Consider the following 57671-nt stretch of genomic DNA (forward strand, 5'->3'; position numbering starts at 1 on the left):
CGCCCATCTGCCTGACCTGGGAGCTCACCTACGCGTGCAACCTCGCGTGCGTGCACTGCCTGTCCAGCTCCGGGCGCCGCGACCCCCGCGAGCTGTCCACCGCCGAGGCCAAGGCGGTCATCGACGAGCTGCAGCGCATGCAGGTCTTCTACATCAACATCGGCGGTGGCGAGCCGACCGTGCGCCCGGACTTCTGGGAGCTGCTGGACTACGCCATCGCCCACGACGTCGGCGTCAAGTTCTCGACCAACGGCGTCAAGCTGGACAAGCAGCGGGCCGCCCAGCTCGCCGCGACCGACTACGTCGACATCCAGATCTCGATGGACGGCGCGACGGCCGAGGTCAACGACTACGTCCGCGGCCCTGGCTCCTACGACATGGCGATCACGGCGCTGGAGAACCTGGCCGAGGCCGGGTTCACGCACCCGAAGATCTCGGTCGTCATGACCCGGCAGAACGTCGACCAGCTCGACGAGTTCAAGGCGATCGCCGACAAGTACGGCGCCCAGCTGCGGATCACCCGGATGCGCCCGTCCGGCCGCGGCGCCGACGTCTGGGACGAGCTGCACCCGACCCAGGCCCAGCAGCGGCAGCTCTACGACTGGCTGGTCGCGCACGGCGACCAGGTGCTGACCGGTGACTCGTTCTTCCACCTGTCCGCCTACGGCGAGGCCCTGCCCGGGCTGAACCTGTGCGGCGCGGGCCGCGTGGTCTGCCTGATCGACCCGGTCGGCGACGTCTACGCCTGCCCGTTCGCGATCCACGAGAACTTCCTCGCCGGCAACGTCCGCGACGAGGGCGGCTTCAAGGAGGTGTGGGAGCACTCCGAGCTGTTCCAGGACCTGCGCCGGCCGCAGACCGGCGGGGCCTGCGCGTCGTGCGCGCACTACGACTCCTGCCAGGGCGGCTGCATGGCCGCGAAGTTCTTCACCGGGCTGCCGCTCGACGGCCCGGACCCGGAGTGCGTGCAGGGCTACGGCGAGGCCATGCTCGCCGCGCGCGACGGGGGGACCGTGATCCCGAAGTCCGACGTGGACCACTCGCGGTCCGCACCGCGCAACTCCCGGGCGCCCAAGCAGCCGACGATGCTGTCGCTGGCGCCGCCGCCGAGCCGCCCGGACCGGGCCTGCGACGAGAGCCCGCTCGCCGGGTTCACGCCGGACGCCGTCCCCGCCGCGCAGCCCGTCGCGGGGAGCTGAGACGGCACTGCTGACGGGGCCCGTCGACCTGCGCGGCCGACGGGCCCCGTCGCGTGTGCTGTTCGGGCCGCACGAGACGAACCTGGGGAACGCGGCCCGGGAGATCACCGGGGACCACGTCGCCTACTACGCGGCGCGGGCCGCGGGGGGTGCGGGCGTCGTCGTGGTGGAGCCGGCGTCGGTGCACCCGTCGGACCACCCCTACGCCTACGCCCCCGCCGCCCCGGCCGCGACGACCGGGTGGGCGGCGGTCGCCGCGGCCTGCCGGCCGTACGGGACCCTCGTGCTCGCCGGGCTCGCGCACGCCGGCGGGCAGGGCGGGTCCGCCCACTCCGGGCATCCGCTGTGGGCGCCGTCGCCGGTCCCGGACGTCGTGTCCCGCGAGATCCCCGTCGCGATGGGCGCCGCCGAGATCGACGCCGTGGTCCGCGGGTTCGCCGGGGCCGCCCGGTCGGCTGTGGACAGCGGTGTGGACGGTGTGGAGATCTCGGCCGGGCAGCACTCGCTGCTGCGCCAGTTCTGCTCCGGGCTCACGAACCACCGCGAGGACGCCCACGGCCGCGACCGTTCCCTGCTGCTGCGCGAGGTGCTCGACGCCGTCCGCGCCGCGGTCGGGCCGGACCCGGTGCTGTCGCTGCGCCTGTGCGTCGACGAGCTCGCCCCGTGGGCCGGCATCACCCCCGCCGACGGCGACGCGCTCGCCGCGGCCGTCGCGGACCGGGTGGACCTGCTCGTACCGGTCGTCGGCAGCGGCCTGTCGCCGGCCGCGACCCGGCCCGACCTGCACACGCCCGAGGCGTTCCTGCGCGCGCGCTGTGCCGGGCTGCGCCGGCGCCTCGGCGGGGCGACGGCGGTCGTCCTCGCCGGGAGCGTCGCGAGCCCCGCACTCGCCGAGGACGTCCTGAGCTGCGGCGACGCCGATCTCGTCGAGATGACGAGAGCGCAGATCGCCGATCCGCGCCTGGTCGCGCTGACCCGCGCCGGGACCCCGGAGCGGATCCGGCCGTGCCTGCTGACCAACGCCCTGGCCGCGGCCCGCGACCCGCGCAACCCCGTGGTCGGCGACGAGATGGAGCCGCGGTCGGGACACGAACGCACCGACCCGGAACCGGATCCGCCGCGTTCCGCGGATCGCGGCGCGGGGTCACGGCGGCGGGCGCTCGTCGTCGGTGGCGGCCCCGCCGGGCTCGAGGCGGCCCGGACCCTGGCCCTGCGCGGGCACCCGGTGACGCTGCACGAGCGCACCGAGCGGCTCGGCGGCCTGCTCCCCGCGGCGGCGGTGCTGCCCGGCCGGGACCGGCTCGCGCTGCCGGTGCGGTGGTGGGCCGCGGAGCTCGAGCGGCTCGGCGTGCGGATCCTGCTCGGTTCCGACGTGGACGGCGCCGCCCTGCGCGCGGCCCGCGAGCGCGGCGACGCGGTGGTGCTCGCGACTGGTTCCCGGCCGTCGGCGCCGGCGATCGACGCGGACGTCCCGGTGCTCGGTGCGGCGGAGCTCTGCGCGGGAGTGGCGCGGTCGGCCCGCATCGTCCCGGCCGCGGCCGGGCCCGGTGCCCCCGTGCGTACGGGGGCCGGTGGGGCTGCGGGTGTGGGCGATCCCGTCGCGGGCCCCGCCGCGGTCGCCGTGGTGCTCGGCGCCGCGGATGTTCCGCGGAACGCGCCGGTGCTCGTCGTCGACCCGCTCGGGGACTGGACCGGGCCGGGGGTCGCGGAGCTGCTCGCCGCCGCCGGGCATCCCGTGGTCCTGTCCACCCCGGACGCCGTCGCCGGGCACCAGCTCGGCCGCTGCGGCGACATGGCCGCGGCCAACGCGCGGCTGGAACGGGCCGGTGTCCGGCGCGCGCCGTTCACCCGGCCCGGGCGCGTGCGCGACGGCGTCGCCGAGCTGGTGGACGTCCACACCGCCGCCGTGACGACCGTGCCGTGCGCGGCCGTCGTCGACTGCGGGCCGCGGCTGCCGCAGGACGCCGTGGCGGCGCTGCCCGGCTGCCGGGTCGCGGGGGACCGGGTGGCGCCCCGGACACTCGCCGAGGCCGTGCGGGAGGGACGCCGCGCCGCTCTCGCCGCGGCGGACGCCGACGTGGCCGCGGGCGCCACGGGCGGTGCCGCCGCGGCGGCACCGCCGCGCCCGGCCGCGGCACCCCGCACACCCGCGCCCCGCACGAGCGCGGACCACCCGGCGCCCCGGCTCGGCGACCCCCTGCGCCTCGGCCGTGCCACGCTGCGCAACCGGATCGTCTTCACCGCCCACCTCACCGGCTTCGCCGAGGGCGGCGTGCCCACCGACCGGCACATCGCGTACTACGCGGCGCGGGCCGCGGGCGGCGCCGGTCTCGTGATCACCGAGGAGCACGCCGTGCACCCGGAGGACCGCCCGTACGAGCGGCTGATCCGCGGCCACGACCCCGCGGTGCTGCCCCGCTACCGCGCGCTGACCGACGCCGTCCACGCCCACGGCGCGCTCGTGCTGGCCCAGCTCAACCACAACGGCGCGCAGGGGTCGGGGATGTACTCGCGGGCCGCCGTCGTCGGTCCGTCGGCGCTGCCGGACCCGATGTTCCGCGAGGTCCCCGCGGAGCTGGACGCGGCCGGCATCGCCGGGGTCGTCGCGGCGTTCGCCGAGGTCGCCGCGCGCTGCGTCGAGGGCGGCTTCGACGGCGTCGAGCTCCAGTGCAGCCACGCGTCGCTGCTGCGGCTGTTCCTGTCCCCGGCCACCAACCGGCGCACCGACGCCTGGGGGCGGGACCGGGCGAAGCTGGTGCTCGACGTCGTCGCCGCCGTCCGGGCGGCCGTCGGCCCGGACCCGGTGCTGGGCCTGCGGATCGGCGCCGACGAGCGCATCGAGGGCGGTATCGGCCCCGCCGACGGCGCGGATCTCGCCCGGCGTCTCGCCGCGACCGGGCAGGTCGACCACCTCAACACCTCGATCGGCGTCGCCACCTCGACGCTGCACCTGATCGAGCCGTCCATGCACACCCCGCCGGGCTACGCCGGGCACCTCGCCGCGACGCTGCGCCGCGCCGTCCGCGCGGCGGGGTCGGCGATCCCGGTGATCGGCGTCGGCCGGTTCACCACGCCCGGGCAGGCCGCCGCCGCCCTGGAGCGCGGGGAGTGCGACCTCGTCGGCGTCGCCCGCGGCCAGATCGCCGACCCGGAGTTCGCGTCCCGGGCCCTGGCCGGACGGCCGGTGCGCCGCTGCGTGGGCTGCAACCAGGACTGCCTCGGCCGGGTCGGGCTGAACCTGCCGCTCGGCTGCGCGGTGAACCCCGCGGCCGGACGGGAGCGGCCCGCCGTCCCCGCGGGCGCCGCGGGGCACCGCCCGGGCGGCCCCCCGCGTCGCCGGGTCCTCGTCGCGGGGGCCGGGCCCGCGGGGCTCGCCGCGGCGGCCGCGCTGGCCCGCGCCGGCCACGAGGTGCTGCTCGCCGAGGCCGCCGACCGCCCCGGCGGCCGGCTGGCACTCGCCGCCACCGCCCCCGGGCGCGGCGAGCTCGGCCACGTCGTCGCCGACCTGCTGCGCGACGCCCGCGAGGCCGGCGCCGCGGTCCGGTACGGCACGCGGGTCGACGCCGCGCTCGTCGCCGCGCACGACCCGGACGCCGTCGTCGTCGCCACCGGGTCGGTACCGCGGCGCGACGGCGGCCCCGCGCTGCCCGTCGAGGACGTCCTGGCCGGCGCCCGGCTGCCGGACGGGCCGGTGCTCGTCGTCGACGAGGTCGGGTTCCACCACGCCACCTCGGTCGCCGAGCTGCTCGCCGCGCGCGGGCACGCGGTCGAGATCGTCACCGCGGCGCTCGTCGTCGGGCAGGACCTCGGGCTCACCCTCGACCGCGAGGGGTTCCGCCGGCGCGCGCACGCCGCCGGGATCGTCTGCCGCACCGACCTCGCCGTGCTCGCCGTGACCGGCGGGCCCGGCCGCGTCGTCGCCGAGCTGCTGCACCACCCCACCGGCCGGACCGAGCGGCGCACGGTCGCCGCCGTGGTCACCGCCGCGGCGCCGGTGGCGTGCACGCGGCTGTGGACCGGACTCGCCGCGACCGGGCGGGCCGTGCACCGGATCGGCGACGCGCTCGCCCCGCGGCGGATGGACGCCGCCCTCCGCGAGGGCGCCGCGCTCGCCCGCCTGCTCGGGTGAGGCAGGCTGGTCGCGTGCAGCTCGACGAGGTGACCTGGCCCGAGCTCGACGGCGGCGGCCCGTACACGGTGCTGCTCCCGCTCGGCTCGACCGAGCAGCACGGCCCGCACCTGCCGCTGGGCACCGACACCACGGTGGCGTCGGCCGTCGCCGCGGCGGTGCACGACGCGGACCCCGCGCTCGTCCTCGCCCCCGCGCTGCCCTACGGCGCGGCGGGGGAGCACGAGGGGTTCCCCGGCACCGTCTCGATCGGCGAGGACGCGCTGCGCACCGTGCTGCTGGAGTACGGCCGGTCGGTCTCCCGGTGGGCGTCGCGACTCGTCGTGCTCAACGGGCACGGCGGCAACGTCGGCGCCCTCACCGCGGCCGTGACCCGGCTGCGCCACGAGGGCCGCGACGCCGCCTGGCTGCCGTGCGCCGCCCGTGTCGCCGGGGTCCCGCTGGACGCCCACGCCGGCCGCTACGAGACATCGCTGCTGTCGCACCTCGCACCGTCGCAGGTGCGGATCGCCCGCGCGCAGGCCGGTGACACGCGTCCGCTGGACCAGGTCCTGGACGCGATGCGGACCGGCGGGATCGCGGCCGTCAGCCCGAACGGGGTGCTGGGCGACCCGGCCGGCGCCGGGCCGGACGAGGGGCGGGCGCTGCTCGCGGCCGTGGTGCGCGCCGCCGTCTCCGCGGTCGCCGCCTGGGACCCGGACCCCACGACCGGACGGCTCCGCCGGCCCCGCTGAGGAGCCCGTCCGCGTCGCTCAGGCGGTGTGCACCAGCAACGGGACGAGCTGCTCGGCCGTGGTGAACGAGCCGTGCTGGCCCGGCAGCGAGGACAGGAACGGCTCGGCCTGCGAGCGCACCACCGCAGCCGTCCCGTGCAGGGCGGCGACGACGTCGCCGATCCGGTCGGCCACCCGGTCCTCGACCGGGCCGAACCAGCCGTCGGCGACGGCCTGCTCCCGGGACACGACCGTCGCGTCGGCGCCGAGCACCGACCGCCAGGCGGCGAGCACGTCCGCCGCGGCGCCGGGACGGGTGTAGACGTGGCGGGCCCGCGGGTCACCGCCGAGCAGGGCGACCCCGTCGGCGAGCGCGGGGTCGTCGTCGGCGTCGACCAGCCGGTCGACGGTGACCATCCCGTGGTCGCCGGTGACCGCGAGCAGCGTCCCGGTCGGCAGCCCGTCGAGGACCGTGCCGAGCAGCGCGTCGACCATCCGCAGCTGCAGCCGCCACGGCTCGCTGCCCGGGCCGTACAGGTGCCCGACCTTGTCCAGGTCGGCGTGGTAGCTGTACACCAGCCGGGGGCCGGGTCCGTGGGCGCCGGCGAGGATCTCCGCGGCGAGGTCGCCCAGTGCGTGCACGCCGCGGTAGTCCCCGCCGCGCAGCCCCGAGCGGGTCAGCCCGGACGTGCGGAACTCCGCGGGCCCGACCGACGTGACCTCCACCCCGGCCGCGGCGGCCCGCTCCAGCACCGTCGGCGCGGGCTGCACGCGCTCGGGTGGCAGCGACTCGCGCAGGTCCCGCCGCCCGGCCGACCAGCTCAGGACGTCCATCAGCTCGCCGTCGACCCTCAGTCGCAGGCCCAGCGTGCCGTGGGCGCCGGGCGGCAGGCCGGTGCCCAGGCTGGTCAGGCTGATCGGTGTGGTGGACGGGAACCCGACGGTGAGCGGGCCGGCGTCGGCCAGCCCGGCCAGCACCGGGGCGTCCGCGGCGTGCGCGCGCAGCAGCTCGTGGCCCAGCCCGTCGACGAGCAGCAGCACCGCGGCCCGGGCCGGGGGCAGCGCGAACGCGGGCGGGCGCCCGCGCTCCGCGGCGCCGGGCGGGACACCGAGCGCGTGCAGCAGGGACGGCAGCACGTCGGCCAGCGTCGCCGTCCCGTAGCGGGGGAGAACGTCGTCCACGCGGTCGAGTGTGGGGCAGGCCGCCCCGTCCGGGTGGACCGGTGTCCTCGACCCGGCGCGGTCGCGGGTGCCAGGCTCGGCGGGTGACCGCCGCGCAGACCCGCCCCGACCGATCGAGCACCGGCGGGCGCGGCGGCCCGGCCGACCGCAGGCTCCCCGACGGCTTCCGGGTCCTGCTCGACCGCCGCACCCGGCTCCTCGACGGCGGCGCCGCACTGCTCGGCGGGGCCCCGCCCCGGCTGGTGCACCTGTCCGCCACGGCCCGCGCGCTGCTCCCGCCCCCCGGGCGCCCGCTGGTCGTGACCGGTCCTACCGCGCGCGCGCTCGCGCGCACCCTGCTCGACGCCGGACTGGCCAACCCGCTGCCCGCGGCCGTCCCCGCCGTCGGGCCGGGCGAGGTCACGGTGGTCGTGCCGGTGAAGGACCGGCCGCTGGACCGGCTGCTCGCGGCACTGGCCGGGACCGGTGTGGCCGGGCCGATCGTCGTCGACGACGGGTCGGCCGATCCGGGGCCGCTGCGGCGCGCCGTGCGCGCGGCCGGGGGGACGGTGCTGCGCCACGACACCCCGCGCGGGCCGGCGGCGGCCCGCAACGCCGGGCTGGCCGCCGCGCGCACGCCGTTCGTGGTGTTCCTCGACTCCGACGTCGTGCCCGAGCCCGGCTGGCTGCCGCCGCTGCTGGCCCACCTCGCCGACCCCGCCGTCGGGCTGGTCGCACCGCGGATCGTCGCGCTCGACCCGGGCGACGGCGGCGGCCCGCGCGGCGCCGTCGGCCGTTACGAGGCCGTGCGCTCCTCGCTCGACCTGGGGCCCGACCCCGCGCTGATCGTGCCGCGGTCGCGGGTCGCCTACGTGCCGAGCGCGGCGATGCTGGTGCGCCGCGACGCGGTCGGCGACCCCGCGTTCGACCCCGCCATGCACGTGGCCGAGGACGTCGACCTGGTCCTGCGCCTGCACGCCGCGGGCTGGGCGATGCGGTTCGAGCCGGCCTCGCGGGTCGCCCACGACCACCGGACGCGGCCCGGGGAGTGGCTGCGCCGCAAGGCGTTCTACGGCACCGGTGCGGCCCCGCTGGCGCAGCGCCACCCCGGGGCGGTGCCCCCGGTCGTCCTCTCGCCGTGGACGGCGGCGGTGTGCCTGCTGCTGCTCGCGCAGCGCCGGGGCGCCACCGCGGCGGCCGCCGTCGTCACCGCCGCGGCCACCGAGCGCCTGTCGCGCCGGCTGACCCGGCTCGAGCACCCGCGCCGCAGCGCCGCCCTGCTGACCGCGCTCGGGCTGTCCGGCGCGCTGTGGCAGTCCGCGTCCGCGCTGACCCGGCACTTCTGGCCCCTCGCCGCGGCCGGCTGCCTGGTGTCCGCGCGGATGCGGCGGGCGGTCGTCGCGGCCGCGCTGGCCGAGGGGCTCGCGGACTGGTGGCGCCACCGCGACCGGGATCCGCGGGTGCGGACCGGCCTGCCGGCCCACCTGCTCGCACACCGGCTGGACGACCTGGCCTACGGGGCCGGACTGTGGCGGGGCGCCCTGGCCCACCGGACGACGGCGCCGCTGCGCCCGTCCGGTCCCCGCACCCGCCGCTGACCCAGGCCAGGCTGCCCTGACCCGCACCGCCGGTACCACTCCGTCCGGGTTGGTCTGAACGGGTGATTCGTGTTGTGTCATGGATCCGTGTCTGCGGGTGGCTCTCGCGAAGCGGTTCCGCGGCTGCGGTTGCGTACGACCGATCTCCACCGTGACGTCGGCAACACGCCGTCCGACCCCCTCCCGGGCACCCTCCGGGCTCCTTGCACCCCTGGAAGATCGGGAGTGTGATGTGGGCGCGGCCACACGAGAGGGTGCGGCCGCGTTCCGGGCGCGCCGGTGTGGTCGCGACAGACAGGGCGACGGCGATCGGTGCTCCTCGGGTGATGTCCCCGGTATGACCCCGCGCTTCGGGCGTGCGTGGTCGCGTACGAGGAGTGAGAGTTCATGACAGAGGTCCGGGTCACCGTCGACGGCGTGAACTACGCCGACGACGTCGAGCCCCGCATGTTGCTCGCGCAGTACCTGAGGGAGACGCTGGGCAAGACGGGGACACTGATCGGCTGCGACACCAGCAACTGCGGTGCCTGCACCGTCCATCTCAACGGGCAGAGCGTGAAGTCCTGCTCGGTGCTCGCGGTCCAGGCCGACGGCGCCGAGGTCACGACCATCGAGGGCCTCGCCCGCGACGGTCAGCTGCACCCGGTGCAGGAGGCCTTCCGCGAGTGCCACGGCCTGCAGTGCGGGTACTGCACGCCGGGAATGATCATGGCAGCGGTGGACCTGCTCGGGGACAACCCCGACCCGTCCGAGCAGGAGGTCCGCGAGGGCATCGAGGGCAACCTCTGCCGCTGCACGGGCTACCAGAACATCGTGCGCGCGGTGCAGACCGCGGCGCAGAACATGAAGCCGGGGGCCGCGCAGCCCACCGGCCAGGCCGCCCCCGTTGCGGGAGGTAACTGACGTGACGACGACCGCCGAGCCCACCACGACCGGCGAGATCGGCAAGGCACGGGTCCGCAAGGAGGACCAGCGCCTCATCACCGGCCGGTCGCGCTACACCGACTCCATCACCCCGCCGGGGACCGTCCACATCGCGGTCGTCCGTTCGACGATCGCGCGGGCGACCATCACCTCCATCGACAAGTCCGAGGCCGAGAAGGCCCCGGGCGTGTTCGGCGTCTACACCGCCGCGGACCTGGGCGCGGAGGAGGTCGGCCTGCCCTGCGCGTGGCCGATCACCCCGGACCAGAAGGCCCCGCAGCGCCCGGTGCTGGCCGTCGGCCGCGTCAACTTCTCCGGTGAGGGCGTCGCCGTCGTCGTCGCCCGCTCGGCCGCCGCCGCCCGCGACGCCGCCGAGCTCGTCGAGGTCGACTACGAGCCGCTCGACCCGGTGCTCGACATGGAGGCCGCTGCGCAGGACGGGGCCGAGCTCGTCCACCCGGACCTCGGTACCAACGTCTCCGCGACCTGGGTCTTCGACTCCGGCCAGGCCGGCACCGGCGGCGACGTCGCCGAGGCCATCAAGGCCGCCGAGGCCGACAGCGACTCCGTCGTCGTGCGCCGCCGCTTCCGCCAGCAGCGCCTGATCCCCGCGTTCATGGAGCCCCGCTCCTGCGTCGTGGACCCGACCGGCGAGCAGCTCACCATCTGGGCCGCGACCCAGGTGCCGCACATCCTGCGCACCATGACCACGGTGACCCTCGGGGTCCCGGAGTCCAAGCTGCGGGTCATCGCCCCCGACGTGGGCGGCGGCTTCGGCGGCAAGATCGGTGTCCTGCCCGAGGAGATGCTCTGCGTGCTGCTCGCGCAGAAGCTGGGCAAGCCGGTCAAGTGGACCGAGACCCGCAGCGAGTGCATGCTCACCGCGCACCACGCCCGGGACCAGATCCAGGACCTCGTGATGACCGCCAAGAAGGACGGCACCATCACCGGGTTCGACGTCCACCTCTACGCCGACATGGGCGCCTACCTGGGCCTGGTCGGACCGGGTGTGCCGATCCTCGGCGCGTTCATGTTCAACGCGATCTACAAGATCCCGGCGCTGAAGTTCACCTGCTCCAACGTCTTCACCAACAAGACGCTGACCGACGCCTACCGCGGCGCCGGCCGTCCCGAGGCGACCTTCGCCGTCGAGCGCATGCTCGACGAGCTGGCCGTCGAGCTCGGCCGCGACCCGATGGAGCTGCGCGAGCAGAACTGGATCTCGCACGAGGAGTTCCCGTTCACGACCGTCGTGGGCCTGACCTACGACACCGGCAACTACGAGCAGGCCACGCAGCGCGCGATGGAGCTGTTCGACTACGCCGGCCTGCGTCGTGAGCAGGAGGAGCGCCGGCGGAACAACGACCCGGTCCAGCTGGGCATCGGCATCTCGACCTTCACCGAGATGTGCGGCCTCGCGCCGTCGCGCGTGCTCGGCTCGCTGGACTACGGCGCCGGCGGCTGGGAGGCGGCCAACGTCCGCATGCTGGCCACCGGCAAGGTCGAGGTCACCACCGGTGCCTCCGCCCACGGCCAGGGCCACGAGACCGCGTTCTCGCAGATCGTCGCGGACAAGCTGGGCGTGCCGTTCGAGGACGTCGAGATCCTGCACGGCGACACCCAGGTCGCCCCGAAAGGCCTCGACACCTACGGCTCGCGCTCGCTGGTCGTCGGCGGCATCGCGATCGTCAACGCCGCGGACAAGGTCATCGAGAAGGCGAAGAAGATCGCCGCGCACCTGCTCGAGGCCTCCGAGGACGACCTCGAGTTCGGAGGAGGCCAGTTCACGGTCAAGGGCACCGACAAGGGCAAGGCCATCCAGGAGATCGCGTTCGCCGCGTTCATGGCGCACGACTACCCGGAGGGCATGGAGCCGTCGCTGGACTCCGACGCCGTGTTCGACCCGGAGAACTTCTCCTACCCGCACGGCACCCACCTGTGCGCGATGGAGGTCGACACCGAGACCGGCCGGGTCGCCCTGCGCAAGTACGTCTGCGTGGACGACATCGGCAACGTCATCAACCCCCTGATCGTCGAGGGCCAGGTCCACGGCGGTCTCGCCCAGGGCATCGCGCAGGCGCTGTTCGAGGAGGCGAACTACGACGACCAGGGCACCCTGGTGAACGCGACGTTCGTCGACTACACCGTGCCCTCCGCGGCGGACCTGCCGAGCTTCACGACCGAGACCGTGTCGACCCCGTCGACCACCAACCCGCTCGGTGTGAAGGGCGTCGGCGAGGCGGGCACCATCGCCTCGACCCCGGCGATCCTCAACGGCGTGCTGGACGCGGTCCGCCACCTCGGTGTCGACGACATCGAGATGCCGACCACCTCCCAGCGCGTCTGGCGGGCGCTGCAGGTCGCGAAGGGCCACTCGGTCCAGGAGACCCCCAGCGACACCCACTCGCCCGGTGCCGGTCTCGGCTCGATCGACCCGAACAACCCCAAGGGAGAGGTCCAGTGATCCCGGCGAAGTTCGACTACGTCCGGCCGTCCTCGGTCGAGGAGGCCGTGTCGGCCCTCCAGTCGGCCGGGGAGGACGCCAAGATCCTCGCCGGCGGGCAGAGCCTGCTGCCGGTGCTGCGCCTGCGGATGGCCGCACCGAGCACGATCATCGACCTCGGGGGGATCCCCGAGCTCAAGCGGATCGGCGAGGACGACCAGTACGTGATGGTGGGCGCCATGGCCACCCACCACGAGGTCATGCGCAACGACCTGGTCACCCGGCACGTCGAGCTGATCGCCCAGGCCACCGAGACCGTCGCGGACCCGCAGGTCCGCCACCGCGGCACCCTGGGCGGCGCGCTCGCGCACGCCGACCCGGCCGGTGACCTCGGTGCGGCGGCACTCGCGCTGGACGCCGAGTTCGTCATCCTCGGCTCCGGCGGGACCCGTCTGGTCACCGCGCAGGACTTCTTCCAGGACTACTTCACGACCGCGATCGGCGAGGGCGAGATCCTCACCATGATCCGGTTCCCGAAGTACACCGGCTGGAAGAGTCACTACGAGAAGTTCAACCGGGTCGCCCAGGCGTGGTCGATGGTCGCCGTCGCCGTCGCGCTGAAGGTGGACGGCGGGACGATCTCCGAGGCCCGCGTCGGGCTCACCAACATGGGGAGCACGCCGATCCGGGCGACCGGTGTCGAGCAGGCCCTGGTGGGCAACGCCGCCGGTCCGGACGTCGCGAAGGCCGCGGCGGAGCACGCCCTGGAGGGCACCTCCGCTCCGAGTGACGCCGACGCCGCCGCCGACTACCGTGAGCACCTGGCGAAGGTGCTCACCGGTCGTGCGGTGCTGGCCGCAGCCGGCTGACGAACCGAAGTAGCACGCCGACGCCGGCGCCGGACCCGGGATCATCTCGGGGCCGGCGCCGGTGCTCGTTCGAGGAGGCTTGGAAGATGCAGCTGGAGAACAAGTTCACGATCGCGGCGCCGATCGAGGACGCCTGGAAGGCGCTCAACGATCCGGAGCTCATCGCTCCGTGCTTCCCCGGGGCGACCCTGACCGAGTACGAGGGCGACTCGTTCCAGGGCACCGTCAAGGTCAAGCTCGGCCCGATCTCGCTGACCTACAAGGGCAAGGGCACCTACGTCGAGCGCGACGACGCCAACCACAAGGTCGTCATCGACGCCTCGGGCCGTGACGCCCGCGGCAACGGCACGGCGAAGGCCATCGTCACCGGCACGATGGTCGCCGACGGCCCGGACAAGACCTCGGTCACGATGGTCACCGACATGACCGTCACCGGGCGTCCGGCGCAGTTCGGCCGGGGCGTCATCTCCGACGTCGCCGACAAGATCATCGGTCAGTTCTCGGGCTGTGTCGCCGACAAGCTGACCGGCCCGGGCGCGGCCTCGTCCAACGGCGCGGGCCCCAAGCACGCCGCCGACGAGACCAGCCCGATCCCGGCCGTCCCGCCGGCTCCGGACGAGGTCGGCTCCGCCGCGGCCCGGCCCGCGGCGGCCAAGCCGGCGTTCCAGCCGCAGAGCAGCCCGGTCGAGGCCATCGACCTGCTCGACTCGGCCGGTGCGCCGGTGCTCAAGCGGCTCGCGCCGGTGCTCGGCGGCGTCGGTGCGCTGCTGCTGGTGTGGCTCGTGGTGAAGCGGCTGCGCGGGTCGAACTGACCTCGTCCGCACGTCCGTCCGGGCCGGCACCGCGTTCGTGGTGCCGGCCCGTGGCGTTCCGGGAGAGGATGGACGGGTGCGAGCGGGCGAGCGGAACGGTCTGACCGACGTCGTGGGCCTGCGGGTCGGCCACGCGTCGCTGAGCGGGCCGGGCGCCCGCAGCGGGACCACGGTGGTGCTCGCCCCGCCGGGCGGCGCGGTCGCGGGCGTCGACGTCCGCGGGGCCGCGCCCGGCACCCGTGAGACCGACCTGCTCGCCCCGACGGCGACCGTCCAGCGGGTGCACGCGGTCACGCTGTCGGGGGGCAGCGCCTACGGGCTGGACGCCGCCTCCGGGGTGATGGCGCGCCTGGAGCGCGACGGCGAGGGCTTCCCCGTGCCCGGTGCGGTGGTGCCGATCGTCCCGGCCGCGGTCGTGTTCGACCTCGGGCGCGGGGGCGACCCGCGGGCCCGGCCGACCGCGGAGACCGGTGCCGCCGCCTACGACGACGCGCGCTCGCCCGCCGGGGCGGGCCCGGTCGCCCAGGGGTCGGTCGGGGCCGGGACCGGCGCGGTCTCGGGCGGACTGCGCGGCGGGATCGGGTCGGCCTCGGCGGTGCTCGACGGGGGCACCGTCGTCGCCGCGCTGGTGGTGCTCAACTCGGCGGGCACCGCCGCGGACCTGCGCACCGGCGAGGTGCACGGCGCCCGGCACGGCCTGGCCGGGGAGTTCGACGGCGCCGGCACCGCCCCGCCGGACCGGCTCGCCGAGCTCTACGCGGCCCACGTCAACCCGCTCGGGACGGCGACGACGCTGGTCGTCGTCGCCACCGACGCCGCGCTGGACAAGGCGGGCTGCACCCGGCTCGCGACGATGGCCCACGACGGCCTGGCCCGCGCGATCAGCCCGGTGCACACGATCCGCGACGGCGACTGCGCGTTCGCGCTGTCCACCGGCACCGCGCCGGCCCCGGACACCGCCGTGCTGGTGGCGCTGCAGGCGGCGGCCGCCGACGTGACGGCCCGCGCCGTCGCGCACGCGCTGCTCGCCGCGCGGGAGGCGCCGGACCGGCCGTCGTACCGGTCGCTGGTGGGCGGGTGAGCGCGCCGAACCCCTGGCTGGGGCGGCCGCGCCCGCCGCGCCCGGTCCCGGCGCCCGACCCGGACGGGGTGCGGCTGGTCGGGCTGCCGCGGCGGCGGGCGGCGGCGCGGGCGGTGAACGCCGTGGTGCGGGGCGTGGACGTGCGCGCCTTCGACGACGGCTGGACCGTCTCGTTCCTCAGCGGCTACTACGCGCTGTGCCACACCCTCGACGAGCTGCTCGACGCCGTCGCGGCGCCGGAGGAGCGGGCGATGCTGCGGGCGACCGTGCTCGCCGCGGCCGACGGGAGCGCCGGCCGCGGCTGAGCGGGACTCCCGCCGTGCTCAGTCGTCGTCGCGGCCGTCGTGGTGGCCGCGGTCGTCGCGGTCGTCGCCGGAGCGGTCGTCGTCGGTGTCGGTGTCGGTGTCGTGGTCCAGGACCTGCCCGGTGGCGGCGTCGACGTCGACGTCGTGCTCCACCGCGCCGTCGCGGATCTCGATCTCCCAGTGGTCGCGGTCGTCGCTGCGGTCGTCGCTGCGGTCGTCGTCGCGGTCGTCGTCGTGCCGGTCGAACTCGGCCCCGGTGACCCGGCCGCCGCCGACGGCGTCCAGGGCGATCCGCTCGGCGGCGGCGCGGTCGACGGCGGGGGCGGCGGGCGGGGCCGGGACGGCGGCCGCGGTGCGGGGCAGCTCCGGCGGGAGGACGGACCCGGTGGGCGTGACGGCCGCGGCCGGGACCGCGGTCACCGTGGCGGGGGCCGCGGGCGCCCCGCCGTGGCCGAGGGCCAGTGCGGTGCCGCCCCCGACGAGCAGCAGGCCGGTGGCGGCGACGGCGGTGACGGTGAGGGGGGTGCGCATGATCTTCCTCCGTGGTGTTCCGGCTGGTCCGGGCCGGTGCGGCCCGGTGACTGGTGTGGACTCTGCCGTCGCGCGCACCAAGACCGCGCTGCGTGATGGCTAAGGCCGCGTTAGGGGTCGCGGGCGCCGAACTACAGTCGTCGGGGTGTCGACCATCAGCCCGGACGAGGGAGTGGCGCGCCGGCTGAAGGCCCTGGCCTGCACGGCGCCGCTGCACGACCTCGACGCCCGCAAGGGCCGGCTCGACTGGGACGCGACCGGCTACCAGATGGCCGAGATCGGGCTGCAGGCGATCGACCAGGTGACGCTGGCGATGGACTTCGACCACGGCGCCGACCACGCCGAGGTCGTCCGGCGGCTGCTGCCGTTCGTCGGGGCGCAGGTGCCGGACGCGCCGCGCGCCGAGCACGCACGCGTCGCGCAGTGGGTGGTCGACAACCTGGTCAACGTCGGCTCCATCGACCGCGGCTTCGCCGTCGAGTACGGCACCACCGACGCCGACGGCCGCTACGTGCGCCGCCGGTTCGACTTCAAGCTGCTCGTCGAGGTCGCGGCCCCGGACGGCGCGGTGTTCCTGCGCGCCTCCGACGAGGCGATCAACGTGCTGGTCGGGGCGCTGGACACCGACGTCGAGTCCGCGCAGGAGGCGGCCGAGACCAAGCTGGAGACGCTGATCGTGCGCGGCCGGCTCGGCGACGCCCGCCTGGCCGCGGAGCAGGCCCGCTACCGCACCGTGCAGTACGCGGAGTCGCTGCGCCGCAAGCTCGAGGCGACCCGCCGCGACGTCCGCTCGGTGGACTGGCTCGACGCCGTCCCGCAGCTGCTCGACGAGGCCCTGACCCACATCGAGTCGCGCTACCGCGCCGAGACGCTGATCAAGGCCAACATCGCCGACGCCCGCGACGAGGCGGTCGAGCCCGAGCGCCGCCGGCAGGCCGCGGAGCTGGTGAGCGTCGTCGACGACTGCATCCAGCGCCACACGCAGCTGCAGGCCCGGCTGCAGGAGGCGGGGGCCGCGTTCCGCGCCGAGCAGGACCGCCAGCAGTTCTCCGGGCGGCCGAAGCGGGCCGCGGTGGACGTGTTCGGGCAGCTGCTGCGGCCGTCGCTGGCGCTGGGCGTCGGGGCGGCGCAGGAGCCGGTGACCGCGTGGTTCGCGGCCGGTGCCGGGGTGCGGAACCCGTCGGTGCCGGGGCTCGGCGGGCTGGTCGAGACGCTGCTGACCCCGCCGAGCGACCGCGACCCGTTCGGTGCCGAGGTGCCCGAGCCGGAGCTGGCGCCGCAGCCGAGGGACCGCTTCGGGGAGGACACCTGGGCGGCGACCGAGGCGGTGCTGCCGGTCGCCGTCGAGCGGCCGGTGCGGCTGTCCGAGGCGCTGGCCCTCGCCCGCGCGGCCGGCCCGGACCTGCCGCAGCTGGTGGCGCTGCGCGCGCTGCACGCGGTGGGGACCGCGGTGGCGACGGCACGGACCCAGGGCGACGCGTCGCTGCTGGTCGCGGTGGACGACGGCACCGTGCTCGACGACCCCGAGTTCGGCGGCGCGGACCTGCTGCTCGCGCGGGCGGGCGTGCTGACCGGTCGGGAGATCTCCGGAGGCGGCGATGAGTGACGTCGAGACCGCGGCCCGTCTGGTCGCGTACGGGATGCGGCCCAAGACGCTGCCCGGGCGCGACCCGGACTACGCCGAGCTGGTCCGCCGCTACCGCGAGGACGACGAGTTCCGCACGACCGTGCAGCGCGTCGCGTCCGGGCTGGGGCTGGTCGTGCTCGCCGTCGACACCGGGCCCGGGATCGTGCTGGCCGCGACCGAGGGCTCGGTCTTCGAGATCCGGATGGACGAGTACGCCCGCCGGACCGCGCTGGCCAACCGCGGCGCGGACAAGGTGCTGCACGGGATCGCGCACCTCGCCGTCGCGGCGCTGGCGTTCCCCCGCCCCGACGACCTCGGCGACGACTCCTACGTCGGCCGCGTCTCGGTGGAGCTCGTGGACGGCGCGGTCCGCGAGGCCTGCCGGGTGCTCGGCGAGCGCGCGCAGGGCCCGGCGGACCCGGAGTCCGACGCGCCGCAGCTCGAGGAGGTCTGGCGGGTCTGGCTGCGCCGCCCGGAGGCGACCGCGACCAAGGACGGCCGCGTCGGCGAGTCGACGACCCGCGGGATCGTCGGCAAGGCGCTGCGCTTCCTCGCCGACCAGGGCTTCCTGGTGCCCGTCGGCGCGGAGGGCGCCTACCGGACGACACCGCGCTACCAGGTCCAGGTGCGCGAGCTCGCCGCCCAGCGGACCTTCGACGAGCTGCTGTCGCTGAACGTGCTGCCCGCCGCGACCGCCGCGGGATCGCTGGTCACCGGGCACGACGCGGTGTTCGGCGCCGCGGACGCCGACGGCGGTGCCCCGCCGCCGGGAACCGGGCCCGCCGACCCCGGCCCGGCCCCGCGCACGGACGGACCGGCCGCGGACACGGACCCCACGCCCGAGCCGGTGGAGCCCGGCCCGGTGGAGCCCGGCCCGGCCGCCACCGTCCCGGAGGACCGCGATGTATGAGCTGACCCGTGTCCGCCTGTTCTCCGTCGGCCCGACCGCCGCGCGCTACCAGGACGTCGCGCTGGACCTGCGCGGCGTCGGGGCGCCGATCAGGGTCGCCGTGCAGGAGGACCTCTTCGCCCCGGACGCACAGGACCGCTCGACGCCGCGGCGGCCGTCGCCGGCCTCGGTGCTGTTCCTGGAGAACGGCGGCGGCAAGTCCGTCCTGCTGAAGCTGATCTTCTCGGTGCTGCTGCCCGGGCGGCGCCAGGTCGTCGGCACCACCAGCACCACGGTGCTGGAGAACTTCGTGCTGGCCGAGGACGTCGCGCACGTCGTCTGCGAGTGGATGCACGTCGGCACCGGGCGCCTGCTGGTCACCGGCAAGGTGTCGGAGTGGCGCGGGCACGTCGCCTCCACCGACCCGGAGAAGCTCGCGGACGCCTGGTACGCCTTCCACCCCGTCCCCGGCCTGGGACTCGACGACCTGCCCTTCACCCACGAGGGCCGCCGGGTCACGCTCGCGGCGTTCCGCGACCGGCTGCAGACCGCGCACCGCGCCCACCCCGACGCGGAGCTCGCCTGGGAGACCGGGCACCGGGACTGGACGCGCCACCTCGGCGCGGTCGGGCTCGACCCGGAGCTGTTCCGCTACCAGCGCGCGATGAACGCCGGGGAGGGCGAGGCCGCGGAGGCGTTCTCCTTCTCCTCCGACGAGGCGTTCGTCGACTTCCTGCTGCGCGCGGTGCTCGACCCGGCGGAGCCGCAGAACGTCGCCGAGCTCGTCGCCGGCTACGCCGACCGGCTCGCCCAGCGCGAGGAGCTGCAGAACGAGCGCGAGTTCGTCGACGGCACGCTGTCCCGGCTGGAGCCGATGGTCGCGGCCGAGGCGACCGCGACGACCGCCCGCGGGACCGAGAGCGCCGCGCGCGCCGAGCTGGCGGCCACCGCGTCGCGGATCGCCGCCCGCCGGGTCGCCGAGCACGCCCGGCAGGCGACCACCGCCGACGACGCCACCCGCGCCGTCGACGCCGAGCAGACCGCCGCCGTCGCCGCGGAGCGCCTGCAGGAGATCGTCGGTGAGCTGCGCCGGCGCACGGCGGCGCGCACCGTCGAGGCGGCCGAGGCCGCGGCCGCGGAGGCCACCCGGGCCCGCGACGAGGCGTCGGCGGAGTCGATGGCCCGCGACGCCGTCGAGCCCGTCCTCGCCCACCGGGTCGCCGCCGCCGAGGCGGCGCGGCTGCGCGCCCGCGTCGACGAGGAGGAGCAGAAGGCCCGCCCGGCGCTGCAGGCCCGCCAGGACGCCGCGCGCGCACTCGCCGGCGCGCTCGTCCGCTACGCCGACGAGGCCGACGCGGCCGCCGACGCCGCCGAGGAGCAGCGCGCCGACGCCGAGGACCGCGCGGCCGCCGCGCGCCGCGAGCAGGTCACCCGCGCCTCCGACGCCGCAGGCTCCGACGCCGCCGCGGCGGCCGCCCGCGAGACCCTCGACGACCTCGACGACCGGGTGCGCACCGCCGTCGCGGCCGGGCACCTGAAGGCCGGCTCGACCGCCGCCGACGTCGACGACGAGGCCGCCGCCGCGGGCGCCGGCGCGCAGGCCTGCGCGACCGCGCTCGCCGACGCCGACGCCGCGGCCGCCGGGCTGCGCGACGAGCGCCGCGCCGCCGAGGCCGGGCGGACCGCCGCCCAGGACGCCGCGGCCACCGCCCGGGCCGCGGCCGCGTCCGCCGCCGCCGCCCGCGACGCCGCCGAGGCCGACGCCGTCGCGCTCGCCGCCCGTGCCCGCCCCGCAGAGCTGCTCGGGCTCACCGCGATCAGCCCCGACACCGACGCCGGGCTCGTCGTCGACACCCTCACCATCGCGATCCGCGGCGCCGAGCGCGAGCGGACCACGCTGCTGTCCGACCAGCGCCGCGACGAGCGCGCGCTCGCCGCGCTGGGCGACGGCGGCCTGCTGCCCGACCCGCCCGAGATCGAGGACGTCCTCGCCGCGCTCGAGGCCGCCGGTGTCACCGCGTGGTCCGGGCGCCGCTACCTCGCGATGCTGCCCGCGGCCGACCGGGAGACCGTCCTGGCGCGCCTGCCGCACCTGGCCGGGGGAGTGCTGCTCAACGACCCCGCCGACGTGCCCCGCGCCCGCGACGAGCTCACCGCGGCCCGGCTGCTGCCCGCGGCCCTGGTCGCCGTCGGATCGACCGCCGCGCTGCGGCCCGACGCCGACGCGGCCCCGGGGGTGGAGTTCGTCGTCCCGCCGAACCCGGCCCTGCACGACGAGGACGCCGCCGAGCAGGTCCGCGTCCGGCTCGTCGCCGAGACCACCGCACGCACCGCCCGGCTCGCCGCGCTCGAGGAGACCCTCGACACCGACCGCAGGCTGCGCGACCGCTTCGCCGACCTGCGCGACCGCCGTCCGACCGTGGCCGAGCTGGTCGCGGCGGCCGAGGAGGCCGAACGCGGGCAGGCCGAGGCCGCGGCCGCCCACGACCACGCCCGCGCCGAGGTCGCCGCGCTCGACGAGCGCGCCGACCGGCTCGTCGCCGACCGGCCCGGGCTGGAGCGCACCGCCGCCGACACCCGCCGCCGCGCCGACGCGCTCGGCGCGCTGCGCACCGAGCTGGCCCGCCGCCCGGCGCTGGAGGAGCGCGAGCGCACCGGCGCCGCCGCGGCCGCCCGCGCCCGCGAGGAGGCCGACGCCGCCGGCGTCACCGCGGACCGGGCCGCGCGCGAGGCGGCGGCCGCCCAGCAGACCCGCGACCGCAGCCGCAGCACCGCCGCCGGGCTGCGCGACGAGATCGCGACCCTGCCCGTCGCCGCCGAGGAGGCCGTCGGACCCGCATCCGGGCAGGCGTCGCTCGCCGAGCTGCGCGAGGAGTTCCACCGGGCCCGCGACGCGTACGCCTCGGCGGCCGTCGACACCGACCTGCACGGGGCGCTGGAGCGCGCCGAGGCCGACGCCCGGGAGCGGCGGATCGCCGTGGACGGGCTGCCGCGCGGCGTCGTCGAGGCCGCGACGGCGTTCCTGCACACCCCCGACGGCGCCGACGCCGCCGGCCGGCGGGCCGCCGCCGAGCAGGCCCGCCGGGCCTACGACGAGGCCGAACGCGCCCGCGCCGACGCCGCCACCGAGCTGGCCGTGGCCCGCAGGGAGCTCGAACGCCTCGCCGGCGACGAGCGCCCCGTCGAGCCCTACGAGGCCCCGCGCGACGCCGGGCACGGTCGCGAGGTCGTCGCCCGCGCCGCCGCGGACCTGGAGGCCGCGGGCGCCGAGCTGGACCGCCGCCGCCGCGCACGGGCGACGGCCGAGGAGGCGCACCGCGTCGCCGTCGACCTCGCGAAGGGGTTCGGGCTGGTCGTGTCCTCGCTCGACGAGGCCCCCGAGCCCGGCGGCCCGCCCTTCGACGGCGACGTCGACGACGCCCAGGCCGCCCTCAAGCGTCACCAGGGCGCGGTCCGCGAGGCCGCGGGCGAGCGCACCCGCGCGGAGAAGAAGGTCCGCGAGGGCGTCGACGCCGTCGCCCGCTTCGCCCAGGACGCGCGCTTCGCCACGCTGACCTCGCCCGTGCACCGCCACATCGCCGGCGTCGACCGCTCGGAGATGCCCGCCCTGGCCGCCGAGTGGATCGGGGCGCTGCGGCCCCGGCTGCGCTCGCTCGACGACGACCTCGGCAACATCGAGCGGCACCGCTCGGGCATCGTGACCCGGCTGTCCGGCATGGTCGGCGAGGCCCTGCGCACGGTGCGCCTGGCGCAGCGGCTGTCCCAGCTCCCCGAGGGGCTCGGCGACTGGTCGGGCCAGCAGTTCCTGCGGATCCGGTTCGAGGAGCTGCCCGAGGCGGCGCTGCGTCACGAGCTGGGCGCGGTCGTCGACCGCACCGCGACCGGGATGGCCGGCGGCGGGCGGTCCACGGAGCGCCGCGACGGCATGTCGATGCTGCTGCGCGGGGTGCGCGCGGCGATGCCCAAGGGCGTGCGGGTCGAGATGCTCAAGCCCGACGCGGTGCTGCGGACCGAGCGCCTGCGGGTCTCGGCGATCAAGGACGTGTTCTCCGGCGGGCAGCAGCTGACCGCGGCGATCGTCCTGTACTGCACGATGGCGGCGCTGCGCGCGCACCAGCGCGGGCAGGGCAGGCGGGCGCACGCGGGCGTGCTGTTCCTGGACAACCCGATCGGCCGCGCCTCGGCGGGCTACCTGCTGGAGCTGCAGTTCGGCGTCGCGGCCGCGCTGGGCGTGCAGCTCGTGTACACCACCGGCCTGTTCGACGCGGGCGCGCTGTCGAGCTTCCCGCTGCTGGTGCGCCTGCGCAACGACGCCGACCTGCGCGCCGGGCGCAAGTACCTGTCGGTCGACGAGCGGGTCGCCCGCTCGGTGCCCGACGCCGACGCCCCCGGCGGCCGGATCAGCGCCGCGCGCGTCTACCGCCGCCCCGACGCCGCCCCGGCCGGGGCCGCCGGGTGAGCACACCGGACGGACCCGGTCCGGTCGCGCAGCGCCTCGGGGAGCTGCTACGGGCCCGCGGGCTGACCGTGCTGCGCCGCAACGCGGTGCTCGCGGCCTTCGCCGAGGCCGACCCGCGGAGCCACGGCACCGTCCACATGCGACGGGCACTGGCCGCCGCGCTGGACGAGCTCGCGGCGGCCGGCGTCCTCGTCCCGTCCGCGGCGACCGACGGCGGTGTCCCGCCGCTGCCGCGGCAGGTGCGCATGGCCCGGCCCGCTCCCGCCGCGACGGCGTCCGGACCCGGCCCGGTGTGGCACCCCGAGCTGCGGTGGGCGGACGGCGTGGCCCGGCCCGCGCCGGTGCTGCTGCAGGTCAACGACTGGCTGTTCCGCCACGGCGCCCGCGCGCAGGAGGTCCCGCTGCGCGAGCGCGCCCTGGAGGTCACCGGCGACGAGAAGGCCTTCGACGGCCCGCTGCCCCGCGGCCTCACGCTCGCCACCCTGCGCGCCCGCCGGGTCGTCCCGCCGCTGCACACCGAGGCCGTCGGCGACGGCCCGGTGCTGCTCGTCGTGGAGAACGCCGACACCGCCGACTCGCTGGTGCGGGCCCTGCGGCGCGACGCCGGCCCGGTCGGCGCCGTCGCCTGGGGCGCCGGGAACGCGTTCACCGCCTCGGTGCTGTCGCTGCGCCCGGCGCCGCCTGCGGCCGTCCGCTACTTCGGCGACCTCGACCCGGCGGGGCTGCGGATCCCGGCCCGCGCGTCGGAGCTGGCCGTCGCGGAGGGGCTGCCGCCGGTGCTCCCGGCGACCGGGCTGTACCGGGCGCTGCTGGCGCACGGGCGGCCGGCCGCGTCGTCCTCGGTGGACGCGGGCGGGGTGGCGTGGCTCGACCCCGGGCTGCGCGGCCCGGTGCGCGACCTGTTCGCGGCCGGGACGCGGCTGGCCCAGGAGGCCGTCGGGACCACGGTGCTCGCCGCCGACGGGGTCTGGCGGGACGGGCTCGGGCCCGGCCGGGACCGCCCGGAACCCCCAGGACCTGCGCCGCGGCTGTGACCGTGGTCGCATCGACGGGTCGTCGTCACCGGGGCGGCGCGGGCGAGGAGGTGCGGGCGTGGCCGGGAAAGAGATCTTCGTGGCGTTCGGGATCGACGTGGACGCCGTCGGCGGGTGGCTGGGGTCCTACGGCGGGGAGGACTCCCCGGGCGACATCTCGCGCGGCGTGTTCGCCGGCGAGGTCGGCGTACCGCGGCTGAACCGGCTGCTGGCCCGATACGACCTGCCCGCCACCTGGTTCTGGCCGGGACACTCGGTCGAGACGTTCCCCGCGCAGTTCGACGAGGTCGTCGCCGCCGGGCACGAGATCGGGGTGCACGGCTACAGCCACGAGAACCCGATCGCGATGACGCGCGAGCAGGAGTCCGACATCCTCGACCACTGCATCGAGCTGATCACCGACCGGGCCGGGGCCCGCCCGACCGGCTACGTGGCGCCGTGGTGGGAGTTCTCCCGCGTCACCAACGAGCTGCTGCTCGAACGCGGCATCACCTACGACCACTCGCTGATGCACCGGGACTTCGAGCCGTACTACGTGCGGGTCGGCGACTCCTGGACCCCGATCGACTACGAGCGCCCGGCCCGGGAGTGGATGCGGCCGCTGGTCCGCGGCGAGGAGACCGACCTGGTGGAGATCCCGGCGTCCTGGTACCTCGACGACCTGCCGCCGATGATGTTCATCAAGTCCAGCCCGAACTCGCACGGCTTCGTGAACCCGCGCCACATCGAGGAGATGTGGCGCGACCAGTTCGACTGGGTGTACCGCGAGCTCGACTACGCGGTCTTCACGTTCACGATCCACCCCGACGTCTCCGGGCGCCCGCAGGTGCTGCTCATGCTGGAACGGCTGATCGAGCACATCAGCGGCCACGACGGCGTGCGCTGGTCCACCTTCGACGGCATCGCCCGCGACTTCCTGGCCCGCCGGCCGCGCGGCTGATGTGCGGGGCGTGCGGGCGCCCGCACGACCCGGACGGCGCCGCCGTCGCCGGGCCGCGGCGGCGGGCGGCCGTCGCCGCGGCGGCGAGCGGGCCGGGCCGGCGCGTGCGGGCGGTACCCGGCGGCTGGACCGTCGCGGGCCCGACCGGGCGCACCGCCGTCGCCCGGACCCTGGCGGAGCTGCTGGACGCCCTGGGCCCGCCCGACCGGGCGGCGGCCCGGCGGGCGCTGCTCGCCGCGGCCGCGGGCGGGTGAGGCGCGCCGGCCTCCGCGGACGGCGCGCACCACCGCGGGCACCCCGTCGGCGGGGCGCATCGCGAGGAAGCCGGTGGGCCGCACCGGGCCGGGCACCGGGTCCAGCTCGGCCCGCACGACCAGCCGGGCGAGCAGCACGGTCAGCTCGGCGACGGCCAGCGCGGCGCCCAGGCACCGGTGCGCGCCCCCGCCGAACGGGATGAACGCCCCCGGCACCGGTCGCCGGTGGTCCGGGTCGCTCTCGTCCCAGCGGCCGGGCAGGAACGCGGTCGGGCGGTCCCACACGGCCGGGTCGCGGTGGGTGACGAACGGACTGAACAGCAGCGGTGTGCCCGGCGGGACGTCGTGGCCGTGCAGGGTGAGGCCGTGGCGCACCCAGCGCCCGCTGATCGACGCCGGCGGGTACAGCCGCAGCGTCTCGTGCACGACGCGGTCGGTGAACCGCAGCGACGCCAGGTCGCCCGGGCCGGGCGGGGCGTCGCCGCACACCGCGCGCACCTCGTCGCGGACGGCGCCGGCGATCTCCGGCCGGGTGAGCGCGGTCAGCGCGGTCCAGGCCATCGCGGCGGCCGTCGTCTCGTAGGCGGCGACGACGAGGCTCACGACCTGGTCGCACACCTCGACGAGGGAGAGCTCGGCGCCGTCGGCGGGGGTGGCGAAGCGGGCGAGCAGGTCCTCGCGCGGCGCACCGTCGCGGCGGTCGAGCTCGGCGCGCACCAGGTCGTCGACGGCGCGCCGCCCGGCCAGCGCGGCCCGCCAGCGCCGGGTGCCCAGCCGCCGGTGCACCCGCTGGGAGACCGGGTCGCCCTCGACGAAGCGCAGCAGCGGGTCGAGCAGGGCGCCGATCCGGTCGGCGTCGGCGGCGAGCTCGGGGCCGAACAGGACCTCGACGGTGGCGCGGCGGATGACCGTCCGGAACTCCCGGTGCAGGTCGACGCGGTCGCCGGGACGCCAGGTGTCGATCACCCGGTCGGCGTGGCCGGTGAAGGCGGGGACGTAGCCGTCGACCGCGCGCCGGGTGAACCCGCCGGCCGCGACCCGGCGGCGGCGCCGGTGCTCCTCGCCGTGGCTGAGCAGCAGCGCGGTCTCCCCGCTGAGCGGCGCGACCGTCTCGAACATCTCCCGCTGGCTGAACAGCTCGTCGTGGCCGAACAGGACGGTGTTGGCCTCCGGCCCGAACGCCGCGACCGACCGTCCGGGCCCGACACCGAAGGCGACGACCGGGCCGTGGCGGGCGTGGAGCTCCTGCAGCGCGCGGTGCGGGCGGGCGGCGAACAGGGCGGTGGAGCGCAGGACCTCGACGGGGCCGCGGGGGCCGGGGAGCTGTCCCATGCACCGAGCGTAGGCGCTCGTACCCGCCCGGTGGACCGCCTGCGGGGTCACGCGACGGGGGCGGCCAGCTCCAGCTCGACCCGCAGCCCGGCCCCGGGCGGGCTGCTCAGGGTCAGGGCGCCGCCCGCCTGCTCGGCGGTGCGCCGCGCGATGTCCAGGCCCAGCCCGGTCGACCCGCCGCCGCTGACCCCGCGCGAGGTCGGGTCGGCACCGGGCGGCAGGCCCGCCCCGTGGTCGACGACGACGATCCGTGCGCCGCCCCCGGCCCGCGGCGACAGCTCGACCTCGAACGCGGTGCCGTCGGGGGTGTGGGCGAAGACGTTGCCGAGCACCGCGTCCACGCAGGCCTCCAGGTCACCGGGGGCGCACGCGACCGGCAGCGGCCCCGCGGCGAGGGTCGTGGTCACCGCGCGGTCGGTGTCCTCGGCGAGCACCCGCCAGAACTCCACCCGCTCCGCGACGACGGCGGCGGCGTCCGCGCTGCGCAGGGTGCCGCCGCCGCGCCGCCGGGCCTGCTCGATCGCGCCGGTCACGGCGCGCTGCACGCCGTCGACCCCGGCGGAGATACGGGCGCCCTCGTCGGGGTCGCGCAGGGCCTCGGCGTCCAGGCGCAGCGCGGTCAGCGGGGTTCGGACGCGGTGGGCGAGGTCGGCGACGTTCTCCCGCTCCTCGCGCAGCAGCTCCGCGATCCGCCCGGCCAGGCCGTTCAGCGCCCCCGCGACGACGCCCAGCTCGGCCGGGGCGCCGGGGTCGGCGCGGGCGGACAGGTCGCCGCGGGCGAGCTGCCCGGACACCTCGGACAGGTCGGTCGTCGCGTCCACCAGCGAGCGGGCGAGCCGGTCGGCGAGCAGCAGGCCGCCGGCGGTCAGCACCAGCGACAGCCCGCCCAGCAGCAGCCACGAGCGCGTCACCCCGCGGGTCAGCTCGGCGTCGGGCACGAACACCCGGATCGCGGCGTTCCCGCCGGCGGCGCCGGACACCGCGAACACCAGCTCGCGGCCGCCGTGGGCGTCGGTCTGCGCGCTCGTGCCGAGCAGGCCGAGCCGGACGACCGGGCTGAGCGGCGCGGGGGCGCCGAGCACGGTCCCGTCGCCGAGGAACACCGACACGTCCGAGGCGTCGCGGGCGTCGGCGTCCTGCACGGTGGGGACGAGCACCGCGCGGTCCCCGGCCGCGACGGCGGGGGTGAGCGCCTGGGCCTGGGTGGTCGCCGCCGACACCGCGGAGTCCTCGGCGACCTGGCGCAGCAGTACCGCCAGCGGGACCGCGAAGCCGATCAGCACCAGCAGCACCGGCGCGGCGACGAGCAGCAGGATTCGCCCCCGCATCAGCCGTCCCCGCGCGGCGCGGACAGCCGGATCCCGACCCCGCGCACCGAGTGCAGGTAGCGGGCCTGCTGGGCGGTCTCACCGAGCTTGCGGCGCAGCCAGGACAGGTGGACGTCGACGGTCTTGTCGGCGCCGCCGTAGGGCTGCTGCCACACCTCGGTGACCAGCTCCCGCTTGCTGACGACCTGGTCGGCGCGGGCCGCGAGGTGGTGCAGCAGGTCGAACTCGCGCGGGGTCAGCTCCAGCTCGGTGCCGTCGAGCACGGCGCGCCGCGACCGCGGGTCCACCGAGAGCCCGCCGACGACGACGGTCGGGTCCGGCGCGCCGTCGCCGAGGCGGCGCAGCACCGCGCGGATCCGGGCGTCGAGCTGTGCCGCGGCGAACGGCTTGACCAGGTAGTCGTCGGCGCCGGCGTCGAGCACCGCGACGATCTCGGCCTCGTCGTCGCGCGCGGTCGCGACGATCACCGGGACCGAGCTGGCGCCGCGCAGCATCCGGAGCATCGTGGCCCCGTCCATGTCGGGCAGCCCGAGGTCGAGCACCACCAGGTCGGGACGCTTCGCGACGGCGTTCTCCAGGCCCGCCATCGCGGTCGGCGCGGAGTCGACGGCGTGCCCGCGCTCGCCGAGCCCGCGGATGAGGGCGCCGCGGATGCCGGGGTCGTCCTCGACGATCAGGATCTGGGCCACGGGGCGAACCTAGCCGCCCGCGACGGGTGTCCGGGGCCCGTGGGGCGTCGCTTGTGTCCCCTTTAGGGATGCGTTAACCCGGCTCCGGGGCATGCTGTGGCCGTGGAGCGAGCGAGGACGAGACCGCTGGTGCAGTTCGGGCTGTGGGCGGTGGCCGCCGTGGGCGCGCTGCTGCTCGGGCTCACCGCCGTCGGCTCGATCGGCACCGGGCTGGCCGGGGGACCGCAGACCGCGCCGCTGTCCGCCGCCGAGATCGAGACGCGGCTGGCCCGCCACGCCGCGGGCACCCCCGCTGCGGTCACCGCGACGCCCGCGCCGGCCCCGTCCGGGACCGGGACCCCGCCCGCCCCGGCGCCGCCGGTGGTCGTGCGGGCCGCCGCCGCGGGCACGGTCCTCGCCCGCTGCGAGGGCACGACCCCGCGGATCGTGTCGGTCAACCCGGCCCAGGGCTTCGAGCGCGAGGACGACGACGTGCGCCCCGGCCAGGTCCTGTTCGACGGCGACGACGCCGACGTCCTGGTCACGCTGAGCTGCGCGGACGGCACGCCGTCCGGGCAGGTCGTGACGCGCCCCGAGGACTGACCGGCGCCCTCAGCCCCCGGCGAACGGCGGGAGCACGTCCAGCGTCGCGGTGGTGCCGAGCCGGGCGGTCCGGTCGCGGACCGCGACCTCGTCGGCCAGGAAGCTGCAACGCAGCAGCACCCGCTCCAGCTCCGGGCCGTGCGCGGTCCCGAGCGCGTCGACCGCGTCGGCGACCGTCGCGTCGCCGGGCAGCTCCAGGGTCTCCTCGCCCGTCCCCGCGGCCGCCTTGGCGGCGGCGAAGTAGCGGACGGTCAGCGTGCGGGTCTCCAGCGAGACGGTCATGCTCATCCTCCGATCGCGCTCATCGGGCGCGCGGGCTGCAGGAATCCGGGGTCGTCGATGCCGTGGCCCGCCTTCTTGGCCCACATGGCGTCGCGCCAGGTGTCGGCGATCTCCGCGTCGGTCGCGCCGCCGCGCAGCATCGCGCGCAGGTCGGTCTCGCCGGTCGCGAACAGGCAGGTGCGGACCTGGCCGTCGGCGGTGAGCCGGGTCCGGTCGCAGGCCCCGCAGAACGGGCGGGTCACCGACGCGATCACGCCGACGGTGGTGGGGCCCCCGTCGACGACGAACCTCTCGGCCGGGGCGCCCCCGCGGTCCTCGTCGGACGGGGTGAGCACGAAGCGCTCCTCCAGCCGGGCGAGGATCTCCTCGGCGGTGATCATCTCGGTGCGGCGCCAGCCGTGCTGGGCGTCGAGCGGCATCTGCTCGATGAAGCGCAGCTCGTAGCCGTGGGTCAGGGCGAACTCGAGCAGGTCGGCGGCCTCGTCGTCGTTGACCCCGCGCAGCAGCACCGCGTTGATCTTCACCGGGGCCAGGCCTGCGGCCTGCGCGGCGGCCATCCCGTCGATCACGTCGGACAGCCGGTCGCGGCGGGTGATGGTCGCGAAGCGCTCGGGGCGCAGGGTGTCCATCGAGACGTTGAGCCGGTTCACCCCGGCCGCGGCGAGCGCACCGGCCCGCCGGGCCAGCCCGATCCCGTTGGTGGTCAGCGAGATGTCCGGGCGGGGCTCCAGCGCCGACGCGGCGGCGAAGATCTCCTCCAGGCCCTTGCGCAGCAGCGGCTCGCCGCCGGTGAAGCGCAGCTCCTCGATCCCCAGCTCGCGCACGGCGACGGCGATGAGCCGGTTCAGCTCGGCGTCGGTCAGCTGCTCCTCGCGCGGCATCCAGTCCAGGCCCTCGGCGGGCATGCAGTAGGTGCAGCGCAGGTTGCAGCGGTCGGTCAGCGAGATCCGCAGGTCGGTCGCGACCCGGCCGAACCCGTCGACCAGACGGGGGTCGGCCGGGCGGGCCGGGTCCCGGGACGTGCCGCCCCGCAGGGACGGCAGGCCGAGCTCGGTGGTCATGGTCCCGAGGCTAACCGGCGTGCCCGGGCCCCGCCCAGGGTGGGTTTCCCCAGCTCAGAGCGATGATCCGCACCCGCGGGAGTGGCTCGGGTCGCGCCGTCGCAGATGCGGAACTAGTCATCATGTACCTAGTCGATCGGACAGGTACGGTGTCACTACCGGTGGGCCTTGAGCTCCTGGCGCGCGACCGACCGGATGTGCACCTCGTCCGGGCCGTCGGCGAAGCGCAGGGCGCGCGCCCAGGCGTAGAAGTAGGCCAGCGGGGTGTCGTCGCTCATCGCGGCGCCGCCGTGCACCTGCATCGCCCGGTCGATCACCGCGCAGGCCATCCGCGGCACCACGACCTTGATCGCCGCGATCTCGGTCGCCGCGCCCTTGGCCCCGTGGTTGTCGATGAGCCACGCGGTCTTGAGCGTCAGCAGCCGGGCCTGCTCGATCTCCATCCGGGACAGCGCGATCTGCTCGCGGACCACGCCCTGGTCCGCCAGCGGCCCGCCGAACGCGACCCGGGCCTGCGCCCGCTCGGTCATCAGGTGCAGCGCGCGCTCGGCCATGCCGATCAGGCGCATGCAGTGGTGGATCCGGCCCGGGCCGAGCCGGGCCTGGGCGATCGCGAAGCCGCCGCCCTCCTCGCCGAGCAGGTTCGACGCCGGCACCCGCACGCCGTCGAAGCGCAGCTCGGAGTGCCCGTGCTGGTCCTGGAAGCCGAACGTCGGCAGGTGCCGCACGATCTCCAGGCCCGGGGTGTCGCGCGGGACGAGGATCATCGACTGCTGCCGGTGGGTCGAGGCCTCCGGGTCGGTCTTGCCCATGACGATGAAGATCCGGCAGCGCTCGTCGGCGGCGCCGGAGATCCACCACTTGCGGCCGTCGATGACGTAGTCGTCGCCGTCGCGGCGGATCCGGGTCTCGATGTTGGTGGCGTCCGACGACGCGACGTCCGGCTCGGTCATCGCGAACGCCGAGCGGATCTCGCCCTCGAGCAGGGGCTGCAGCCACTGCTGCTTCTGCTCGTCGGTGCCGAACAGGTGCAGCGTCTCCATGTTCCCGGTGTCCGGGGCCTGGCAGTTGATCACCTCGGGGGCGATCACGGGGGACCAGCCCGACACCTCCGCGACCGGCGCGTACTCGAGGTTGGACAGCCCGGAGACGTCGGGCAGGAACAGGTTCCACAGGCCGCGTTCGCGGGCCTTCGCCTTGAGCTCCTCCACCACCGGGGGCAGGTCCCACTCCTGCGGGGTGCCGCGCCGCTCGGCGCGGAACGCGTCGTAGGAGGCCTCGGCCGGGAGGATCTCCGAGTCGAGCAGGGCGCGCATGCGCTCGGTGTAGTCGGCCGCCACGGCGCTGGGTGCGAAGTCCACGCCGCGATCAGACCACAGGTGCCCGTCGGGTGGCACCCGCTCCGTCGACGATCCGCCGTGGCCCCGCCGCAGGCGCGACCCTAGTATCGCGACCGTGCCGCACTTCAGGATCTCCGAGGCCGCGCGCCTGCTGGGCGTCAGCGACGACACCGTCCGGCGCTGGGTGGACGCGGGGACGCTGCCGGTGCAGGCGGACGCGTCGAACCGCAAGGTCATCGACGGAGCCGCGCTCGCCGAGTTCGCCCGCGACCACGCCACCGCACCGCCGGACCCGTCGGTGGTGCAGCGCTCGGCGCGCAACCGGATGGTCGGGCTGGTGACCTCGGTCATCGCCGACACGGTGATGGCGCAGGTCGAGATGCAGTGCGGCCCGCACCGGGTGGTGTCGCTGATGAGCAGCGAGGCCGTGCGCGACCTCGGTCTCGAGCCCGGTGCGCTCGCGGTGGCGGTGATCAAGTCGACGAACGTCGTGGTGGAGACGCCCGGCGGGCATCTGTGACCACCGGGCCGGTCGCGGCGGCCCCGCCCGCCCGGCGGCGCGACGGCGTGGCCGACCGGCACGGCACCGGCGTCGGCCTGCCGGTGTGGATGTGGGTGCCGGCCGGGCTCGGGTTCCTGGTCATCGCGCTGCCCGTCGCCGGGCTGCTGTGGGAGGCCGACTGGGCCGAGACCCCCGCGCTGCTGACCAGCGACGCGGCGCTCTCGGCGCTGCGGCTGTCCCTGCTCACCGCCGCGATCTCGACGGCGCTGTGCCTGCTGCTCGGCGGCCCGCTCGCCGTCGTGCTGGCCCGCGGCCGGATCGACCGGCTGCCCCGGCTGATGCGCGCGCTGCGCTCGGTCGTGCTGCTGCCGCTGGTGCTGCCCCCGGTCGTCGGCGGGCTGTCGCTGCTGTTCCTGCTCGGGGCGAACGGGCTGGTCGGGCAGGGGCTCGACACGGCGTTCGGGATCTTCGTGCCGTTCACGACGGCGGCGGTCGTGCTCGCCCAGACCTTCGTCGCCATGCCGTTCCTCATCGTCTCGCTGGAGGGGGCGCTGCGGACCGCGGGCGAGCGCTACGAGGCCACCGCCGCCACCCTGGGCGCCTCGCCCGGGCTCGCGTTCCGCCGGGTGACGGTGCCGCTGGTGCTGCCCGGGCTCGCGTCCGGGCTGGTGCTGGCCTTCGCCCGCTGCATGGGCGAGTTCGGCGCGACGATCGCGTTCGCCGGCAGCCTGGAGGGCACGACGCGGACCCTGCCGCTGCTGGTCTACCTGCAGGGCGAGACCGACGTCGCCGGGGCGGTCGCGCTGTCGCTGCTGCTGGTCGTCGTGTCGCTGGTCGTCATCGTGGTCGGGCGGCCGCGCGGGCTTGACGGGCGCGGATGAGCGCGCCGTCGGGGGTGGAGCTGGCCGCCCGCCTGGAGCGCGACGGCTTCGCCCTCGAGCTGGAGCTGACCGTCGCCGCGGGCGAGGTCGTCGCCGTGCTGGGCCCCAACGGCGCCGGGAAGTCCACGCTGCTCGGGATCCTGTCCGGGCTGCTGCGGCCGGACTCCGGGCTCCTGCGGGTCGACGGCCGGACCCTGCTCGACACCGCCGACGGCACGTTCGTCCCGCCGCACCGGCGCGGGGTCGGGCTGCTCGCCCAGGAGGCGCTGCTGTTCCCGCACCTGAGCGCGCTCGCGAACGTCGCGTTCGGGCCGCGGGCCCAGGGCACGCCGCGCGCGGCCGCCGAGGAGCGCGCCCGCGGCCTGCTCGCCGACGTCGGCGTCGGCGAGCTCGCCGCGCGCCGGCCCGCGCAGCTGTCCGGCGGGCAGCAGCAGCGCGTCGCGCTGGCCCGCGCGCTCGCGCCCCGGCCCGGCCTGCTGCTGCTCGACGAGCCGCTCGCCGCCCTCGACGTCGACGCCACCCCCGCCATGCGGACCCTGCTGCGCCGGGTCATCGCCGACGGCAAGCAGACCGCGCTGCTGGTCACCCACGACGCGCTCGACGCGCTCGTGCTGGCCGACCGCGTCGTCGTGCTGGACCGCGGGCGGGTGGTCGAGCACGGCCCGGCCCGCGAGGTCCTGGCCCGCCCGCGCAGCCCGTTCTCCGCCCGCATCGCCGGGCTGGACCTGGTGCCCGGCACCGCCGACGCGGGCGGGGTGCGCACCGCGGACGGCACCGAGATCCACGGCCGGTCGGTCGAGGTCGTGGCGGGGGAGCCGGCCGTCGCGGTGTTCCCGCCGTCCGCGGTCGCGGTGCACGCCCGGCGTCCCGGGGGCAGCCCGCGCAACGTGTTCCCGGTGCGCGTGGCCGCGCTCGAACCGCGCGGCGACGCGGTACGGCTGCGGGCCGCACCGGCCGCCGGGGGACCGGACTGGGTGTCCGGCCTGGCCGCGGACGTCACCCCGGCCGCCGTCGCCGAACTGGGTGTCGAGCCCGGCCACGAGGTGTGGTTCGCGGTGAAGGCGACCGAGGTCGCCGTGCACGGCCGGCACGCCTGAGCAGGGCCGCGCTGCCGCCGTCCGGGCCGGTCACGGGGCCCGTCCGCCCCGGCCGGCGCAGGTGCCCGCGACCCTGCGCACCGAAACGCTGCGTCACCCGGGTGGTCACAGGTGTCACCCGGACCACCATCGTGTCTCTCGCACCAGGCGTCACAGGGGCATAGCGTCGCTGTCCGTGAGATTCTCCCGTTCCCGGGCCGCCCTGACGGTCACCGCTGGTGTCCTCGCCGTCACGGTCGGTATGGCTGCCGCGGCGCCCCAGGCGTCGGCCGCCGAGGCCGTCCCCGCGGCACCTGCCGGCTACCTGGTCCAGACGGCCACCGCGGGCCAGACGCGGGCCGCCGCCGAGTCCGTCGGCGTGTCACCGAAGCTCACCTTCGACGACGTCGTGCACGGCTTCGCCGCCGACCTCACCCCCGCCCAGGTGACCGAGCTGCGCGACCGGCCGGGCGTCGTCGGGGTCGAGGAGGACCGCACGATCACCCCGCTCGACCCGCAGGCCACCCACCAGGACGCCCCCGTGGCCGGGCAGGCCGAGCAGGCGCCGGGCAACTGGGGTCTCGACCGCATCGACCAGCGGGACCTCCCGCTGGACGGCCGGTACCGGCACACCGCCACCGGCGCCGGGGTGGACGTGTTCGTCCTGGACACCGGGGTGGACGCCGGGCACCCGCAGTTCGGCGGCCGCGCGGCGCTGGAGCTCAACACGATCGACCAGCGCAACGAGGACTGCGACGGGCACGGCACCGTCGTCGCCGGGATCGCCGCCTCCGCCGACTACGGCGTGGCACCGGGCGCCCGGGTGCGCGGGGTCAAGGTCCTCGACTGCAACGGCACCGGGACGCTGTCCTCGCTGCTCGCCGGGCTCGACTGGGTGGTCAAGAACAAGCGCGGCCCGTCGGTCGCGGTCATGTCGTGGAGCTACGGCAGCTCGCCGATGCTGCAGCAGGCCGTCCAGCGGATGATCGACTCCGGGGTGTTCGCCGCGTCCTCGGCCGGCAACACCGGCGGCGACGACTGCACCGCCCTGCCCCGCGCGGTCGGCGACGTCCTGGTCGTCGCGAACTCCACGATCGAGGACAAGCGCGCGTCGAACTCCTCCACCGGCCGGTGCGTGTCGCTCTACGCCCCCGGCACCCGGATCGTCGCGCCGGTCCCCGGCGGCGGCACCGCGTCCTACAGCGGCACGTCGATGGCCGCCCCGTTCGCCGCCGGGGTCGCGGCGCTCTACAAGCAGGCCCGCGGCGACCAGCCGGCCACCGCGGTCAAGAAGTGGATCGTCGACAACGCCGTCCCCGGGAAGATCGACGGCGGCGCCACCGGCGGCACCCCGGACCGGCTCCTGCAGACCGGCGGCCTCTAGGACGACGCCGGCGGCTGCACCTCGCCCGGCGGCACGGGCGCCCGGTCCACCTCCTCCGGCCCGACGGGCGTGGTGTCGGCCGCCCGCCCGCGGCGCCACGAACGCCGCGCCAGCCCGCCGAAGAGCAGCACCGCGAGCGCGGCCAGGCCCAGCGCCACCGCGACGCCGGCCGGCGGTGCACCGGCCGTCGCCGCACCGATCCCGGTCACCGCGAACCAGCCGCCGACGACCACCGCACCGGACGCCGCGAGCGCGGCGCTGAACCGGTCGAACGTTCCCGGGCGAGCCATGCCCGCAGGGTAGGCGGGGACCGGCCGGGTCCGGATAGCGTCCGGGCCATGCCCGGCCGCACGCCCGCCGACCTCGCGGCGCTCACCCGCCGCTATCTCGCCCCCGACACCCCGGAGTGCCCGACGTTCGTCGAGGACACCGAGTGGGAGCCGATCGTCGACGGCGTCGACTACTTCGCCCGGCTGCGGGCGCTGTTCGACCGCGCGGGCGCCGGGGACACGGTCCTCGTCACCGGGCTGAACCTCGAGCCGGACATGGACCTGCACGGCCTCGACCCGGACGACGAGGGCTACGAGCCCCTCGCCGACCGGCTGGCCCGCCTCGTGGACGCCGGGGTCGACGTCCGGCTGCTGCTCACCGCCGCGCTGTTCTCCGGCTCGGTGCCCGGCGTGGCGATCGGCCCGTTCCGCGCGAACGCCTTCGCCGCCCTGGAGCTGCGCCGGCGCCCGCAGCTGGCCGGGCGGGTGCTGCTCGACTGGTCTGGCTCGGGGATCGGCTGCCACCACCAGAAGGTCGTGCTCACCCACGTGGCGGGGGAGCTGACCGCGTTCGTCGGCGGGCTGGACCTGTCGGCCAACCGGTTCGACGCCGAGCCGCACGACCGGCTGTCGATCGGCGAGGAGCGCTGGGGCTGGCACGACGGCGCGGTGCGCCTGCGCGGGCCGGCCGCCGCCCGGGTGTGGGAGCTCTACCGGGGCCGCTGGACCGAGGCCGCGACGCTGCCGCCGCGCCGGTTCATGGTCACCCCCGCGGACTGGGAGCCGATGAACCCCGAGCCGTTCCCGCACGCGCTCCCGGCCGCGCCGCCGTCGCCGCCGCGGGCCGCGCCGGGCACCGCCGTGCAGGTCCTGCGCTCGCTGCGGCCGTGGAAGATCGACCACTTCGGGATGCTCTACCGGCGGCACTGGACCGTGCTGCCGCGCCACGGTGCCCAGGAGGTCTTCCGCACCCTGTCCGCGGCGATCCGCGGCGCGCGGCGCTACATCTACCTGGAGGACCAGTACTTCTTCGAGGTCCCCGGCGGGCGGCGGGCGTTCCGGCTCTACGGGCTGCTGCGCGACGCCGCCGCCCGCGGCGTGAAGGTCGTGCTGGTCTGCTCGGGGCGCAAGGACCCGGTCGACGCCGGGGTCAACAAGTTCCGCCGCCGGGTCACCGGCGACGTGCAGCGCGGCGTCATCGACCAGCTCGAACCGGCCGACCGCGGCAACGTGATCATGCACCGGATCGAGGACCTCACCGTCCACACCAAGCTGGCCCTGATCGACGACGTGTTCGCCGCCATCGGCTCGGCCAACTTCTTCTCCCGCTCGATGCGCGGCACCGACACCGAGCTGTCCACGGCCTACGTCACGACCGGCACCCAGGTCCGGGACCTGCGGGTACGGCTGTGGGCCGAGCACCTGCGCACCGAGCTGACCGACGAGCTCGCCCCGCGCCTGGCCGACCTGGACCTGGCCCTGGGCATGTGGCGGCCCGAGTGGCTGCCGCCCGACGCCCCGGCCGGGACCTGGCGGGTGCCGGGCTACCCGGCCGGGTTCGACCCGGCCGAGCGGGTGCTCGTCCCGGTCGGGCCGTGGCCGGAGCCGTCACCGCGCCCGCTGAGCCGCGCCGCCCGCGGGGCCCGGCGGGGTGCGGCGAAGGTGGCCGAGTCCGGGAAGCGGCGCTTGTCCTCCTCGTGACCCGCGGGGTGTTGGCAACCGCGGTGCCGCGGGGTGAGGATGTGATGCCCAGCACCGCAGCTCGAGGAGTACGACGTCGTGACCTCCGCCGGAACCCCCGCCGTCCCGTCCTACGCATCGGGGGTCTCGGACACCCCGCTGCTCGGCGACACCATCGGCGACGACTTCGACCGCACCGTCGCCCGGGTCCCGGAGGTCGACGCGCTGGTCGAGGTGCAGACCGGCCGGCGCTGGACCTACGCCCAGCTGCGCGAGGACGTCGACCGGCTCGCCTGCGGCCTGCTCGCCGCCGGGGTGCGGACCGGTGACCGGCTCGGGATCTGGTCGCCGAACACCGCGGAGTGGACGATGGTCCAGTACGCGACGGCGAAGATCGGCGTCGTCCTGGTCAACATCAACCCCTCCTACCGGACCCACGAGCTGGCGTTCGTGCTCCGGCAGGCCGGGATCACCACGCTGGTGGCGGCGCGGGAGTTCAAGACCTCGGACTACGCGGGCATGATCGAGCAGGTCCGGCCCGAGTGCCCCGACCTGCAGCGGGTGGTGATCACCGGATCCCCCGAGTGGGACGCGCTGGCCGCCGGGGACGAGTCCCGCCGCGCCGAGCTGGCCGAGACCCAGGCGTCGCTGACCGCCGACGACCCGATCAACATCCAGTACACGTCCGGGACGACCGGGTTCCCCAAGGGCGCGACGCTGTCGCACCACAACATCCTCAACAACGGCTACTACGTCGGCCGGATGTGCGGCTACACCGAGGCCGACCGCGTCTGCATCCCGGTGCCCTTCTACCACTGCTTCGGCATGGTCATGGGCAACCTGGGCTGCACCACCAACGGCGCCACCATGGTCATCCCCGCGCAGGGCTTCGACCCGAAGGCGACGCTGCAGGCCGTCCAGCAGGAGCGCTGCACGTCGCTCTACGGGGTGCCGACGATGTTCATCGCCGAGCTCAACGACCCCGACTTCGCCTCCTACGACCTGTCCAGCCTGCGCACCGGGATCATGGCGGGCTCGCCCTGCCCGGTCGAGGTGATGAAGCAGGTCGTGGACCGGATGGGCATGGCCGAGGTGACCATCGCCTACGGCATGACCGAGACCAGCCCCGTCTCCACCCAGACCCGGGCCGACGACTCGCTGGAGCGGCGCGTGTCCACCGTCGGGCGGGTGATGCCGCACCTGGAGGTCAAGGTCGTCGACCCGGCCACCGGGCGCACCGTCCCGCGCGGCGAGCCCGGCGAGCTGTGCACCCGCGGCTACTCGGTGATGCTCGGCTACTGGGAGCAGCCGGAGAAGACCGCCGAGGTGATCGACCGGGCCCGCTGGATGCACACCGGCGACCTCGCCGTGATGGACGACGAGGGCTACGTCAACATCACCGGCCGGATCAAGGACATGGTGATCCGCGGCGGGGAGAACGTGTACCCGCGCGAGATCGAGGAGTTCCTCTACACCCACCCCGACGTCGTCGACGCCCAGGTCATCGGGGTGCCCGACGTCCGCTACGGCGAGGAGCTCTGCGCCTGGGTGGTGCTGCGCGACGGCGCGGCCGAGCTGACCGCCGACACCCTGCGCGAGTTCGCCACCGGCAAGCTCGCGCACTACAAGATCCCGCGCTACGTGCTCGTCGTCGAGGAGTTCCCGATGACCGTCACCGGCAAGGTGCGCAAGGTCGAGATGCGGGAGAAGTCGGTCGGGCTGCTGTCCCTGGAGGATGCGGCGAACGTCCGGAACGCCTGACCCGGACGGGTGGTCCAGGCGTAGGATCGACGGCGCGGCGCGTCCGGGGAGCCCGGGCGCGTTCGTCGTGCACGCAGCACTACGGCAAGCAAGCAGGAATCGAGGACGACGGTGCCCACCGGCAGGGTGAAGTGGTACGACGCGGAGAAGGGCTTCGGCTTCCTCTCCCAGGACGGCGGTGAGGACGTCTACGTGCGCAAGGCGGCGCTGCCGTCCGGCGTGGAGGCGCTCAAGTCCGGCCAGCGGGTCGAGTTCGGGATGGCCGAGGGGCGCCGCGGTCCGCAGGCGCTCTCGGTGCGGGTCGTGGAGAAGCAGGCGTCGGCCGTGGAGAACGCCCGGCGCCCCGCCGAGGAGCTGCACGGCCTGATCGAGGACATGGTCGGGCTGCTGGAGAACAAGATCCAGCCCGCCCTGCGGCACGGCCGCTACCCCGACCGCAAGGCGTGCAAGCTGGCCGCGGAGGTCGTCCGCGCCGTCGCCCGCGACCTCGACGGCTGACCCGCGGCCCGGCGGAATGGCGGCGGTGCCCGGGGGCGTTCCCCGGGCGTGCGCCTGTCGATGCTGGACCGCTCCCGGACCCGCGCCGGGGAGCCGGACGCGGCCGCCGTGCGGGACACCGTGGCCCGCGCGGTCCGTGCGGAGGCGCTCGGCTACCACCGGTTCTGGGTGGCCGAGCACCACGCCGTGCCCGGCATCGCGTCGGGCAGCCCGCCGGTGCTGATGGCCGCGATCGGGGCGGCGACGTCGCAGATCCGCGTCGGCTCGGGCGGGATCATGCTGCCCAACCACCGGCCGCTCGTCGTCGCCGAGCAGGTGGCGCTGCTCGAGGCGCTGCATCCCGGCCGGGTCGACCTGGGCATCGGTCGGTCGCCCGGGTTCACCGGGCCGGTGCGCCGCGCCCTGCGCGCCGAGGGCGCCGACGACGACTCGTTCCGCGCCGCCCTCGACGAGCTGCGGTCCTTCCTCGACGGCAGCGGCCCGGTCACCGTGCGGCCCCGCCCCGAGCACGCGGTCCCGCTGTTCCTGCTGGCCACCGGGGCCGGCCTGCGCCTGGCCGGTGACCTGGGCCTGCCCGCCGTCGTCGGCGGACCGGTGCTGGACGACCCGGCCGCGCTGGAGGACTACCGGGCCCGCGCCGGCGACGCCGCGCACCTGGTGGTGTCGGCCGACGTCCTGGTGGGGGACCCCGACCTGGCGCTGCCCGAGGCGTGGGCGCTCGCCGCGGCGCGCAGCACCGGCGAGTTCCCGCCGCTGGAGCCGCCGGACCCCGCACGCGCGACGACCCGGCGCGAGCTCGACACCGTCGCCCGGGCGCTCGCCCGGACCGTCGTGGGCGACGAGGACACCGTCGCCGAACGCCTGGACGACCTCGCCGCCCGGACCGGGGCGGACGAGCTGCTGGTGTTCTCCTCGACCCACGACCGCGACGCGCAGGACGCGTCCGACGCCGCGCTGGCGCGGCTGCTCGGCGCGGGCCGCTGAGCCCGCGGGGCGCTCAGCCCGGCTGCTCCCCGACCAGCACCCAGGTCGCGCGGACCGGGAACTGCACGTCGGCGCTCGCCGGGTCGATCGACGGCGGCGCACCGAACACCTGCACCTGCGCGGTCACCAGCCGGTCGCCCGGCTCGGGCAGTGCGACGGTGAAGTCGGTGCGGGTGCCCGGCGCGGCGATCGGGCTGCGCTGCTGCACCGGGGCCGGGTCGGTGCCGCGGGTGTAGGCGTAGACGACCTGCCAGGGCGCGGAGGAGACCTCCTCGGGCACCGTGATCCGCACCTGCGTGCCGGCCGGCACGGGTGCGGTGACGCGGGCGTTCGGGGCGTCGGCGCAGTTCTCGAGCTTCGTGTCGCAGAACTGGGTGGGCGCGGCGGTCAGCGAGGTCCCGCCGACGTCGAAGGTCACCGTCGGCGCGTCGGACCCGCACCCGGCGAGCACGAGGGCGGCCGCGGCGAGGGTCCCGGCGAGTGCGCGGGCGGACCGGGCCGGCCGCGGACCGGACGGGGTGCGGCGCCGTCGGGAGCGGGTGATCACGCCGACCAGCGTACGGATCCGGGCGGCGTGCCCGGCTCAGCGCCCGCCGGGCGCCCGGTGCACCCGGGGGCGGGTCCCCGCGGCGGGCGGCCCGGCCGCGCCCGCCGAGCGCGGCCCCAGCCCCGGCACCAGCGACGTCCCGCGCCGCACCAGGACCGCCTGCACCGCGAACAGCGCGACCACCCCGGTGATGATCAGGAACCCGGTGCCGAACGTGTCGTGCGGGGCCAGCACCCCGACCGCGCCGCCCAGCACCCACGCCAGCTGCAGGACCGTCTCCGACCGGCCGAACGCCGACGCCCGGGCGTGCTCGGGCAGGTCGCGCTGCACCACCGCGTCGAGGCACACCTTGGCCAGCGCGCTCGCCGTGGACGCGACCAGCGCCGCGACCACGGCGGCCGGCACCCCCGGCAGCGCGGCGACGCCCGCCGCGGCGAGCACGGCCGCCCCGGCGGCGGCGAGCACCACCGGCTCCACCCGGCCGAAGCGGCTGCGCGCCCCGACCGCGTTCCCCACGAACAGGCCCACGCCGGCGGCCGCGCCGACGACACCGATCACCACCAGCTGCCCCGCCGGGTCCCCGCCCGGGGCCTGCTCCGCGCCGGCCTTGACCACGAACGCGACGAACAGGGTGAGGAACCCGGTCAGCACCCGCACGGTGCTGGTGCCCCACAGCGCGACCAGCACCGCCCGCGTCGCCGGGGCCCTGGTGCGGCGGGCGCCCGGACGCGCCGCCGGGACCGCCGCGGACACCTCGCCCGCGGTGACCTCGACCCACCGCGGGATCCGCAGGCACAGCACCGCACCCGCGACGCCGAGCAGCGCGGTCCACCACAGCGGGCCCGCCGCGCCCGCGACGACGGCCGCCGCGGCCGCGACCGCGCCGGCCACCCCGCCCGCGGCCATGCCGAAGGTGGTCAGCCGGGAGTTCGTCGTCGCCAGGGTGATCGTCGAGGGCAGCACCCGCGGGGTGACCGCCGCCTTGAGCACCAGGAACGACTTGGACAGCACCATGATCCCGAGCGCGGCCGGGTAGAGCAGCCAGTCGTCGAGGTGGAACACCAGCACGACGGCGAGCACCGCACGCCCGGCGCAGGACACCGCCATCGCGATCCGCCTGCCCCGCTGCAGCCGGTCCAGCGCCGGACCGATCACCGGCGCGACCAGCGCGAACGGCGCGACGGTGATCGCCAGGTAGAGCGCGACGTTCGCGGTGGACTCCGCGGTGGCCGCGGCGAAGAACAGGGTGTTGGCCAGCGCGACGGCGACCGCCGCGTCGAGCGCGTAGGTCAGCATCGTGGCGTAGGTCAGCGCGGTCAGCCCGGACCGGTCGGCGCCGTCCGCGGTCGCGGCCCGCCGGAACAGCGCGACCGCGCGGCCGCCCAGCTCCCGGGTGCGGTGCACCGCGACCCGGGTGACGGTCGCCCGCCGGGGGACCGCGGCGGGGCCGGGGCGGGGCAGCTCGTCGGTCGCGGTGGCGGGCGCGCCGCGGCGCAGCGCCGGGTCCGACGCGATCGGTGCCGTCCGCGGGTCGGGGCCCGCGACGCGCGCCTGCGGGCGGGCCGCCCGGCGGCGGCTGCGGAACGGGATCTGCGCCACGGGGACATTGTGCCGTCGGGGTCCGACGGTTCCGGGCCTCCGCCCGGGTGGTGTCACCCGCCCGGCGCAGCGGCGGTCAGGCCGGGGGAGCGGGCAGCCGCACCCGGAACGTCGTCGGCCACAGCTTGCCGGTCAGCAGGAACTCGTCGCCGCCGACGTGGGCGATGCCGTTGAGCACGTCCGCCCCGGCGCGCCGGTCGGGCGGCAGCAGCCCGGAGGCGTCGACGACGGCGTCGACCACACCGGTCGCCGGGTCGATCCGCACGATGTCGTCGGTCTGCCAGACGTTGGCCCACACCCGGTCCCCGACGCACTCCAGCTCGTTGAGCCGGGTCACCGGGGCGCCGTCGAGGGTCACCGCGACCGAGCCGGCCGGCGCCATGTCGGCCGGGTCGTGGAAGGTCAGCCGGTCGGTGCCGTCCGAGCGCACCAGCCGGGTGCCGTCGTCGCACAGGCCCCAGCCCTCGCCGTCGACGGGCACCTCGCGCAGCGGCCGCAGCGTCGCCCGGTCCCACTCGATCGCGACACCGTCGCGCCAGGTCAGCTGCCAGATCCGGGTGCCGCTGACGGTGATGCCCTCCCCGAAGTACGCCGGCGGCAGCGGGCTCGCGGCCCGCACCGCGCCGGTGGCCGGGTCGAGCGCCCGCAGCTGCGAGCTCCCCACCCGGCCGGTGCCCTCGTACAGGGTGCCGTCGCGCAGCTCCAGGCCCTGGGTGAAGGCCGTCCGGTCGTGCGGGACCTGCGCGAGCACCTGCGGGCGCAGCACCGGCACCGGCCCCGGGGCGGGCAGTCCGGGGTCCGGGGAGGCCGCCCCGCAGGCCGCGACGGCGAGCAGCAGCGCGAGCAGGACGGCGCACGACGGGCGGCGGAGCGGGGAACGGGCGGGCACCCGGCCAGGATGCCCGGACCCGGGTGGCACACTGGGGAGGTGAGCACGGGTGAGGTGAGTGTCGGGGTGCCGGACGCCGGCGTGGAGCCGGCCGGGACCGCGGAGCCGCGGGTGACACCGGCCCCCGCGCACCTGTTCGAGGCCGTCGACGAGGCGCGGGCCGCCGCCGTCGACGAGGCGGCCGACGAGCTGGGCCCCGCCGCGGCCGCCTCCGCCGTCGGGGCGCACCTGGGTGCCGCCGCCGAGGACGACGGCTCGGTCACCCACTCCTTCGCCGCGGAGCTGCCCGGCTACCGGGGCTGGCGGTGGGCGGTCACCGTCGCCGCCGCCGAGCCGGCCGGCCCGGTCACCGTCTCGGAGTCGGTGCTGCTGCCCGGCTCGACCGCGCTCGTCGCGCCCGACTGGGTGCCGTGGGACCAGCGGGTGCGCCCCGGCGACCTCAAGCCCGGCGACCTGCTGCCCACCCCCGCCGACGACCCGCGCCTGGTGCCCGGCTACGTCGACTCCGGCGACCCGGCCGTCGACGCGCTGGCCCGCGAGGCCGGCCTCGGCCGGGAGCGCGTGCTGTCGTTCGAGGGGCGCGCCGCCGCCGCCGAGCGCTGGCAGGACGGCGAGCACGGCCCGGCCGCCGACCTCGCCCGCTCCGCGCCCGGGTCCTGCGGGACCTGCGGGTTCCTGGTGCCCCTGGCCGGCGCGCTGCAGGGCGTGTTCGGGGTCTGCGCCAACGCCTCGTCCCCGGCCGACGCGCAGGTCGTCGCCGTCGGGTTCGGGTGCGGGGCGCACTCGAGCGTCGCCGAGCCGTCCGGTTCGCCGGTGCACGTCTCGGCCCTGGTCTACGACGACGGGGTCGACCTCGAGCCGGTCGGGTCCTGAGCACTCCGTCCGGGGCCGACCCGTTCGGCACCGCGGCGCTGCGGGACGGCGTGCTGGCGGCCTGGTCGTCGTCGCCGACCCGGTTCCGTGAGGACGTCAACACCGAGGACGACCTGCGCCGCGGCGGCTACGCCGACACCTGGGTCGCCGAGCTGCTGCAGAACGCCGCCGACGCCGCGCTCGCCGCCGGGGTCCCCGGCCGGGTCCGGGTGACCGTCGCCGACGGCCCCGAGCTGCGGGTCGCGAACACCGGCGCCCCGCTCGACGCGGCCGGGGTCGCCGCGCTGGCCGCGCTGCGGGCCTCGGCGAAGCGCGACGACGCGGGCGCGACCGGCCGGTTCGGGGTCGGGTTCGCCGCCGTACTGGCGCTGTGCACCGCACCCCGCCTGGTGACGGCGGCCGGGGGCGTCGCGTTCTCCGCCGACCGCACCGCCGCCGCGGTCGCCCGCCTCGGCGGCGCCGCGGCCGCGGAGCTGGCCCGCGACCCTCGGGTGCCGGTGCTGCGCCTGGCCTGGCCCGCGCCGGAGGAGGAGCCGCCCCCGCCGGGGTTCGCCACCGAGGTGCGGCTGCGTCCCGACCCGGGCGGCCGGACCGCGGACGAGCTGCTCGACGAGGTCGCCGCCACCGCCGCGGACCTGCTGCTGGCGCTGCCGGGCCTGGAGTCGGTCACCGCCGGGGCCGTCACCGTCGCCCGGACCGATCTCGGCGACGGCCGCGTCCGCGTCGGCGACGACACCCACCTGCTGGTCACGGGCGGGTCCGGGGTGCGGTGGGCGCTGCCGCTGCGCGACGGTCGTCCCGCGCCGTACGGCCCCGACGCGGGCGAGGTCCTGCACGCGCCCACCCGCAGCGCCGAGCAGCTGTCGCTGCCCGCGCGGCTGCTCGCGCCGTTCCCGCTGGACCCCGACCGGCGCCGGATCCGCGCCGACGACCCCGCCGTCGACGCGCTCGTCGGGGCCGCGGCGGCGGCCTACGCCGAGCTGCTCCTCGCCGTCGCCCCCGCGGAGCGCACCGCGCTCGTCCCCGCGCCGGGGTTCCCGCGCTCCCCGCTGGACGCCCGGCTGCACGAGGCGCTCGCCGCGACCCTCGCCCGCACCCCCTGGCTGCCCGCGGCCGGGGGGCAGCTGCTCGCGCCGGAGCGCGCCGAGTGGCTCGACGTGCCCGGCGACGGCCTGCCCGAGCTGCTCGCCGCGGCCGGTCCCGCCTTCGCCCGGCTCGTCGCGTCGGGCACCGTGCCACCCGCCGGGCCCGGCACCGACCGCGTCGGCGCGGCCGGGCTCGCCGACCGGCTCACCGGCGTCGAGGCGGACCCGGCCTGGTGGCACGGGCTGTACGCGGCGCTGGCCCCGGCCGTCGACGCCGTCCCGGGCCTGGCCCGCGAGCTGGGCGCGCTGCCCGTCCCGCTCGCCGACGGGCGTCTGGTCCCCGGCCCGGCCTCGGTGCTGCTCGGCGTCCCCGACGGCCCGGACGCCGCCGGCGTGCCCGCGCTGCGCCTGGTCCACCCCGGGGCGGCGCACCCGCTGCTGCGCCGCCTCGGCGCCGCCGACGCCGACCGCGCCACCCTGCTCGCGGCCCCCGCGCTGCTCGACGCCGTGGAGCGGTCCGTCGACGACGCCGAGTCCGGACTCGACACCACGGGCCTGGCGCGCACCGTGCTCGCGCTGCTCGGCACCGCCGACGGCCCCGACCCGCGCTGGGGCGCGCTCGCGCTCACCGACGACGAGGGCCGTCCCGCCCGCGCCGACGAGCTCGTCCTGCCCGACGCGGCGGTGCGCGGGCTGCTCGACCCCGACGCCCCGGTCGGCGTCCTGGGCCCGGAGTGGGCGCGCACCGACCGGGACGCGCTGGTGGCGGCCGGGGTGCTGGACGGGTTCACGGTGGGACCGTTCGACCCCGACCGGCTGCACGACGCGCAGGCCTGGCTCGACGAGTTCCCCGACGACCCCGGCGACCCCGCCGACCGGCCTGCCGTGCGCGACCTCGACCTCGTCGACGACGACCGCTGGCCCGAGGCGCTCGCCCTGCTCGCCGCGGGCCGCGACACCCGGGCCGCGGTCCTCACCGGGTACACGGCCTGGTGGCTGGCCCGCCACGTCCGGATCGGCGGGCGCCTGGCCGGCACCTGGCGGCTGCGTTCGGCGGCCGGGCTGGCCGGGCTGTACGACCCGGTGCCCGAGCTGCCCGGGGTCGACGAGGCCGTGCTCGCCGCGGTCGGCGTGCGCGCGCGGATCGTCGCCGACGGCCCGGACGAGGTCGTCGCGCTGCTCGACCGGCTCGCCGACCCGTCGCGCACGGTCACCGGCGACGTCGCGACCGCCGCCCACGCCGCGCTCGCCGCCGCGGTCGCCGACGGGCGGGCCGACCTCGACGGCATCGAGCCGCCGGAGCGGGTCCGCACCGTCACCGGCGCGGTGGCGCCGGCCGACCGGGCCGTGGTCCTCGACGCGCCGTGGGTGCTGCCCGCCCTCGGCGGCCTCCCCGCGGTCGGCGGGGGTGACGATCCCGACACCCTCGCCGAGCTGCTCGACCTGCCGCTGGCCTCGGCGCGGGTCTCCGGCCGGGCCCGCGGCGCCGGCACGGCCGGGCCGTGGACCGCCGACCCGGAGGTGGTGCTCGCCCTGGCCGCCCTGGGTGTCGGGCCCCCGGCGGGGCGCCTGCACCGGCACGACGAGCTCGTCGTCGACCTCGACGACGGCGGGGCCGTGACCGTCCCGGCCTGGCCCGGCCGCGGCGACGACTGGCACGCGTCGGACCCGCTCCGCGCGCTGGTGGCTGCGCTCGCGGCGGCGCGCCGTGTCAGGATGCCGGGGTGAGCGAGCGACTGCCCCGACGGGTGGCGGTGCTGTCGGTGCACACCTCACCGACCGAGCAGCCCGGCACCGGCGACGCCGGCGGGATGAACGTCTACGTCGCGCAGACGGCGATCCGGATGGCCCGCCGCGGCGTCGAGGCGGAGATCTTCACCCGCGCGACGTCGTCGGACCAGCCGCCGACGGTCGAGCTGGAACCGGGCGCGACGGTCCGCTTCGTCGCGGCCGGCCCGTTCGAGGGCCTCGGTAAGGACGACCTGCCCAGCCAGCTGTGCGCGTTCACCGCAGGCGTGCTGCGCGCCGAGGCCCGCCACGACCCCGGCTGGTACGACGTCGTCCACTCCCACTACTGGCTCTCCGGGCAGGTCGGCTGGCTGGCCCGGGACCGCTGGGGGGTGCCGCTGGTGCACTCCGCGCACACCCTGGCCAAGGTCAAGAACGCCGCGCTGGCCGTGGGCGACACCCCCGAGCCGCGGGTCCGGGTGATCGGCGAGGACCAGGTCGTCGCCGAGGCCGACCGGCTCGTCGCGAACACCGAGATCGAGTCCAAGCAGCTGCTGGACCTCTACGACGCCGACCCGCGCCGCACCGTCACGATCCCGCCCGGGGTGGACACCGACCGGTTCCGGCCCGGTGACCGGGCCGCCGCCCGCGCCGCGCTGGACCTGCCCGACGGCGCGGTGGTGCTCGCCTTCGTCGGGCGCATCCAGCGGCTCAAGGCGCCCGACGTGCTGCTGCGCGCCGCCGCCGAGCTCGTCGCTCGGGTGCCGTCGCTGCGCGCGCACCTCGTCGTGCTCGTCGCGGGCGGACCGTCCGGGTCGGGGCTGGCCGAGCCGACGTCGCTGCACGAGCTGGCCGCCGAGCTGGGGATCACCGACCTGGTGCGGTTCCTGCCGCCCCGCGGCGGCGACGAGCTGGTGACGGTCTACCGGGCGGCCGACGTCGTCGCCGTCCCCAGCCACAACGAGTCCTTCGGGCTGGTCGCGCTGGAGGCCCAGGCCTGCGGGACGCCGGTGGTGGCGACCCGGGTCGGCGGGCTGCCCGTCGCCGTCGCCGAGGGCCGGTCCGGTCTGCTCGTGAGCGGCCACGACATCTCCGACTGGGCCGACGCCCTCGGCGAGCTGGCGCTGGACCCCGACCGGCGGGAGCGGATGGCCCGCGCCGCGGCCGGGCACGCCCTGCAGTTCTCCTGGGACCGCACCACCGACGCCCTGCTGGGCGCCTACGACGAGGCCCGCACCGAGTTCGCGGTGCGGCGACGGGGGGACGCATGACCGAGGTCGACACCCGGACCGGGAAGACGATCGGCGCGGCACTGTCCGACATGGACGTCGAGCACGTCCACCGCGGCCCCGGCCAGTGGCTCGTGACGCTGCCCGGCCAGGCCCGGCTGCAGACCCAGACCTGGCTGATCCTGCGCGAGCAGACCCTGGCGGTGCAGGCGTTCGTGTGCCGCAGGCCCGACGAGAACCACGAGGGCGTCTACCGGTTCATGCTGCTGCGCAACGCCAAGCTGTACGGCGTGCACTACTGCCTGGACCGGGTCGGCGACATCCACCTGGTCGGGCGGCTGCCGCACCACGCCGTCACCGCCGACGAGATCGACCGCGTCCTGGGGTCGGTGCTGCAGGCCGCCGACGGCGACTTCAACACGTTCCTCGAGCTCGGCTTCGCCTCCTCGATCCGCCGCGAGTACGCGTGGCGCAGCGAGAACGGCGAGTCGACGGCGAACCTGAAGGCGTTCGAGCACCTCTTCACCTGACCCGCGGGTAACTTTTCGTCCCGTCGACCGGCTCCGGGGCCGGGCGCGCTCTAGCATGGCGCCGACACCGGGCGGGCCCACGCGCGCCGCCCGGCCCCCGGAGTCCAGGACCTCGCGAAGGAGCGAAGCCTTGTCGTTGCGCAGCCCGTACCCGGACGTCGAGATCCCCGACGTCTCGCTGACCGAGTTCCTGTTCGCCGACGGGTTCGGCGACCGTGCGGACGCGCCCGCGTTCCTCGACGGCACCACCGGTGACCAGCTCACCTACACCGAGTTCCACGGCCTCGTGGAGAAGATCGCCGGCGGGCTCGCCGCCCGCGGCATCGGCCAGGGCGACGTCGTCGCGCTGTTCGCACCGAACCTGCCGCAGTGGGCGGCCCTGTTCCACGGCATCCTGCGCGCCAACGGCATCGTGACCAGCGCGAACTCGATGTACACCGCGGGCGAGCTGGCCCACCAGCTCAAGGACTCCGGCGCGAAGATGGTCATCACGGTCTCGCCGTTCCTCGACCGCGCGGTGCCCGGTGCCGCGGAGGCCGGGCTCTCCGAGGACGCCGTGCTCACCATCGACGCCGCCGAGGGCCACGACTCGCTGCGCGACCTCGTCTCCTCCGGCGGCCCGGCCCCCGAGCTGCGCACGACCGCGACCGACACGGCGGTGCTGCCCTACTCCTCGGGCACCACCGGTCTGGCCAAGGGCGTGGTGCTGACCCACCGCAACCTGGTCGCGAACCTGTGCCAGATCGCCCCGATGGGTGACGTCACCAGCGACACCAAGATCATGGCGTTCCTGCCGTTCTTCCACATCTACGGCATGACCGTGATGATGAACCAGGGCCTGCACCAGCGCGCCACCGTCGTCACGATGCCGAAGTTCGACCTCGAGCAGTTCCTGACGATCACCGAGAAGCACGGCGTGGACCGCCTCTACATCGCCCCGCCGGTCGCGGTCGCGCTGGCGAAGCACCCCATCGTCGAGAAGTTCGACCTGTCGTGCGTGAAGACGGTCTTCTCGGGTGCGGCGCCGCTCGACGGCGAGCTCGGCCGCGCCGTCGCCAAGCGCCTGGACTGCACGGTGCTGCAGGGCTACGGCATGACCGAGCTGTCCCCGGTCAGCCACTGCATGCCCGACGACCGCGGCGACCTCGACCTGAACTCCTCGGGCTTCGCGCTGCCGAACATCGAGTGCAAGCTCGTCGACCCCGAGACCGGCCAGGAGGTCGGCGTCGGCGAGCGCGGCGAGCTGTGGGTGAAGGGCCCGAACGTGATGGTCGGGTACCTGAACAACTCCGACGCCACCGACGCGACCAAGGACGCCGAGGGCTACCTGCACACCGGCGACATCGCCGTCGTCGACGACGAGGGCGTCTACTCGATCGTCGACCGCGTCAAGGAGCTCATCAAGTACAAGGGCTACCAGGTGCCGCCGGCGGAGCTGGAGGCGCTGCTGCTGACCCACGACAAGATCGCCGACACCGCGGTCATCGGCGTCAAGGACGCCGACGGCGAGGAGGTGCCGAAGGCGTTCGTCGTGAAGCAGGCGTCGGGGGACGACCTGACCGAGGACGAGGTCATGGCCTTCGTCGCGGAGAAGGTGGCGCCGCACAAGAAGGTGCGCGTGGTCGAGTTCATCGAGCAGATCCCCAAGTCGGCGTCGGGGAAGATCCTGCGCAAGGACCTGCGGGCCCGGGAGAACGAGAAGGCCTGACCTTTCTGAACGGCCGGGACGGCGCCGTGACCTGCAGCGATGCGGGGGCGGCGCCGTTCCGGTGTCTGCGGGGGGTGGGCCGCGGGATCCGACGTCGCGCCCCGTCCGGACGTACGTGGGTGCTGTGCGCCCGGGCTCGGGACGGTGACCGGACCCGGCGAGGCCGGGAGCGCATCGGCCCGCGCGCGTGGAACGGGCGGGATGCTCAGCCCACGGTCCCGAACGTCGCGCTCGCGCCCGGCGCGTGGTCGGACCCCTCGACGTCCTCGCCGTCGGCGTCGACGGCGGTCAGCGTGACCGTGACGGCGAACTCGCGCACGTGCGCGGCGGGGAGCGGGAAGCCGACGTCGAACCGGGCGGTGCCGCCCGGCGGCAGCCGCACCTCGGGCCGGTCCTCCTCGCCGGACGCGGTCAGCCCGGCGCCGTCCGCGGTGGCGGCGACGTCGAGCCCCGACAGGTCGACGGGCGCACCGGTCGGGTTGGTCAGGGTCAGGGTGACCGTCGCGGTCCGGACGCGTGCCTGTGCGGGGTCGGCGCCCTCGCCGCGGGGCGGGGACACCGCGACGACGCTGCCGCCCGGGAAGGTGTGCGGCCGCCCGAAACCGGTGACGACCGGCGCGGGCTCCGCGTGCCCGACCCCGTCCGCGGCGGCGGCCTCCGCGGCGGCGCGGGCGGCGACCTCGGCGTGGGAGACGGTGGTGGAGCACCCCGTCGTCACGGTGAGCAGTGCCAGTGCGGCGACGAGCACGGCACGCGGTGGTCGGAGCATCGTCACGCCTTCCGGGAGGGGCCGGTGCCCGGGACCTCGCCGCCGTCGCCGGCGGCATTACCGGTCCCCGCCGCCGGTCGTCGGTCCTCGGGACCTGCGGCCCGGGGCCGCCGGGACCTTCGTCGCGGGATCGCGGCCGCGGCTAACACCGCCGCGACGACGCGCGAGGGCCCGGCCATGGGGACGACGACGACCTTCTCGTGGCCCGGTTCCGGCGCGGTCCGGCCGCCGGGGCGGATCGTCGCGGTGGACGCCGCCCGCGGTCTCGCGCTGATCGGGATGATCGCGGTCCACCTGTTCTCCGAGACCGGTCCGGACGACGCCGCCTCGCCGGTCCAGAGCGTGCTGGCCGGGCGGGCCGCGCCGCTGTTCGCGGTCCTGGCCGGCGCGGCCGTCGCGTTCACGACGGGCCGCGCACGCGTCGTCGGGGCACGTCCGGCCCGGGTCGCGGCGGCCCGGCTCGGCACCCGTGCCGTGCTGGTCTGCCTGCTCGGCCTGGCGCTGGGCTCGTTCGACACCGACCGCAGCCCCGGCGTCATCCTCGTGTTCTACGGCGTGCTGTTCGCACTGGCGGTGCCGCTCGTGCTGCTGCCGACCCGCGCGGTGCTCGCCGCCGGCGTCGTGGCGGCCTGCGTGATGCCGGTGATCAGCCACCTGGCCCGCGCACACCTGCCCGCCCCGCTCGGCACCGACCCGTCGTTCGTGTCGGTCGTGACCGATCCGGTGACGGCGCTGCGCGAGGTGACCCTCACCGGCAACTACCCGGTCGCGACCTGGTTCGCCTACGTGTGCGTCGGGCTCGTCGTCGGGCGGCTGGACCTGTCCTCACGCCGGGTGGCGCTGCGTCTGGTCGTCGTCGGGACCGCCGTCGCGATCGCCGCCTACTGGGTGTCGTGGGTGCTCCTGCACCCGCTGGGGGGCCTGTCCCGGCTGCTGACGCTGCCGGCGGACACCGACGACCCGGTGTCGGAGCTGCTGTCGGTGGGGGCGGGCGGGGTCGTCCCCACCGACAGCTGGTGGTGGCTGGCGGTGCTCAGCCCGCACTCCGGCACGACCCCGCAGGTCGCGCAGTCGGCCGGGATCGCGGTGGCGGTCGTCGGGGTGCTGTGCCTGGCCACCGGGCTGCCCGGAGGGACCGGACGCGCGGTGGACGTCGTGCTGTCACCGCTGGTCGCGACGGGGTCGATGACGCTGACCCTGTACTGCGTGCACGTCGTGTACCTGATCTCGCCGTACTCGCGGAAGGACTCGGTGCCGGCCTTCGTCGCCGAGATCGCGGCCTACGCGGTGTTCGCCCTGGCCTGGGGGAGCCGGTTCCGGCGCGGCCCGCTGGAGGGGCTGGTCGGGCGGGCGGTCGGGCGTGCCGGGGCGCTCGCCGCCGGTCGGCCGCCCGCCGAGCGGCGGGCCGGGGACGGTGTGGCCCGCGCCCGGTGACGCCGAGCGGCGGGGGCCGCGCGGGCCGGGCCGGCGGGCGATGAGTTCCGCCGCCTCCTCCGGTCCACCACGGGAGACGACCTCGAGGAGGCCCCATGCCCCGCACCCGGGTGCACAACCTGTTCCTCTCCCTCGACGGCTACGCGGCCGGCGACCGCGTGACCGCCGACGCCCCCATCGGGGATGCCGGAGCGCTGTTCGCGGGCTTCGACGGCAGGCTCATCCACGGCATCGGCGGCGTCGACGCGCCGCTCACGCTCGACGGGGCCCTGACCGCCCTGTGGGGCCAGGGCATCGGCGCGGAGATCATGGGACGGCGCAAGTTCGGCCCGCAGCCCGGCGACCGGCCGGAGGACGGCTGGCGGGGCTGGTGGGGTGACGAGCCGCCGTTCGGGACGCCGGTGTTCGTCATGACCCACGAGCCGCGCCCGCAGCTGGACTTCGCCGACGGCACGAGTTTCCGCTTCGTCGACGGGACGCCGGAGGAGGTGCTGCGGCTCGCGTTCGACGCCGCGGACGGCGGGGACGTGCGCCTCGGTGGCGGGCCGTCGACGATCCGGCAGTTCCTGCGGGCCGACCTCGTGGACGTCATGCACCTGGTGATCAAGCCGATCACCCTGGGGCGCGGGGTGTCGCTGTGGGACGGCCTGGCCGGCGTCGAGAAGCGGTTCACCGTCGAGTCGGTCGCGTCGGCGGGCGGGGTCGTGCACCAGTTCTGGAACCGGCGGCGCGACGCCTGACGTTCAGCGCGCGGTCTGCTCCGGCGTCTCGCCGAAGGTGCGGGTGTAGGCGACCCGGAACCGCCCGAACCGCGCGAACCCCCAGCGCGCCGCGACCACCGCGACCGGCTGCCCGGAGCCCGCGCGCAGCTCGGCGCGCACGCCGTCGAGGCGGGCCCGCCACAGCACCTGGGCCGGGTCGACGCCCGCGCGCCGCATCCCGGCGACGGCGGCCCGGGCCGGACCGCCGGTCACCCGGGCGAGGTCCGCGGGACCGACGGGCCGGTGGGCGTGCCGCCGCAGGTGCTCGGAGACCCGGCGGACGAGCCGGGCCGGGAGGGCGGCGCCGTCGTCGGTGCGGGCCGTGTCCGGCACGGTGCTCGGGAACGTCGCGAGGAACGTCGAAGTCAGCCGGTCGAACGCCTCGGCGACCGCCACGGGGCCGTCGAGCAGCATCGGGTTGCCGAGCACGTGGTCGCGGACGTCGACGACGGTCGCCGCCCAGCGCCGCGCGTGTGCGGCCGAGACCGGGGTGATCCCGGCCAGCCGGAACCGCTCGCCGTCGACGCCGTAGGCCTGTGCGGCGTAGCGGGCGACCGCGGCCGCGTCGAGGTGCACGACGTCGAGGTCGACGTCCTCGGCGAGGTCGGTGAACCGTCCCTGCGGGGGCAGCACGCCGACGTCGCCGGGGCCGAGCTGCACCTCGCCGTAGGCCTCGGTCCCCCAGCACATCGACCCGTCGTGGAGGACGTCGACGGCGTAGGTGCGGTCCACCGGCTCGACCTGCGCGTCGATCGACCCGACGATCCACAGCTCGCTCATCGAGAACGTGGAGACCAGGACGGTCTCCTGGCCCATCTCGAACTCGCGGCCGTCGGCGGGGGGCCGCACGACGGTGTGCGAGTAGAACTCCGAGGCGAACCGTTCGACCTCGTACGGGGAGTCGGTCCGGAAGCTGATCCGCTGCGCACCGCAGTGGGAGGGGTCCTGGGTCACTCGTCCTCCACCGCCGCCGCAGGGTGACCGGATGCGGAAAGTTACCCCGCTCGGGGCCTGCGCGCGACCCCCGCACCTAGCCTGTCCCGATGGCGATCCCGTGGACGATCACCGTCGACTGCTCCGACACCCGTCGTCTCGCCGCGTTCTGGTCCGCCGCGCTGGGCTACGTCCCGTCGCCGCCGCCGCGCGGCTTCGCGACCTGGGAGGACTGGCTGGTCTCCTTCGACGTCCCGCGCGAGGAGTGGGGCGACGGTGCCGCCCTCGACGACCCGGACGGCGTCGGCCCGCGCATCTCGTTCCTGAAGGTGCCCGAGCCCCGCACCGTGAAGAACCGTCTGCACCTGGACCTGCAGGTCACGGGGGGCCGGGACCGGGACCCGGCGGAGCGCGACGCGGTGCTGCGCGCCGAGGCCGAACGGCTGTGCGGGCTCGGCGCACGGGTCGTGCACGAGGCCCTGCACCCGGGTTCTCCACATGTGGATCACCTGTGGATGGCCGACCCGGAGGGCAACGACTTCTGCGTGGTGTGAGGCGTGGTCAGCCGCCGTCGGCCAGGTCGGCGACGTCGTCGGCGCAGCCCCAGGACAGCGTGACGCCCGAGCCGCCGTGGCCGTAGTCGTGGATCACCCGCGGCCGGTCGGCGGTCGCGGGCTCGGCCTCCAGACGGACCTGCGGGCGCGCCGGGCGCAGGCCCGCGAGATGCCCGAGGACCTCGGCGTCGCGCAGCGCGGGGACGATGTCGCGGCAGCGCTGCACGATCGCCGCGCCGACCGCGGGGTCCGGCGCGGTGTCCCAGACGCCGTCGTCGAGGGTGCCGCCGAGGATGCAGTCGTGCTCGCGCGGGTGGACGTAGGCCCGCCCGCCCGGGTGCGCCTCGTCGCGGACCGACAGCGTCAGCCCGGGGTTGGTGACGCGCACGATCTGCCCGCGCACCGGGGTGACCGTGGTGTCGCCGGCCAGTGTCCGCGCCCCGAGCCCGGAGCAGTGCACGACGAGGTCGGCGTCGCGCCCGGCCTCGGCGAGCGAGGCCACCCGCCGCCGCTCCAGCACGACCCCGCGGCGGCCGGCCTCGGCGGCCAGCCATGGCAGGTGCACCGGCATCTCGACCAGCGGTACCGCGAAGCGCAGGCCGTGCGCGTAGCCGGGCGGCAGCTCGTCGGGACGGGCCGGGCGGACCTCGCCGACCGCGGCGGACCACCACTGCGGCTCCGGCTCCTCGCGGTAGAGCGTCAGCGACTCGCGCATCACCACGCCGGGCACGCCGTCGGCGGCCTGGCGGGCCAGCGCGTCGAAGGTGCGGCGGCCCCAGTCGAGGACCCTGTCGCGGGGACCGGCCCGGGTGGGGAACCAGACGGCGGCCGCGAGGTGCGAGGTCGACGCCTCCACCGGCGCGTCGGCCAGCACGCGGACCGACCAGCCCCGCTCGCGCAGCCGGATCGCGCAGCTCAGCCCCGCGATCCCGGCGCCGACCACGACGGCACGACGGTCCTGTCCCATGGCGGTGATCGTCGCAGCCGCCGGGCGGCGCTCGTCACCCGCCCGCCGGCGTCCGGACGCCCTGCGGTCACCCGCCGCGTCCACACTCGGCCGGGTGACCGACCCCCTGCTCGCCGGCGACGCCCTCGCCCGCCGCGCCGCGCTCGTCCTGGCCGTCCCGCTGCAGGCCGCGCTCGGCGCCCGCCTGCTCGACGACGCCGATCCCGCCGCCGGGATCGTGCTGCCCGTCGGCGAGCTGGCCGACGGCGGCGCGGGCGGGGCGCACGCCGGGGCGCTGGCCGTGGGGATGGAGGCCGCCGCGCTGCTGGCGGCGCTGCCGTCGCTGACGGTCGCCGAGCACGCGGTCTCGGTGTCCACCGCCGTCACGCTGCCCGCGCAGGCGCCGCGCGGGCACGACGTCGTGTTCCGCGGGACGCTCGACCGGCGCACCGGCCGGTCGGCGTTCACCTCGGTCGTGGCGGCCTGCGACGGGATCGTCGTGGCCCGCGCGCAGATCGTGAAGGCCGTCGTGCGCGCCCCGGCCCCGTGAGCGCCGGGCTCAGTACGCGGCGTCGAAGAAGGCCAGCTCCAGGTCCACCGCGCGGACGAACAGCGCCGCGACCCGCTCCCGGCCCGTCGGGTCCAGCGCGTCGGCGGCCCGGTCGAGCTCGTCGCGCAGGAACGCCACCCACTCCTCGAACTCCACCCCGCGGTGCAGCTCGATCCACTCGCGCGCGATCCGGTCGTCCGGGACGGCGGCGCCCGGGCGGGTGGCCCAGTCCAGGTAGAGCCACTCCGCCACGACGAGCACCGCGAGGATCTCGGCGTACCCGCCGTCGCGCGCCTCGTCTATGAGGTCGACGAAGCCGACCGTCGGGGCCGTGCGCTGCGGGGTCGTGGTGCCGCCGAGCTCGCCGAGCGAGCGCTCGAAGTAGTCGTTCTCCGGGCCCGCGACCAGGCCCAGCTGGCGCGCGAGGCGCACCCGCGGGACGGGCCGGTCGGCGGCCGCGACGGCGGCGCCCAGCAGCGCGAGGAACGAGTCGACGAACTGCAGGTCCTGCTCCAGGTAGTGCCGCAGGACGCCGCGGTCGAGGGCGCCGGTCCACAGCTCGTCGACGAAGCGGTGCCCGACCGCCGCGTCCCAGGTCGCGGCCGTCGACTCCCGCAGCTGCGCGCTGAACCCCATGGTCCCCAGGCTAGGCGGGGGTGTGACAACGGGCCCCGGCCGGGCGAACATTGCGCGACGCACCGGCCACCGCCGGTGGCGCGGACGACGAGGGGGAGGCGCCATGACCGCCGTGGACCAGGCGACCGGGGGCGAGCTCAGGGCCGGGCTGCGCGACCGGCACGTGACGATGATCAGCATCGCCGGGGTGATCGGCGCGGGGCTGTTCATCGGCTCGGGCAGCGCGATCGCCACCGCGGGGCCCGCCGTCCTGCTCGCCTACCTGTTCGCCGGCGCGCTCGTC

General features: G+C 76.6%; 48 protein-coding genes and 2 pseudogenes (1 of these 50 running past the window's edge). 34 read left to right on the plus strand and 16 right to left on the minus strand.

All coding sequences use genetic code 11. From position 1 onward, the window contains the following. The 3 genes from mftC to mftE form a co-directional block, all read left to right on the plus strand. On the plus strand, positions 1-1199 hold a 1199-nt coding region (mftC, locus tag WJX68_RS16350; protein WP_340291751.1), incomplete at its 5' end, for a mycofactocin radical SAM maturase. Between the two features lie 55 nt (positions 1200-1254). Continuing rightward, positions 1255-5328, plus strand: coding sequence for an oxidoreductase (locus WJX68_RS16355; RefSeq protein ID WP_340291753.1), 4074 nt, complete (start codon positions 1255-1257; stop codon positions 5326-5328). A gap of 14 nt (positions 5329-5342) precedes the next feature. Then, positions 5343-6062, plus strand: a complete 720-nt coding sequence (gene mftE / locus WJX68_RS16360; RefSeq protein WP_340291755.1) for a mycofactocin biosynthesis peptidyl-dipeptidase MftE — start codon at positions 5343-5345, stop codon at positions 6060-6062. An 18-nt stretch (positions 6063-6080) separates the two neighbouring features. Here mftE and WJX68_RS16365 read toward each other — a convergent pair whose 3' ends face one another. Next, positions 6081-7223: an alkaline phosphatase family protein gene (locus WJX68_RS16365; RefSeq protein ID WP_340291757.1), complete on the minus strand. Its 1143-nt coding sequence runs from the start codon at positions 7221-7223 to the stop codon at positions 6081-6083. An 83-nt stretch (positions 7224-7306) separates the two neighbouring features. On the opposite strand from WJX68_RS16365, the gene mftF reads away from it, so the two are divergent. The 7 genes from mftF to WJX68_RS16400 all read left to right on the plus strand — a co-directional run bounded on the left by mftF (position 7307) and on the right by WJX68_RS16400 (position 15234). After that, positions 7307-8800, plus strand: coding sequence for a mycofactocin biosynthesis glycosyltransferase MftF (gene mftF, locus WJX68_RS16370; protein ID WP_340291759.1), 1494 nt, complete (start codon positions 7307-7309; stop codon positions 8798-8800). 387 nt (positions 8801-9187) lie between these two features. Next, positions 9188-9703, plus strand: coding sequence for a (2Fe-2S)-binding protein (locus WJX68_RS16375; protein ID WP_340291761.1), 516 nt, complete (start codon positions 9188-9190; stop codon positions 9701-9703). 1 nt (position 9704) lies between these two features. Beyond that, entirely contained in the window at positions 9705-12188 is a 2484-nt protein-coding gene (locus WJX68_RS16380; RefSeq protein ID WP_340291763.1) for a xanthine dehydrogenase family protein molybdopterin-binding subunit, read from the plus strand. After that, the gene (locus WJX68_RS16385; RefSeq protein ID WP_340291765.1) at positions 12185-13036 is read left to right on the plus strand and encodes an FAD binding domain-containing protein; all 852 of its coding nucleotides are present in this window, start codon (positions 12185-12187) and stop codon (positions 13034-13036) included. Before WJX68_RS16380 ends, WJX68_RS16385 begins: the two co-directional genes overlap by 4 nt. A gap of 86 nt (positions 13037-13122) precedes the next feature. Continuing rightward, positions 13123-13848: an SRPBCC family protein gene (locus tag WJX68_RS16390; RefSeq protein ID WP_340291766.1), complete on the plus strand. Its 726-nt coding sequence runs from the start codon at positions 13123-13125 to the stop codon at positions 13846-13848. A 76-nt stretch (positions 13849-13924) separates the two neighbouring features. Beyond that, complete coding sequence (locus tag WJX68_RS16395; RefSeq protein ID WP_340291768.1) at positions 13925-14929, plus strand: P1 family peptidase; 1005 nt, start codon at positions 13925-13927, stop codon at positions 14927-14929. After that, positions 14926-15234 carry a hypothetical protein gene (locus tag WJX68_RS16400; protein ID WP_340291770.1) on the plus strand — a complete coding sequence of 103 codons (309 nt, stop codon included), beginning with the start codon at positions 14926-14928 and terminating at the stop codon, positions 15232-15234. The genes WJX68_RS16395 and WJX68_RS16400 overlap by 4 nt, the downstream gene beginning before the upstream one ends. An 18-nt stretch (positions 15235-15252) precedes the next feature. Here WJX68_RS16400 and WJX68_RS16405 read toward each other — a convergent pair whose 3' ends face one another. Beyond that, the gene (locus WJX68_RS16405; protein WP_340291772.1) at positions 15253-15765 is read right to left on the minus strand and encodes a PepSY domain-containing protein; all 513 of its coding nucleotides are present in this window, start codon (positions 15763-15765) and stop codon (positions 15253-15255) included. A 145-nt stretch (positions 15766-15910) separates the two neighbouring features. On the opposite strand from WJX68_RS16405, the gene WJX68_RS16410 reads away from it, so the two are divergent. The 5 genes and pseudogenes from WJX68_RS16410 (at position 15911) to WJX68_RS16430 (ending at position 24714) form a co-directional block, all read left to right on the plus strand. After that, positions 15911-17371 (plus strand): hypothetical protein, encoded by a 1461-nt coding sequence (locus tag WJX68_RS16410; RefSeq protein ID WP_340291774.1) that lies wholly within the window; start codon positions 15911-15913, stop codon positions 17369-17371. Further along, positions 17364-18101 (plus strand): annotated as a pseudogene (locus tag WJX68_RS16415) (hypothetical protein); the annotation flags it as partial. The gene WJX68_RS16410 and the pseudogene WJX68_RS16415, both read left to right, overlap by 8 nt. 193 nt (positions 18102-18294) lie before the next feature. Then, positions 18295-22740 (plus strand): hypothetical protein, encoded by a 4446-nt coding sequence (locus WJX68_RS16420; protein WP_340291776.1) that lies wholly within the window; start codon positions 18295-18297, stop codon positions 22738-22740. Continuing rightward, positions 22737-23774 carry a hypothetical protein gene (locus tag WJX68_RS16425; protein ID WP_340291778.1) on the plus strand — a complete coding sequence of 346 codons (1038 nt, stop codon included), beginning with the start codon at positions 22737-22739 and terminating at the stop codon, positions 23772-23774. Before WJX68_RS16420 ends, WJX68_RS16425 begins: the two co-directional genes overlap by 4 nt. Positions 23775-23832: 58 nt before the next feature. Next, positions 23833-24714, plus strand: coding sequence for a polysaccharide deacetylase family protein (locus WJX68_RS16430; RefSeq protein ID WP_340291780.1), 882 nt, complete (start codon positions 23833-23835; stop codon positions 24712-24714). A 353-nt stretch (positions 24715-25067) separates the two neighbouring features. On the opposite strand, the pseudogene WJX68_RS16435 reads toward WJX68_RS16430, so the two are convergent. From WJX68_RS16435 to WJX68_RS16445, 3 genes and pseudogenes are all read right to left on the minus strand, one after another. Next, positions 25068-26300, minus strand: a pseudogene (locus tag WJX68_RS16435) (cytochrome P450); the annotation flags it as partial. Between the two features lie 47 nt (positions 26301-26347). Further along, the gene (locus WJX68_RS16440; protein WP_340291783.1) at positions 26348-27628 is read right to left on the minus strand and encodes a sensor histidine kinase; all 1281 of its coding nucleotides are present in this window, start codon (positions 27626-27628) and stop codon (positions 26348-26350) included. Continuing rightward, the gene (locus WJX68_RS16445) at positions 27628-28317 is read right to left on the minus strand and encodes a response regulator transcription factor (protein ID WP_340291785.1); all 690 of its coding nucleotides are present in this window, start codon (positions 28315-28317) and stop codon (positions 27628-27630) included. Before WJX68_RS16445 ends, WJX68_RS16440 begins: the two co-directional genes overlap by 1 nt. A gap of 102 nt (positions 28318-28419) precedes the next feature. On the opposite strand from WJX68_RS16445, the gene WJX68_RS16450 reads away from it, so the two are divergent. Next, positions 28420-28899 (plus strand): hypothetical protein, encoded by a 480-nt coding sequence (locus WJX68_RS16450; protein ID WP_340291787.1) that lies wholly within the window; start codon positions 28420-28422, stop codon positions 28897-28899. A 9-nt stretch (positions 28900-28908) separates the two neighbouring features. Here the strand turns inward: WJX68_RS16450 and WJX68_RS16455 are convergent, their stop codons facing one another. From WJX68_RS16455 to WJX68_RS16465, 3 genes are all read right to left on the minus strand, one after another. After that, positions 28909-29181, minus strand: a complete 273-nt coding sequence (locus WJX68_RS16455; protein WP_340292061.1) for a MoaD/ThiS family protein — start codon at positions 29179-29181, stop codon at positions 28909-28911. A 2-nt stretch (positions 29182-29183) separates the two neighbouring features. Next, positions 29184-30242, minus strand: a complete 1059-nt coding sequence (moaA, locus tag WJX68_RS16460) for a GTP 3',8-cyclase MoaA (RefSeq protein ID WP_340291790.1) — start codon at positions 30240-30242, stop codon at positions 29184-29186. A 155-nt stretch (positions 30243-30397) separates the two neighbouring features. Next, on the minus strand, positions 30398-31603 hold the full coding sequence (locus WJX68_RS16465; protein WP_340291793.1) for an acyl-CoA dehydrogenase family protein: 1206 nt from the start codon (positions 31601-31603) through the stop codon (positions 30398-30400). A 94-nt stretch (positions 31604-31697) separates the two neighbouring features. Here WJX68_RS16465 and WJX68_RS16470 point away from each other — a divergent pair, with 94 nt between their 5' ends. The 4 genes from WJX68_RS16470 (at position 31698) to WJX68_RS16485 (ending at position 35425) form a co-directional block, all read left to right on the plus strand. Beyond that, a complete protein-coding gene (locus tag WJX68_RS16470) occupies positions 31698-32102 on the plus strand; it encodes a TOBE domain-containing protein (protein WP_340291795.1) in 405 nt (134 codons plus the stop codon). An 89-nt stretch (positions 32103-32191) separates the two neighbouring features. Then, positions 32192-32965, plus strand: a complete 774-nt coding sequence (locus WJX68_RS16475) for an ABC transporter permease (protein ID WP_340292064.1) — start codon at positions 32192-32194, stop codon at positions 32963-32965. Next, positions 32962-34062 (plus strand): sulfate/molybdate ABC transporter ATP-binding protein, encoded by a 1101-nt coding sequence (locus WJX68_RS16480; RefSeq protein ID WP_340291797.1) that lies wholly within the window; start codon positions 32962-32964, stop codon positions 34060-34062. Before WJX68_RS16475 ends, WJX68_RS16480 begins: the two co-directional genes overlap by 4 nt. A 175-nt stretch (positions 34063-34237) precedes the next feature. Then, on the plus strand, positions 34238-35425 hold the full coding sequence (locus WJX68_RS16485) for a S8 family peptidase (protein WP_340291799.1): 1188 nt from the start codon (positions 34238-34240) through the stop codon (positions 35423-35425). Here WJX68_RS16485 and WJX68_RS16490 read toward each other — a convergent pair. Then, positions 35422-35715: a hypothetical protein gene (locus WJX68_RS16490; RefSeq protein WP_340291801.1), complete on the minus strand. Its 294-nt coding sequence runs from the start codon at positions 35713-35715 to the stop codon at positions 35422-35424. The two genes, WJX68_RS16485 and WJX68_RS16490, sit on opposite strands and share 4 nt — an antisense overlap. A 48-nt stretch (positions 35716-35763) precedes the next feature. Between WJX68_RS16490 and WJX68_RS16495 the strand changes: the two genes are divergently transcribed. The 4 genes from WJX68_RS16495 (at position 35764) to WJX68_RS16510 (ending at position 40617) form a co-directional block, all read left to right on the plus strand. After that, entirely contained in the window at positions 35764-37395 is a 1632-nt protein-coding gene (locus tag WJX68_RS16495; RefSeq protein WP_340291803.1) for a phospholipase D-like domain-containing protein, read from the plus strand. A gap of 78 nt (positions 37396-37473) precedes the next feature. Continuing rightward, positions 37474-39135, plus strand: coding sequence for an AMP-binding protein (locus WJX68_RS16500; protein ID WP_340291806.1), 1662 nt, complete (start codon positions 37474-37476; stop codon positions 39133-39135). A gap of 111 nt (positions 39136-39246) precedes the next feature. Continuing rightward, positions 39247-39633: a cold-shock protein gene (locus WJX68_RS16505; protein ID WP_340291808.1), complete on the plus strand. Its 387-nt coding sequence runs from the start codon at positions 39247-39249 to the stop codon at positions 39631-39633. A gap of 60 nt (positions 39634-39693) precedes the next feature. Beyond that, the gene (locus WJX68_RS16510) at positions 39694-40617 is read left to right on the plus strand and encodes an MsnO8 family LLM class oxidoreductase (protein ID WP_340291810.1); all 924 of its coding nucleotides are present in this window, start codon (positions 39694-39696) and stop codon (positions 40615-40617) included. 13 nt (positions 40618-40630) lie between these two features. On the opposite strand, the gene WJX68_RS16515 is transcribed toward WJX68_RS16510, so the two are convergent. The 3 genes from WJX68_RS16515 to WJX68_RS16525 form a co-directional block, all read right to left on the minus strand. After that, positions 40631-41164 (minus strand): DUF2771 family protein, encoded by a 534-nt coding sequence (locus tag WJX68_RS16515; RefSeq protein WP_340291812.1) that lies wholly within the window; start codon positions 41162-41164, stop codon positions 40631-40633. Positions 41165-41200: 36 nt separating this feature from the next. Continuing rightward, positions 41201-42763: an MFS transporter gene (locus tag WJX68_RS16520; protein WP_340291814.1), complete on the minus strand. Its 1563-nt coding sequence runs from the start codon at positions 42761-42763 to the stop codon at positions 41201-41203. Between the two features lie 76 nt (positions 42764-42839). Next, on the minus strand, positions 42840-43652 hold the full coding sequence (locus WJX68_RS16525; protein WP_340291816.1) for a glutaminyl-peptide cyclotransferase: 813 nt from the start codon (positions 43650-43652) through the stop codon (positions 42840-42842). A gap of 39 nt (positions 43653-43691) precedes the next feature. Between WJX68_RS16525 and WJX68_RS16530 the strand changes: the two genes are divergently transcribed. The 5 genes from WJX68_RS16530 to WJX68_RS16550 all read left to right on the plus strand — a co-directional run bounded on the left by WJX68_RS16530 (position 43692) and on the right by WJX68_RS16550 (position 50805). Next, complete coding sequence (locus tag WJX68_RS16530) at positions 43692-44525, plus strand: DUF3027 domain-containing protein (RefSeq protein WP_340291818.1); 834 nt, start codon at positions 43692-43694, stop codon at positions 44523-44525. Between the two features lie 50 nt (positions 44526-44575). After that, entirely contained in the window at positions 44576-47338 is a 2763-nt protein-coding gene (locus tag WJX68_RS16535; protein ID WP_340291820.1) for a sacsin N-terminal ATP-binding-like domain-containing protein, read from the plus strand. Next, positions 47335-48609, plus strand: coding sequence for a D-inositol-3-phosphate glycosyltransferase (gene mshA / locus WJX68_RS16540; protein WP_340291822.1), 1275 nt, complete (start codon positions 47335-47337; stop codon positions 48607-48609). The genes WJX68_RS16535 and mshA overlap by 4 nt, the downstream gene beginning before the upstream one ends. After that, positions 48606-49097, plus strand: a complete 492-nt coding sequence (locus tag WJX68_RS16545) for a type III secretion system chaperone family protein (RefSeq protein WP_340291824.1) — start codon at positions 48606-48608, stop codon at positions 49095-49097. The genes mshA and WJX68_RS16545 overlap by 4 nt, the downstream gene beginning before the upstream one ends. A 130-nt stretch (positions 49098-49227) precedes the next feature. Further along, positions 49228-50805: an AMP-binding protein gene (locus WJX68_RS16550; RefSeq protein ID WP_340291826.1), complete on the plus strand. Its 1578-nt coding sequence runs from the start codon at positions 49228-49230 to the stop codon at positions 50803-50805. A gap of 205 nt (positions 50806-51010) precedes the next feature. Here the strand turns inward: WJX68_RS16550 and WJX68_RS16555 are convergent, their stop codons facing one another. Then, positions 51011-51574, minus strand: coding sequence for an LEA/WHy family protein (locus WJX68_RS16555; RefSeq protein WP_340291828.1), 564 nt, complete (start codon positions 51572-51574; stop codon positions 51011-51013). Between the two features lie 177 nt (positions 51575-51751). Between WJX68_RS16555 and WJX68_RS16560 the strand changes: the two genes are divergently transcribed. Together WJX68_RS16560 and WJX68_RS16565 are read left to right on the plus strand one after the other, a co-directional pair. After that, positions 51752-53008, plus strand: coding sequence for a heparan-alpha-glucosaminide N-acetyltransferase domain-containing protein (locus WJX68_RS16560; protein WP_340291829.1), 1257 nt, complete (start codon positions 51752-51754; stop codon positions 53006-53008). Positions 53009-53103: 95 nt separating this feature from the next. Continuing rightward, positions 53104-53748: a dihydrofolate reductase family protein gene (locus WJX68_RS16565; protein ID WP_340291831.1), complete on the plus strand. Its 645-nt coding sequence runs from the start codon at positions 53104-53106 to the stop codon at positions 53746-53748. 3 nt (positions 53749-53751) lie between these two features. Here WJX68_RS16565 and WJX68_RS16570 read toward each other — a convergent pair whose 3' ends face one another. Next, positions 53752-54723 carry a helix-turn-helix domain-containing protein gene (locus WJX68_RS16570; RefSeq protein ID WP_340291833.1) on the minus strand — a complete coding sequence of 324 codons (972 nt, stop codon included), beginning with the start codon at positions 54721-54723 and terminating at the stop codon, positions 53752-53754. Positions 54724-54812: 89 nt separating this feature from the next. Here WJX68_RS16570 and WJX68_RS16575 point away from each other — a divergent pair, with 89 nt between their 5' ends. After that, positions 54813-55256: a VOC family protein gene (locus tag WJX68_RS16575; protein WP_340291835.1), complete on the plus strand. Its 444-nt coding sequence runs from the start codon at positions 54813-54815 to the stop codon at positions 55254-55256. A 7-nt stretch (positions 55257-55263) separates the two neighbouring features. Here the strand turns inward: WJX68_RS16575 and WJX68_RS16580 are convergent, their stop codons facing one another. After that, positions 55264-56223 (minus strand): FAD-dependent oxidoreductase, encoded by a 960-nt coding sequence (locus WJX68_RS16580; RefSeq protein ID WP_340291837.1) that lies wholly within the window; start codon positions 56221-56223, stop codon positions 55264-55266. Between the two features lie 94 nt (positions 56224-56317). On the opposite strand from WJX68_RS16580, the gene WJX68_RS16585 reads away from it, so the two are divergent. Then, positions 56318-56752 (plus strand): hypothetical protein, encoded by a 435-nt coding sequence (locus WJX68_RS16585; RefSeq protein ID WP_340291839.1) that lies wholly within the window; start codon positions 56318-56320, stop codon positions 56750-56752. 9 nt (positions 56753-56761) lie between these two features. Here the strand turns inward: WJX68_RS16585 and WJX68_RS16590 are convergent, their stop codons facing one another. Next, entirely contained in the window at positions 56762-57388 is a 627-nt protein-coding gene (locus tag WJX68_RS16590; RefSeq protein WP_340291841.1) for a TenA family protein, read from the minus strand. A 103-nt stretch (positions 57389-57491) separates the two neighbouring features. Here WJX68_RS16590 and gabP point away from each other — a divergent pair, with 103 nt between their 5' ends. Continuing rightward, positions 57492-57671, plus strand: partial view of a GABA permease gene (gene gabP, locus WJX68_RS16595; protein WP_340291843.1) — the 5' portion only. 1209 nt of this gene lie beyond the right edge of the window; only the first 180 of its 1389 coding nucleotides appear in the window; its start codon is at positions 57492-57494; the stop codon falls past the right edge of the window.

The sequence above is a fragment of the Pseudonocardia spirodelae genome, from assembly GCF_037727765.1.
Lineage (GTDB): Bacteria > Actinomycetota > Actinomycetes > Mycobacteriales > Pseudonocardiaceae > Pseudonocardia > Pseudonocardia spirodelae.

Excerpts from the sequence above, each read along its gene's own strand:
- moaA (WP_340291790.1), bottom strand. The coding sequence starts at position 30,242 with ATGACCACCGAGCTCGGCCTGCCGTCCCTGCGGGGCGGCACGTCCCGG.
- WJX68_RS16565 (WP_340291831.1), top strand. The coding sequence starts at position 53,104 with ATGCCCCGCACCCGGGTGCACAACCTGTTCCTCTCCCTCGACGGCTAC.
- WJX68_RS16495 (WP_340291803.1), top strand. The coding sequence starts at position 35,764 with ATGCCCGGCCGCACGCCCGCCGACCTCGCGGCGCTCACCCGCCGCTAT.
- WJX68_RS16390 (WP_340291766.1), top strand. The coding sequence starts at position 13,123 with ATGCAGCTGGAGAACAAGTTCACGATCGCGGCGCCGATCGAGGACGCC.
- WJX68_RS16440 (WP_340291783.1), bottom strand. The coding sequence starts at position 27,628 with ATGCGGGGGCGAATCCTGCTGCTCGTCGCCGCGCCGGTGCTGCTGGTG.
- WJX68_RS16590 (WP_340291841.1), bottom strand. The coding sequence starts at position 57,388 with ATGGGGTTCAGCGCGCAGCTGCGGGAGTCGACGGCCGCGACCTGGGAC.
- WJX68_RS16375 (WP_340291761.1), top strand. The coding sequence starts at position 9,188 with ATGACAGAGGTCCGGGTCACCGTCGACGGCGTGAACTACGCCGACGAC.
- WJX68_RS16575 (WP_340291835.1), top strand. The coding sequence starts at position 54,813 with ATGGCGATCCCGTGGACGATCACCGTCGACTGCTCCGACACCCGTCGT.
- WJX68_RS16490 (WP_340291801.1), bottom strand. The coding sequence starts at position 35,715 with ATGGCTCGCCCGGGAACGTTCGACCGGTTCAGCGCCGCGCTCGCGGCG.
- WJX68_RS16545 (WP_340291824.1), top strand. The coding sequence starts at position 48,606 with ATGACCGAGGTCGACACCCGGACCGGGAAGACGATCGGCGCGGCACTG.
- WJX68_RS16405 (WP_340291772.1), bottom strand. The coding sequence starts at position 15,765 with ATGCGCACCCCCCTCACCGTCACCGCCGTCGCCGCCACCGGCCTGCTG.
- WJX68_RS16480 (WP_340291797.1), top strand. The coding sequence starts at position 32,962 with ATGAGCGCGCCGTCGGGGGTGGAGCTGGCCGCCCGCCTGGAGCGCGAC.
- WJX68_RS16420 (WP_340291776.1), top strand. The coding sequence starts at position 18,295 with ATGTATGAGCTGACCCGTGTCCGCCTGTTCTCCGTCGGCCCGACCGCC.
- WJX68_RS16555 (WP_340291828.1), bottom strand. The coding sequence starts at position 51,574 with ATGCTCCGACCACCGCGTGCCGTGCTCGTCGCCGCACTGGCACTGCTC.
- WJX68_RS16560 (WP_340291829.1), top strand. The coding sequence starts at position 51,752 with ATGGGGACGACGACGACCTTCTCGTGGCCCGGTTCCGGCGCGGTCCGG.
- WJX68_RS16510 (WP_340291810.1), top strand. The coding sequence starts at position 39,694 with ATGCTGGACCGCTCCCGGACCCGCGCCGGGGAGCCGGACGCGGCCGCC.
- WJX68_RS16475 (WP_340292064.1), top strand. The coding sequence starts at position 32,192 with ATGTGGGTGCCGGCCGGGCTCGGGTTCCTGGTCATCGCGCTGCCCGTC.
- WJX68_RS16455 (WP_340292061.1), bottom strand. The coding sequence starts at position 29,181 with ATGACCGTCTCGCTGGAGACCCGCACGCTGACCGTCCGCTACTTCGCC.
- WJX68_RS16580 (WP_340291837.1), bottom strand. The coding sequence starts at position 56,223 with ATGGGACAGGACCGTCGTGCCGTCGTGGTCGGCGCCGGGATCGCGGGG.